The 57,671-nt window shown below is 58.9% G+C and carries 54 protein-coding genes and 1 riboswitch (1 of these 55 only partly in view); of the genes, 11 read left to right on the forward strand and 43 right to left on the reverse strand.

What is annotated here, in order from left to right; translation table 11 throughout:
• Positions 1-427: 427 nt before the first annotated feature.
• Together thiS and thiC are read right to left on the reverse strand one after the other, a co-directional pair.
• The gene (gene thiS, locus ABD720_RS02580; protein ID WP_344761652.1) at positions 428-631 is read right to left on the reverse strand and encodes a sulfur carrier protein ThiS; all 204 of its coding nucleotides are present in this window, start codon (positions 629-631) and stop codon (positions 428-430) included.
• Between the two features lie 11 nt (positions 632-642).
• The gene (thiC, locus tag ABD720_RS02585) at positions 643-2,586 is read right to left on the reverse strand and encodes a phosphomethylpyrimidine synthase ThiC (protein ID WP_344761720.1); all 1,944 of its coding nucleotides are present in this window, start codon (positions 2,584-2,586) and stop codon (positions 643-645) included.
• 79 nt (positions 2,587-2,665) lie between these two features.
• Positions 2,666-2,770: riboswitch (TPP riboswitch) on the reverse strand.
• A gap of 136 nt (positions 2,771-2,906) precedes the next feature.
• On the opposite strand from thiC, the gene ABD720_RS02590 reads away from it, so the two are divergent.
• Positions 2,907-5,720: a valine--tRNA ligase gene (locus tag ABD720_RS02590; RefSeq protein ID WP_344761653.1), complete on the forward strand. Its 2,814-nt coding sequence runs from the start codon at positions 2,907-2,909 to the stop codon at positions 5,718-5,720.
• Between the two features lie 23 nt (positions 5,721-5,743).
• Positions 5,744-6,190 (forward strand): DUF2147 domain-containing protein, encoded by a 447-nt coding sequence (locus ABD720_RS02595; protein ID WP_344761654.1) that lies wholly within the window; start codon positions 5,744-5,746, stop codon positions 6,188-6,190.
• A 465-nt stretch (positions 6,191-6,655) separates the two neighbouring features.
• Here ABD720_RS02595 and ABD720_RS02600 read toward each other — a convergent pair whose 3' ends face one another.
• Positions 6,656-6,898, reverse strand: coding sequence for a hypothetical protein (locus ABD720_RS02600; RefSeq protein WP_344761655.1), 243 nt, complete (start codon positions 6,896-6,898; stop codon positions 6,656-6,658).
• 9 nt (positions 6,899-6,907) lie between these two features.
• On the opposite strand from ABD720_RS02600, the gene ABD720_RS02605 reads away from it, so the two are divergent.
• Positions 6,908-7,204, forward strand: coding sequence for a hypothetical protein (locus ABD720_RS02605; RefSeq protein WP_344761656.1), 297 nt, complete (start codon positions 6,908-6,910; stop codon positions 7,202-7,204).
• Positions 7,205-7,859: 655 nt separating this feature from the next.
• On the opposite strand, the gene ABD720_RS02610 is transcribed toward ABD720_RS02605, so the two are convergent.
• The 7 genes from ABD720_RS02610 to ABD720_RS02640 form a co-directional block, all read right to left on the reverse strand.
• Positions 7,860-8,702, reverse strand: a complete 843-nt coding sequence (locus tag ABD720_RS02610) for a 2-keto-4-pentenoate hydratase (protein WP_344761657.1) — start codon at positions 8,700-8,702, stop codon at positions 7,860-7,862.
• Positions 8,703-8,778: 76 nt separating this feature from the next.
• Complete coding sequence (locus tag ABD720_RS02615; protein WP_344761658.1) at positions 8,779-9,588, reverse strand: alpha/beta fold hydrolase; 810 nt, start codon at positions 9,586-9,588, stop codon at positions 8,779-8,781.
• 12 nt (positions 9,589-9,600) lie between these two features.
• Complete coding sequence (locus ABD720_RS02620) at positions 9,601-10,317, reverse strand: ABC transporter ATP-binding protein (protein WP_344761659.1); 717 nt, start codon at positions 10,315-10,317, stop codon at positions 9,601-9,603.
• Complete coding sequence (locus tag ABD720_RS02625; RefSeq protein ID WP_344761660.1) at positions 10,307-11,047, reverse strand: ABC transporter ATP-binding protein; 741 nt, start codon at positions 11,045-11,047, stop codon at positions 10,307-10,309. The genes ABD720_RS02620 and ABD720_RS02625 overlap by 11 nt, the downstream gene beginning before the upstream one ends.
• Complete coding sequence (locus tag ABD720_RS02630) at positions 11,044-12,000, reverse strand: branched-chain amino acid ABC transporter permease (RefSeq protein WP_344761661.1); 957 nt, start codon at positions 11,998-12,000, stop codon at positions 11,044-11,046. The genes ABD720_RS02625 and ABD720_RS02630 overlap by 4 nt, the downstream gene beginning before the upstream one ends.
• Positions 11,997-12,857, reverse strand: coding sequence for a branched-chain amino acid ABC transporter permease (locus tag ABD720_RS02635; RefSeq protein ID WP_344761662.1), 861 nt, complete (start codon positions 12,855-12,857; stop codon positions 11,997-11,999). The genes ABD720_RS02630 and ABD720_RS02635 overlap by 4 nt, the downstream gene beginning before the upstream one ends.
• Before the next feature lie 2 nt (positions 12,858-12,859).
• Positions 12,860-14,107: an ABC transporter substrate-binding protein gene (locus ABD720_RS02640; RefSeq protein WP_344761663.1), complete on the reverse strand. Its 1,248-nt coding sequence runs from the start codon at positions 14,105-14,107 to the stop codon at positions 12,860-12,862.
• Between the two features lie 249 nt (positions 14,108-14,356).
• Between ABD720_RS02640 and ABD720_RS02645 the strand changes: the two genes are divergently transcribed.
• From ABD720_RS02645 to ABD720_RS02655, 3 genes are read left to right on the forward strand one after another with little or no spacing between them, the layout of a single operon-like run.
• Positions 14,357-15,046, forward strand: a complete 690-nt coding sequence (locus ABD720_RS02645; RefSeq protein ID WP_344761664.1) for a GntR family transcriptional regulator — start codon at positions 14,357-14,359, stop codon at positions 15,044-15,046.
• Between the two features lie 31 nt (positions 15,047-15,077).
• Positions 15,078-16,607 (forward strand): aldehyde dehydrogenase, encoded by a 1,530-nt coding sequence (locus ABD720_RS02650; protein ID WP_344761665.1) that lies wholly within the window; start codon positions 15,078-15,080, stop codon positions 16,605-16,607.
• Between the two features lie 29 nt (positions 16,608-16,636).
• The gene (locus ABD720_RS02655) at positions 16,637-17,455 is read left to right on the forward strand and encodes an alpha/beta fold hydrolase (RefSeq protein ID WP_344761666.1); all 819 of its coding nucleotides are present in this window, start codon (positions 16,637-16,639) and stop codon (positions 17,453-17,455) included.
• 36 nt (positions 17,456-17,491) lie between these two features.
• Here the strand turns inward: ABD720_RS02655 and ruvB are convergent, their stop codons facing one another.
• The 13 genes from ruvB to tyrS all read right to left on the reverse strand — a co-directional run bounded on the left by ruvB (position 17,492) and on the right by tyrS (position 31,592).
• Positions 17,492-18,547 carry a Holliday junction branch migration DNA helicase RuvB gene (ruvB, locus tag ABD720_RS02660; protein WP_344761667.1) on the reverse strand — a complete coding sequence of 352 codons (1,056 nt, stop codon included), beginning with the start codon at positions 18,545-18,547 and terminating at the stop codon, positions 17,492-17,494.
• 6 nt (positions 18,548-18,553) lie between these two features.
• A complete protein-coding gene (gene ruvA, locus ABD720_RS02665; RefSeq protein ID WP_344761668.1) occupies positions 18,554-19,132 on the reverse strand; it encodes a Holliday junction branch migration protein RuvA in 579 nt (192 codons plus the stop codon).
• Between the two features lie 658 nt (positions 19,133-19,790).
• Positions 19,791-19,994 carry a hypothetical protein gene (locus ABD720_RS02670; RefSeq protein ID WP_344761669.1) on the reverse strand — a complete coding sequence of 68 codons (204 nt, stop codon included), beginning with the start codon at positions 19,992-19,994 and terminating at the stop codon, positions 19,791-19,793.
• A 509-nt stretch (positions 19,995-20,503) separates the two neighbouring features.
• Complete coding sequence (ruvC, locus tag ABD720_RS02675) at positions 20,504-21,046, reverse strand: crossover junction endodeoxyribonuclease RuvC (RefSeq protein ID WP_344761670.1); 543 nt, start codon at positions 21,044-21,046, stop codon at positions 20,504-20,506.
• A gap of 10 nt (positions 21,047-21,056) precedes the next feature.
• Positions 21,057-22,622, reverse strand: a complete 1,566-nt coding sequence (gene purH / locus ABD720_RS02680) for a bifunctional phosphoribosylaminoimidazolecarboxamide formyltransferase/IMP cyclohydrolase (RefSeq protein ID WP_344761671.1) — start codon at positions 22,620-22,622, stop codon at positions 21,057-21,059.
• Positions 22,623-22,759: 137 nt separating this feature from the next.
• Positions 22,760-22,993, reverse strand: a complete 234-nt coding sequence (locus tag ABD720_RS02685; RefSeq protein WP_344761672.1) for a Fis family transcriptional regulator — start codon at positions 22,991-22,993, stop codon at positions 22,760-22,762.
• A 43-nt stretch (positions 22,994-23,036) separates the two neighbouring features.
• Positions 23,037-24,053: a tRNA dihydrouridine synthase DusB gene (dusB, locus tag ABD720_RS02690; RefSeq protein WP_344761673.1), complete on the reverse strand. Its 1,017-nt coding sequence runs from the start codon at positions 24,051-24,053 to the stop codon at positions 23,037-23,039.
• Positions 24,054-24,270: 217 nt separating this feature from the next.
• Positions 24,271-27,018 carry a PAS domain S-box protein gene (locus tag ABD720_RS02695; protein ID WP_344761674.1) on the reverse strand — a complete coding sequence of 916 codons (2,748 nt, stop codon included), beginning with the start codon at positions 27,016-27,018 and terminating at the stop codon, positions 24,271-24,273.
• 282 nt (positions 27,019-27,300) lie between these two features.
• Positions 27,301-28,380 carry a GGDEF domain-containing protein gene (locus ABD720_RS02700; RefSeq protein WP_344761675.1) on the reverse strand — a complete coding sequence of 360 codons (1,080 nt, stop codon included), beginning with the start codon at positions 28,378-28,380 and terminating at the stop codon, positions 27,301-27,303.
• Between the two features lie 61 nt (positions 28,381-28,441).
• Positions 28,442-29,092, reverse strand: a complete 651-nt coding sequence (locus tag ABD720_RS02705; protein WP_344761676.1) for a histidine phosphatase family protein — start codon at positions 29,090-29,092, stop codon at positions 28,442-28,444.
• 1 nt (position 29,093) lies between these two features.
• Complete coding sequence (locus tag ABD720_RS02710) at positions 29,094-29,735, reverse strand: YbhB/YbcL family Raf kinase inhibitor-like protein (RefSeq protein WP_344761677.1); 642 nt, start codon at positions 29,733-29,735, stop codon at positions 29,094-29,096.
• A 71-nt stretch (positions 29,736-29,806) separates the two neighbouring features.
• Positions 29,807-30,298: a D-aminoacyl-tRNA deacylase gene (gene dtd / locus ABD720_RS02715; protein ID WP_344761678.1), complete on the reverse strand. Its 492-nt coding sequence runs from the start codon at positions 30,296-30,298 to the stop codon at positions 29,807-29,809.
• A 19-nt stretch (positions 30,299-30,317) separates the two neighbouring features.
• Positions 30,318-31,592: a tyrosine--tRNA ligase gene (tyrS, locus tag ABD720_RS02720; RefSeq protein ID WP_344761679.1), complete on the reverse strand. Its 1,275-nt coding sequence runs from the start codon at positions 31,590-31,592 to the stop codon at positions 30,318-30,320.
• Between the two features lie 139 nt (positions 31,593-31,731).
• On the opposite strand from tyrS, the gene ABD720_RS02725 reads away from it, so the two are divergent.
• A complete protein-coding gene (locus tag ABD720_RS02725) occupies positions 31,732-33,099 on the forward strand; it encodes a peptidoglycan DD-metalloendopeptidase family protein (RefSeq protein ID WP_344761680.1) in 1,368 nt (455 codons plus the stop codon).
• Between the two features lie 134 nt (positions 33,100-33,233).
• The gene (locus ABD720_RS02730; RefSeq protein WP_344761681.1) at positions 33,234-34,385 is read left to right on the forward strand and encodes an anhydro-N-acetylmuramic acid kinase; all 1,152 of its coding nucleotides are present in this window, start codon (positions 33,234-33,236) and stop codon (positions 34,383-34,385) included.
• 67 nt (positions 34,386-34,452) lie between these two features.
• Here the strand turns inward: ABD720_RS02730 and erpA are convergent, their stop codons facing one another.
• From erpA to rplM, 6 genes are all read right to left on the reverse strand, one after another.
• Positions 34,453-34,803, reverse strand: coding sequence for an iron-sulfur cluster insertion protein ErpA (gene erpA / locus ABD720_RS02735; protein WP_344761682.1), 351 nt, complete (start codon positions 34,801-34,803; stop codon positions 34,453-34,455).
• Between the two features lie 50 nt (positions 34,804-34,853).
• A complete protein-coding gene (locus ABD720_RS02740) occupies positions 34,854-35,258 on the reverse strand; it encodes a bactofilin family protein (protein WP_344761683.1) in 405 nt (134 codons plus the stop codon).
• 10 nt (positions 35,259-35,268) lie between these two features.
• Entirely contained in the window at positions 35,269-35,949 is a 681-nt protein-coding gene (locus tag ABD720_RS02745; protein ID WP_344761684.1) for a DUF6776 family protein, read from the reverse strand.
• Positions 35,950-36,028: 79 nt separating this feature from the next.
• A complete protein-coding gene (gene argC / locus ABD720_RS02750) occupies positions 36,029-37,072 on the reverse strand; it encodes an N-acetyl-gamma-glutamyl-phosphate reductase (protein WP_344761685.1) in 1,044 nt (347 codons plus the stop codon).
• A 156-nt stretch (positions 37,073-37,228) separates the two neighbouring features.
• Positions 37,229-37,621 carry a 30S ribosomal protein S9 gene (gene rpsI, locus ABD720_RS02755; protein WP_009666889.1) on the reverse strand — a complete coding sequence of 131 codons (393 nt, stop codon included), beginning with the start codon at positions 37,619-37,621 and terminating at the stop codon, positions 37,229-37,231.
• A gap of 9 nt (positions 37,622-37,630) precedes the next feature.
• Positions 37,631-38,059 carry a 50S ribosomal protein L13 gene (gene rplM, locus ABD720_RS02760; RefSeq protein ID WP_344761686.1) on the reverse strand — a complete coding sequence of 143 codons (429 nt, stop codon included), beginning with the start codon at positions 38,057-38,059 and terminating at the stop codon, positions 37,631-37,633.
• 245 nt (positions 38,060-38,304) lie between these two features.
• Here rplM and ABD720_RS02765 point away from each other — a divergent pair, with 245 nt between their 5' ends.
• Complete coding sequence (locus tag ABD720_RS02765) at positions 38,305-38,730, forward strand: OsmC family protein (RefSeq protein WP_344761687.1); 426 nt, start codon at positions 38,305-38,307, stop codon at positions 38,728-38,730.
• Positions 38,731-38,760: 30 nt separating this feature from the next.
• Here the strand turns inward: ABD720_RS02765 and coq7 are convergent, their stop codons facing one another.
• Complete coding sequence (gene coq7 / locus ABD720_RS02770) at positions 38,761-39,390, reverse strand: 2-polyprenyl-3-methyl-6-methoxy-1,4-benzoquinone monooxygenase (protein WP_344761688.1); 630 nt, start codon at positions 39,388-39,390, stop codon at positions 38,761-38,763.
• Positions 39,391-39,618: 228 nt separating this feature from the next.
• On the opposite strand from coq7, the gene ABD720_RS02775 reads away from it, so the two are divergent.
• Entirely contained in the window at positions 39,619-40,734 is a 1,116-nt protein-coding gene (locus tag ABD720_RS02775) for a porin (RefSeq protein ID WP_344761689.1), read from the forward strand.
• A gap of 84 nt (positions 40,735-40,818) precedes the next feature.
• Here the strand turns inward: ABD720_RS02775 and ABD720_RS02780 are convergent, their stop codons facing one another.
• The 8 genes from ABD720_RS02780 to ABD720_RS02815 form a co-directional block, all read right to left on the reverse strand.
• Positions 40,819-41,643, reverse strand: a complete 825-nt coding sequence (locus tag ABD720_RS02780; RefSeq protein ID WP_344761690.1) for a DUF3025 domain-containing protein — start codon at positions 41,641-41,643, stop codon at positions 40,819-40,821.
• Positions 41,640-42,686 carry a dihydroorotase gene (pyrC, locus tag ABD720_RS02785; RefSeq protein WP_344761691.1) on the reverse strand — a complete coding sequence of 349 codons (1,047 nt, stop codon included), beginning with the start codon at positions 42,684-42,686 and terminating at the stop codon, positions 41,640-41,642. The genes ABD720_RS02780 and pyrC overlap by 4 nt, the downstream gene beginning before the upstream one ends.
• A 125-nt stretch (positions 42,687-42,811) precedes the next feature.
• On the reverse strand, positions 42,812-43,537 hold the full coding sequence (locus ABD720_RS02790) for an amino acid ABC transporter ATP-binding protein (RefSeq protein ID WP_344761692.1): 726 nt from the start codon (positions 43,535-43,537) through the stop codon (positions 42,812-42,814).
• A gap of 60 nt (positions 43,538-43,597) precedes the next feature.
• On the reverse strand, positions 43,598-44,287 hold the full coding sequence (locus ABD720_RS02795) for an amino acid ABC transporter permease (RefSeq protein ID WP_425547900.1): 690 nt from the start codon (positions 44,285-44,287) through the stop codon (positions 43,598-43,600).
• Between the two features lie 2 nt (positions 44,288-44,289).
• Positions 44,290-45,042, reverse strand: a complete 753-nt coding sequence (locus ABD720_RS02800) for an amino acid ABC transporter permease (RefSeq protein WP_344761693.1) — start codon at positions 45,040-45,042, stop codon at positions 44,290-44,292.
• 180 nt (positions 45,043-45,222) lie between these two features.
• Positions 45,223-46,167, reverse strand: a complete 945-nt coding sequence (locus ABD720_RS02805) for a transporter substrate-binding domain-containing protein (protein ID WP_344761694.1) — start codon at positions 46,165-46,167, stop codon at positions 45,223-45,225.
• A gap of 620 nt (positions 46,168-46,787) precedes the next feature.
• On the reverse strand, positions 46,788-47,762 hold the full coding sequence (locus ABD720_RS02810; protein WP_344761695.1) for a LysR family transcriptional regulator: 975 nt from the start codon (positions 47,760-47,762) through the stop codon (positions 46,788-46,790).
• Between the two features lie 40 nt (positions 47,763-47,802).
• Positions 47,803-49,674 (reverse strand): ABCB family ABC transporter ATP-binding protein/permease, encoded by a 1,872-nt coding sequence (locus ABD720_RS02815; RefSeq protein ID WP_344761696.1) that lies wholly within the window; start codon positions 49,672-49,674, stop codon positions 47,803-47,805.
• Between the two features lie 59 nt (positions 49,675-49,733).
• Here ABD720_RS02815 and ABD720_RS02820 point away from each other — a divergent pair, with 59 nt between their 5' ends.
• Positions 49,734-50,141, forward strand: a complete 408-nt coding sequence (locus ABD720_RS02820; RefSeq protein WP_344761697.1) for an acyl-CoA thioesterase — start codon at positions 49,734-49,736, stop codon at positions 50,139-50,141.
• Between the two features lie 46 nt (positions 50,142-50,187).
• Here ABD720_RS02820 and ABD720_RS02825 read toward each other — a convergent pair whose 3' ends face one another.
• From ABD720_RS02825 to ABD720_RS02845, 5 genes are all read right to left on the reverse strand, one after another.
• Positions 50,188-51,870, reverse strand: coding sequence for a long-chain fatty acid--CoA ligase (locus ABD720_RS02825; protein ID WP_344761698.1), 1,683 nt, complete (start codon positions 51,868-51,870; stop codon positions 50,188-50,190).
• A gap of 206 nt (positions 51,871-52,076) precedes the next feature.
• The gene (locus ABD720_RS02830) at positions 52,077-53,156 is read right to left on the reverse strand and encodes an aminopeptidase (RefSeq protein ID WP_344761699.1); all 1,080 of its coding nucleotides are present in this window, start codon (positions 53,154-53,156) and stop codon (positions 52,077-52,079) included.
• 30 nt (positions 53,157-53,186) lie between these two features.
• Positions 53,187-55,265 carry a molybdopterin-containing oxidoreductase family protein gene (locus ABD720_RS02835; RefSeq protein ID WP_344761700.1) on the reverse strand — a complete coding sequence of 693 codons (2,079 nt, stop codon included), beginning with the start codon at positions 55,263-55,265 and terminating at the stop codon, positions 53,187-53,189.
• Positions 55,266-55,485: 220 nt separating this feature from the next.
• Entirely contained in the window at positions 55,486-56,667 is a 1,182-nt protein-coding gene (gene argE, locus ABD720_RS02840; protein WP_344761701.1) for an acetylornithine deacetylase, read from the reverse strand.
• 20 nt (positions 56,668-56,687) lie between these two features.
• Positions 56,688-57,671, reverse strand: the 3' portion of a protein-coding gene (locus tag ABD720_RS02845) for an ABC transporter ATP-binding protein (protein ID WP_344761702.1). 27 nt of this gene lie beyond the right edge of the window; only the last 984 of its 1,011 coding nucleotides appear in the window; its start codon lies beyond the right edge, outside the window — the gene reads right to left on this strand; the stop codon is at positions 56,688-56,690.

Raw genomic sequence — 57,671 nt, forward strand, 5'->3', positions numbered from 1 at the left:
CGCGATACCCCTGCGAAAAAAAACTCTGACCCCGGAAACTGGCTTTTGCAGCTTGCCGTCTCCGCACCATCTACACCATCCGCTATTGCCAATGATCGCGAATCAAATCAACAGCTTTTGCCTACGCTCACAAATTAATTCGGCAGCTTTTACCAACCGCCGCAAACCACAACACTAGCAACCAGGGTCAGAGTTTTTTTTCGCAATGCTTCACCGCGAAAATTACTCTGACCCTGCTTGCGAATTCCGGAGCACGCTGATCGCGACCTTGGTTTTCGGTGCGCCACGCATTGCACTCCGCAAGCCGTTTGCGGGGTCAGAGTAATTTTTGCGAGACCCCTGCGAAAAAAACTCTGACACCGGAAACTGGCTTTTGCAGCTTGCTGCCTCCGGAATTAATTAGGGTCCGAGTCAATTAATCCCACCCTCACCCCCCGCCAATCGCCCGCACCACATCCACCCGGTCCCGGCTCGTCAGCACTCGCTCGCTCCACAAATGCCGCGGTACGATTTCCCGGTTCACCGCTACCGCGAGCGACTGCCCCGCCAGCGCCAGCGCATCGATCAACTCCTGCAGATGCTGGCCCGGCGCAATCCGGTGCGGCGCGCCGTTGAGTTCAATCTCGATCATGCTGGCACCCATCACTGTTTGCGATAGAGTTCCGCGCCGCTTTTGACGAACTCAATCGATTTGACTTCCATCCCCTGCTTCAGCGCAGCAACGTCGCTGATGCCTTGCTTGGCCGCATAGTCCCGCACCTCTTGCGTGATTTTCATCGAGCAGAAATGCGGGCCGCACATCGAGCAGAAATGGGCAACCTTGGCCGAGTCCTTGGGTAGCGTTTCATCGTGGAATTCGCGCGCTTTGTCGGGATCAAGCCCGATGTTGAACTGGTCGTCCCAGCGGAATTCGAAGCGGGCTTTCGACAGCGCGTTGTCGCGGATCTGTGCGCTCGGGTGTCCCTTGGCTAGGTCGGCGGCGTGGGCGGCGATCTTGTAGGTGATGATGCCGTCCTTCACATCCTGCTTGTTGGGCAAGCCCAGGTGCTCTTTCGGCGTGACGTAGCACAGCATTGCCGTGCCGTACCAGCCGATCTGCGCGGCGCCGATGCCGGAGGTGATGTGATCGTAGCCAGGTGCAATATCGGTGGTCAGTGGTCCGAGCGTGTAGAACGGTGCTTCGTGGCATTGCTCCAGTTGCAGGTCCATGTTCTCCTTGATCAGGTGCATCGGCACGTGACCGGGACCTTCGATCATGACCTGGACGTCGTGCTGCCAGGCGATCTGCGTGAGTTCACCGAGGGTTTTCAGTTCGGCCAATTGCGCTTCATCGTTGGCATCGAAGATCGAGCCCGGACGCAAGCCATCGCCGAGACTGAACGAGACGTCGTAGGCTTTCATGATCTGGCAGATGTCGTCGAAGTGGGTGTACAGGAACGATTCTTCATGATGCGCGAGGCACCATTTGGCCATGATCGAACCACCGCGCGAGACGATGCCGGTCAGGCGTTTGGCTGTCATCGGCACATAGCGCAACAAGACGCCGGCGTGGATCGTGAAGTAATCGACGCCCTGCTCGGCCTGTTCGATGAGCGTGTCGCGGAAAATTTCCCACGTCAGGTCTTCGGCCTTGCCGTTGACCTTTTCCAGTGCCTGGTAAATCGGCACGGTACCGATCGGCACCGGTGAATTGCGCACAATCCATTCGCGGGTTTCGTGAATGTGCTTGCCGGTGGACAGGTCCATGACATTGTCACCACCCCAGCGGATGGCCCAAGTCATTTTTTCGACTTCTTCGCCGATGGAGGAGGTGACGGCCGAATTGCCGATGTTGGCGTTGATCTTCACCAGGAAATTGCGGCCGATGATCATCGGTTCGATTTCGGGATGGTTGATGTTGGCAGGGATGATGGCGCGGCCACGGGCAATTTCGGAACGGACGAATTCTGGCGTGATCTCGGCAGGGATCGCGGCGCCGAACGACTGGCCCGGATGCTGGCGCCCCATCAGGTCGGCGAGGCGATTGCCCATCGGGCCGGACGCCTTGAGCTCGTCGAGATATTCGCGCCGGCGCATGTTTTCGCGGATGGCGACGTATTCCATTTCGGGGGTGATGATGCCCTGGCGGGCGTAGTGCATCTGGGTGACGTTCTTGCCGGCGAGTGCACGGCGCGGAGTGCGCTTGAGGTTGAAGCGCAGCTCGGCCAGCGCCGGATCGTTCAGTCTTTCGATGCCATAGACGGACGATGGTCCATCGAGTTCTTCGGTGTCGTTACGCTCCAGAATCCATGGCAGGCGCGGGGTCGACAGGCCGCTGCGGATGTCGATGACAGCGTCCGGATCGGTGTAGGGACCCGAGGTGTCGTAGACATAAATCGCCGGATTTTTTTCAGCGCCGAACGAGGCGGCGGTGTCGGACTGGGTGATCTTACGCATCGGTACGCGCAGGTCGGGACGCGAACCTTGCACGTAAAACTTGCTGGAATTGGGTAATGGCTGGACTGCTGCTTCATCGACGATGGCGGTGCTGGCGTCGAATTTGGCGTTGAGTTTGGCTTCGGGTTTTGCATCAACGTTGGCGTTGATCGTGGAGTCTAAGAAGCGGGCTTTGTCGTTCACGGTGTTCCTTTGCTTTAGCGAAAAAGCGAAGGAATGGCGGATCGTGGGGTACGCTCCGTAGCTTCCCTTCGCTGGCATTATCCAGATCAGGTTCAAGGGTATTTCTCACCCGACCGCGCATGTTTTGCGGTAAGGACCCCTAGCTTGGTGTTGCGGTATTACGGTATTGCTGTCGCCGTGATGCACGGCGAGTCGCTAATACTAACCGGATTCTGGCCGACGCGACAGCGGGTTTCTGCAGGGTTCATCCTATAATGCGGACTTCCTTTCCCTACCAGACACCCATCATGGAATTAGCCAAGTCGTTCGAGCCCACCGAAATTGAAAAGCACTGGCGGTCCACCTGGGAAGCGCGCGGTTATTACAGCGCCACCATGGATGCAGACAAGCCCGCCTTCAGCATTCAATTGCCGCCCCCGAACGTCACCGGCACGCTGCACATGGGGCATGCGTTCAACCAGACTATCATGGATGGCCTGACGCGCTACCACCGGATGCGCGGCTTCAATACCGCCTGGATTCCCGGCACCGACCACGCCGGTATCGCCACGCAGATCGTGGTCGAGCGCCAACTCGATGCGCAAAAGCTGTCACGCCATGACCTCGGCCGTGAGAAATTCGTCGAGAAAGTCTGGGAATGGAAAGAACAATCCGGCTCGACCATCACCGGCCAGATGCGCCGGATGGGTGCGTCGACCGACTGGGAGCGCGAGTACTTTACGATGGACCCGAAGCTGTCGGGCACGGTCACCGAGGTGTTCGTGCGCCTGTTCGAACAGGGCCTGATTTATCGCGGCAAGCGTCTGGTGCACTGGGACCCGGTACTGGGCACGGCGGTGTCGGACCTGGAAGTGGTGTCGGAGGAAGAAGACGGTTTCATGTGGCATATCCGCTATCCGCTGGTCGATGGCAGCGGCCACCTGACGGTGGCCACCACCCGTCCCGAAACCCTGCTGGGCGACGTCGCCGTGGCGATCGATCCGACCGATACGCGCTACGTGCACCTGATCGGCAAGATGCTGAAGCTGCCGCTGTGCGACCGCGAGATTCCGATCATCGCCGACAGTTATGTCGACAAGGAATTCGGCACCGGTTGCGTGAAAATCACGCCGGCGCATGATGCCAACGACTATGCCGTTGGCCAGCGCCACGCCCTGCCACAGATCAATATCTTTACGCTGGATGCGAAGATCAACGAGAACAGCCCGGTTAAATACCAAGGCATGGACCGCTTCGTGGCACGCAAGGAAATCGTTGCCGATCTCGATGCGCAAGGCTTGCTGGAGATCGTCAAGCCACACAAATTGATGGTGCCGCGCGGTGACCGTACCGGCGTTGTGATCGAGCCGATGCTGACCGACCAGTGGTTCGTGGCGATGTCGAAACCGGCGCCGGAGGGTACGCATTTTCCAGGCAAGTCGATTGCCGAAGTGGCGCTGGAAAAAGTGGCCAGCGGTGAAGTGAAGATGATTCCGGATAACTGGACCACGACATATAACCAGTGGCTCAACAATATCCAGGACTGGTGCATCTCCCGCCAACTCTGGTGGGGTCATCAGATTCCGGCCTGGTACGACGATGACGGCAAGATTTATGTCGCCCGTACCGAAGCCGAAGCACAGGCCCAGGCACCCGGCAAGACGCTGCGGCGCGATGCCGATGTGCTGGATACCTGGTTCTCGTCGGCGCTGGTGCCGTTCTCGACCCTGGGCTGGCCGGAAGAGACGCCGGATTACAAGATGTTCCTGCCGTCGTCGGTGCTGGTGACCGGCTTCGACATTATCTTTTTCTGGGTGGCGCGGATGGTGATGATGACCACGCACTTCACGGGCCAGGTGCCGTTCAAGACGGTGTATGTGCATGGTCTGGTGCGCGATGGCAGTGGCCAGAAAATGTCCAAGTCGAAAGGCAACACGCTCGACCCGATCGACCTGATCGATGGCATCGACGTCGATACGCTGGTCGCCAAGCGCACCACCGGACTGATGAATCCGCGGGACGCCGTGAAGATCGAGAAAGCCACCCGCAAGGAATTCCCGACCGGCATCCCGGCCTTTGGTACCGATGCGCTGCGCTTCACGATGGCCAGTTACGCCTCGCTGGGCCGCAACATCAATTTCGACCTGGCGCGCTGCGAGGGCTATCGCAACTTCGGCAACAAGCTGTGGAATGCAACGCGCTTCGTGCTGATGAATACCGTCGACAAGGACTGCGGCGTGGAGGAGCGCGACGAGGCCGGCTATCTGGAATTCTCGGCAGCCGACCGCTGGATCACATCGCTGCTGCAGCGTACCGAAGCGGATGTGGCGAAGGGCTTTGCCGACTACCGTTTCGACAATATCGCGTCGTCGATCTACAAGTTCATCTGGGACGAATACTGCGACTGGTATCTGGAACTGGCCAAAGTGCAGATCCAGCATGGCAACGAGGCGCAACAGCGCGGCACCCGCCGGACTTTGTTGAAAGTGCTGGAAACCACGCTGCGTCTGGCGCATCCGATCATTCCGTTCATTACCGAAGAATTGTGGCAAACCGTGGCACCGCTGTCGGGGAAATTGCTCAAGCCCGAGGGCGATTCGATCATGATGCAGCCGTATCCGGAAGCGCAGCCGCACAAGATCGACGAGGCCGCCGAAGCCTGGATGGCGCAACTCAAGACCATGACCGATGCCTGTCGTAACCTGCGTGGCGAGATGCAACTGTCGCCTGCCGTGCGGGTGCCATTGATCCTGGAAACAGCTGCCGGCGCGGATGCCGCGCAGTTGCAATCGTTTGCACCGTATCTGCAGGCGCTGGCCAAATTGTCCGAGGTGCAAGTGCTCGACAAATTGCCGGAATCCCCTGCCCCGGTGTCGATCGTGGGTAATGCGCGATTGATGCTGAAGGTGGAAATCGATGTCGCCGCCGAGCGCGAACGCCTGCTCAAGGAAATCACGCGCCTCGAAGGCGAGATCACCAAGGGCCATGCCAAACTGGGCAATGAAGCGTTTGTGGCGCGGGCGCCGGCTGCGGTGGTGCAGGCGGAACAGGCTCGTCTGGCGGGCTTCACCAGCACGCTGGAAAAATTGCGGGAACAGTTTGCGAAATTGCCTGTAGGCTAATTGATTCTGATGAGGAGACATTCATGATCGAGACTAAAAAACTGGCAGCACTGACTGCCGGACTACTGATGGCTTGCGGTGCCATGGCGCAGAGCACGCCGGTGGGACTGTGGAAAAGCATCGACGACAGCACCGGCAAACCGAAGGCACTGATCCGCATCACGGACAGCAACGGCGAACTCAAAGGCAAGATCGAGAAACTGTTCTCGCCACCGCCGAATGATCCGAATCCGAAGTGCGACAAATGCGATGGCGCCAACAAGGATCAGCAGATTATCGGAATGACGATTCTCAATGGCATGCGCGCCGACGGTAGCGACTATGCGGGCGGGACGATACTCGATCCGAACAATGGCAAGGTTTATAAAAGCAAGATGACGCTGGCTGATGAGGGCAAGAAGCTGAATGTGCGCGGGTATATCGGGGTGCCGATGCTGGGGCGCACGCAGATGTGGGTGCGGGAGGAGTAACGGGGGTTGTTGAGGGGGCGCGCTGCAGAGGCAAGTTTCCGCTGGTGATGTGGTTTGCGTAAGTTGGAAAAAACCGCCGATGCGCGACAACTGGCAGTTGCAGGCAGCGATTAATAAATGAGGCAGGTATTGCTTGCGCCTCCCCGGCAAGAGCGGGTGGTGCGGTTTTTGCGGATACGGCAAGCTGAAGAGGCCAGTTTGCGGGGTCAGAGTTTTTTTTCGCAGGGGTATCGCGAAAATTACTCTGACCCCGCAAACGGATTACGGAGTGCGGCCGTGGCGCTCCGGTAGCTACCTTCGCGGTTAGCCGGCTACGGGATTGCGCAAAGCTGTCGTGCCTGACGGGCAGCGCCGGTCGCGATCTGCGTGCTCCGGAATCCGCAAGCAGGGTCAGAGTAATTTTCGCGGTGAAGCGTTGCGAAAAAAAACTCTGACCCTGGTTGCTGGCGATGTGGTTTGCGGCTGCTACGAAAAACCACTGATGTTGTTCGCAGCGATTAATAAATACAGCAGGTATTGCTTGCCCCCGGCAAAAGCGGGTCGTGCGGTTTTTGGGGACATGGCACGCTGCAAAAGCCAGTTTCCGGGGTCAGAGTTTTTTTTCGCAGGGGTATCGCGAAAATTACTCTGACCCCGCAAACGGATTGCGGCGTGCAGACGTGGCGCACCGGCAGCTACGTTCTCGATCAGCCGGTTGCGGAATTGCACAGAGCTGTCGTGGCTGACTGGCAGCGCCGGTCGCGATCTGCGTGCTCCGGAATCCGCAAGCAGGGTCAGAGTAATTTTCGCGGTGAAGCGTTGCGAAAAAAAACTCTGACCCTGGTTGCTGGTGATGTGGTTTGCGGCGGCTGCGAAAAACCACTGATGTTGTTCGCAGCGATTAATAAATACAGCAGGTATTGCTTGCCCCCGGCAAAAGCGGGTCGTGCGGTTTTTGGGGACATGGCACGCTGCAAAAGCCAGTTTCCGGGGTCAGAGTTTTTTTTCGCAGGGGTATCGCGAAAATTACTCTGACCCCGCAAACGGATTGCGGAGTGCAGCCGTGATGCCCCGGCAGCTACGTTCTCGATCCGCCGGCTACGGGATTGCACAAAGCTGTCGTGCCTGACGGGCAGCGGCGGTCGCGATCTGCGTGCTCCGGAATCCGCAAGCAGGGCCAGAGTAATTTTCGCGGTACAACTTGCGAAAAAAAACTCTGGCCCTGGTTGCTGGTGATGTGGTTTGCGGCGGTTGATTAAATCCGACGGTGCGCGACGGCTGGCAATTGCAAGCGGCGTGGGTTTGCGGAGGCTGCATGCTGAAAAAGCCAGTTTCCGGGGTCAGAGTTTTTTTTCGCAGGGGTATCGCGAAAATTACTCTGACCCCGTAAACGGATTGCGGCGTGCAACCGTGGCGCACCGGCAGCTACGTTCTCGATCCGCCGGCTGCGGAATTGCACAAAGCTGTCGTGCCTTACTGGCAGCGGCGGTCGCGATCTGCGTGCTCCGGAATCCGCAAGCAGGGTCGGAGTAATTTTCGCGGTAAAGCGTGCGAAAAAAAACTCTGACCCTGGTTGCTGGTGATGTGGTTTGCGGCGGTTGGTAACAGCGGGCGGTGTGGTGTGAGAGAACTGGCAGGGAATGAAGTCGCTCGCTAACGCTAGCGACAACACTCCATCAACCAATACTTCTTACACAAATCCCACCGTCAACCCCGGCAAACTCACCCCCGAAAACGCGGTCGTCCAGGTCTGTCCGCCAGCAATCGGATACGCCTCGGTCCAGGTGCCGGTAGTGATGATCTCGCCGGCAGTCAGCGGTGCGAACTCCGGTTGTGTCTGCAGCAGCTTGTGCAAATGCATCATGGCATGCACCGGGCTGTCCAGCAAGTCGGCGCCGAATCCGGCACCACGCAACGAGAACCCTTCACCCGAGTCCAGCGACAGCGATACGCTGGAATTGGTCAGGACTTCAGCGAGATTGCGGCGCGAGGCAGCCGACAAGATGTGCGGTTCGCCAATGATCAGCGAGCCATGCAGGCCGAACGCGGCGACCGCATCGACCGGCTCGAACTGCCAGTCGGCGAACGGGCAGACGATGATTTCGAAACCATGCGCCATCCATTCGATGCAGGCGGCCAGTTCCGTCAGGGAGGCATTTTTTGCGGGGGTCTTGCCGAGTTTGAAGACGATTTCGGGTTCCAGACGCGGCTGGACGGCACCGACCAGACTCTGGAAAGCGCGGTTGTCGTCGGCAAAGCGCACGGTGGAGTCGTACATGGTGGCCCAGACCGGGACATCGACCAGATTCTGGCCACCGAACTTGCTCCAGACCTTGCGATTATTGAAGCCGATCTTGCGACCGACCGGCTGTTCGCCCTGCGCGATGCGGATGTCGAGGATGCGTTTGGCGACTTCGTAACCATCGGACATGGTCAGCGCGGTATCGACCGACAGGCGCGGCATTTGCGCCGAGTTGGCGCGGGCGTCCAGCAACTGGTGGGCGTAACGATTGGATAGTGTGGACATCAGCATTGCGGACTCGCTTAGGTAGGAGTGAAAACAGTCAGACTATTTTCAGCTACCGCAACGTATTACACAAGCGCCATGATCAGGCATGTTGTACCAGCCAATCTGACAGCAATTGCTGGAATCGTTCAGGTTGCTCCATCAGGAAAAAATGGCTGGCGTTCTCGAAAATTTCGGTGCGGACATTCGGCAGCCCGTCGCCCAGCCAACCGGTGGCCGTCAGCGAACAGATCGGATCGCTGGCGCCCGCCATGACCAGTACCGGCTGGTGGAGTCGCGCCAGCTCAGGCAGCGTGTCATGCTCCTGGCAGGCCGTGTTCTGGCGGATGTAGCAGGCCGGCAAGCGGGTTTCGCCGCCGATGAGGCGTTCAATCGCGGCGACCCGTTCGGGCTGCTGATTGAAAAAATCCGCCGAGACAAAGTTCTGCACCGAATGGCGCGCATGGTCGGCCCAGTTCATGCGCCATTCGAGCGCATCGCGCATGTTCAGCAAGACCCGCCGGCCCAGCGGGTCGAGCCGCGCAAACGAGGCGCACAACACCATCGACAGCACCCGTGCTGGCGCGAGCAATGCCATCTGCTGCGCGACTGCGCCACCCATCGACCGGCCGACCACGTGGGCCCGCTCGATCTGCAGATAATCCATCAGCCCGAGCGTGTCGCGGGCCAGGTCGGCGGTGCTGACCGGCTCATCGACCTGTGTGCTGTGCCCGGCGCCGCGATTGTCGAACGCAATGACCCGGTACGACTGGCGCAATACCGCGACCTGCGCCAGCCATGCGCTGAGATCACCGGCCAGTCCGTGGATCAGCACCACGACCGGGCCGCTGCCTTCATCGAGGTAGCGCAGCGCGTAGTTACCGACGGGTGCGAATTTCAGGTCGAAGTCCATGGGATGTCTTTCTCAGGTGATGCCGAGATGGGATTGCAGTTGCGCCTGCTGCTGGCGGAAATCGGCGTTGCTGCCGGCAAACACGACGCGGCCGGTATTGAGCAGCACCACGTCGTCGGCCACTTTCATGGCCAGCCCAAGATTCTGTTCCACCAGCAGGATGGCGATTTGACTTTTGAGCTGTTCGAGCACGTCGCCGACTTCGCGCACGATTTGCGGTGCCAGGCCTTCGGACGGTTCGTCCATCAGCAGCACGGACGGATTGGTCATCAGCGCGCGACCGATTGCCAGCATCTGCTGTTCGCCGCCGGACAGGCTGGCGGCAAGCTGGTGCTGGCGCTCGCGCAGGCGCGGGAACATCGCATGGACGTCATCGCAAGTCCAGCAGCGCCGCCCGGCCGGCGTGTGCTTGCGTGACGCCACCAGCAGGTTTTCACGCACGCTCAGGCTGCCAAAAATACGCCGCCCCTGCGGCACCAAGCCGATGCCGGCGCGACTGATCTGTTCCGGCGTACTGCGCGCCAGGTCGATGCCCGCCAACAGCACCCGGCCTGAACGCGGTGGCACGAAGCCGGCGATCGCACTGATGCATGTCGACTTGCCGGCGCCGTTGCGACCCAGCAGCGCCAGCACCTTGCCCGGCGCCAGTGCCAGCGAGACATCATGCAGTACGTGGCTGTCGGCGTAGAACGCGTTGAGGTTGTCCAGTTCGAGCAGGTTAGTGGCCAAGGTAAATCTCCCGGGTACGCGGATCGTTGACGACTTGCTCGCGGGTACCACCCAGGATGACTTCACCGTAATGCAGCAGCGTGATCCGGTCGGCGAAGGCCAGTGCGACCTCCATGTCGTGCTCGATCATGATGATGGTGATCTTGCGGTCGATCTGGCCCAGCAATTGCCGGATGGTGTCACGCTCTTCGGCCGACAGGCCGGCCAGCGGTTCGTCGAGCAGCAGCACTTGCGGCTCCTGCGCCAGCGCCATGGCGATTTCGAGCCGGCGTTTTTCGCCGTACGAGGTTTGCTGCAGCGGCAACGCTGCCTTGTGGCCGAGGCCGACTGCCTCCAGCACCGCATGTGCGCGCGCCGTCATCGTCCGTTCATCGGACAGGCTGCCCCAGTGCCGCCAGCGGCGCGGCGATTTGCCAAGCAGCGCCAGCATCACGTTGTGCAACAGCGTGTCCTTGCCGAACAGCGTGACGATCTGATAGGTGCGCGCCAGCCCGTGCTGCGCCCGGCTCGCGGTGGGCAGGCGCGTGACATCGCGCCCGAGCAAGCTGATGCGGCCGCTGTCGGACCGAAAATCCCCGGCGATCAAATTGAACAAGGTGGTCTTGCCAGCACCGTTCGGGCCGATCAGCAAATGCCGTTCGCCCTGCTCCACCCGCAGGTCGACGCCGCGCGTGACCTGCAGGCCGCCGAAGGCCTTGCTCAGGCCGGACAGTTCGAGTACCGGATTCATGCGCGCTCCTCCTTGTGCCGCCGCCGTTGTTGCCACCGCTGCCATAGTTTGGCCACGCCCGGCACGATACCGTTCGGCACGAACAGCACGATAAACAGGAACACGAAACCCAGCAGCATGATCCAGCGATCGATGTAGCCGCTGGCGATATTTTTCAGCAGCACCACCAGCGCGGCACCAACCACCGGCCCGGCCAGCGTCGCCGGTCCGCCGGCGATGACCATCAGCAGCATCTCGGCCGAGTTGGCCAGCGCCAGACTGTGCGGGCTGATGAACTGCTGGTAATAGACATACATCAGGCCTGCCACGGCACCGAAAAATCCGCTGATCGTAAACGTGATCCAGCGGATCAGCCAGACATTGAATCCCAGCGCACTCATGCGGCGTGGCTGATCGCGGGTACCGCGGATGCTGGCGCCGAACGGCGAACGCACCCATAACGCGACCACTGCCCAGACCAGCAGGAACACCAGCAACGTGAAGTAATAGAAATGGCTGGCCGGCCCGAGGTCGAAGCCGAACGGATGCGGCCGGCTGATGCCGGACAAACCATTGTCGCCACCGGTGACGCTGGCCCAGCGATAGGCAATGCCCCACAGTATCTGGCCCAGTGCCAGCGTGATCATCAGGAAACCGATGCCGCTGGCGCGCAGCGCAATGAGCCCGAACACCCCCGCCACCACGGTCGATCCGGCCAGTGCCGCTGCTGCTGCCGACGCCTGGTCCCACTGCAGATTGAGCATCAGCCAGGCGCTCGAATACGCCGCCAGTCCAAGGAAGCCGGCATGGCCGAGCGAGGTCAGCCCGGCATAGCCGACCAGCAGGTTCAGGCTCAGTGCAAACAGCGCGGCGATCAGCGCCTGGCTGGCGAGGTTGGTGTAATAGTCGCTCCCGGCCAGCCAGGGCAGGATCGCCAGCAGCGCGATGAAAATGAAGAGCAATGCGCGTTTCATGCAGCAATCCTTCCGAACAAGCCACGCGGACGCACCGCCAGGATCACCACCATCGGCAGGAACAGGATGATGTACGCCAGGTCCGGGAACAGCGCCTGGCCAAAACTGTAGATGAAGCCGATCACGAAGCTGCCGACGAACGCGCCGGCCAGGCTGCCAAGACCGCCGAGGATGACCACGACCAGCGCCAGTGGCAGCATGTCGGCATCCATGCCCGGATACACCGACAGAATAGGCGCGGCAATCACGCCGCCGATGCCGGCCAGCGCCGCACCGAGGCAGAATACGATGGTAAACAGGCGCGAGGCCGGGATGCCGATGCCGCGCGCCATTTGCATGTCATCGACGCTGGCCCGGATCATCATGCCCAGCCGGGTCTTGTCGAGCAGCAGCCACAGGCTGATTGCCAGCAGGATTGCAAAGCCCAGCACGCCTAGCCGGTAGAGCGGAAAGACCTGACCGAACAGGCGCGTCGAGCCGGCCAGGAAGGCCGGGGCATCGACCGGCTGCGGATCGCCGCCCCAGGCCCACAAACTGAAATCGGCAATGATGAAGGCAATGCCCAGCGTGGCCAGTACCTGGCCGAGGCCGTTGCCGGCAAGCCGGCGCAGCACCAGCCGCTCGACGACTGCACCGAGCGTGCCGACGGCCAGCCCGGCCGCCAGCAACGCCGCGAAAAAGCCGTAGCCGTGCGTGATCACGCTCAGGCCGACGTAGGCCCCGAGCATGAAGTAAGCGCCATGCGACAGGTTGGCGATGCGCATCAGTCCGAAGATCAGCGAGAAGCCCGCCGCCAGTGTGAACAGCACGCCGCCCAGCGCAAGGCTGTTGAGACTTTGGATCAGCCAGAATGACACGCCTATTTTTCCAGGTTGGCAGCGACCGGATTGTCACGCGAGTACACCGGCGCGGCCAGGAAATCCTTGCGGCTGTAGGTCCAGAATTGCGAGACATCGGGATACGTCTTGATGATGCTGTTGACCAGCTTGCCGTCCTTGCGCTCGACCTTGCGGATATAGACATTCATGATCGGATTGCCCAGCGCATCGAGCTTGAGCAGGCCGCGCGGATCGCCCGCCACCTGCACATTGCGCAACGCCGCCATGAAGGCCGGTTTGTCTTCGATCTTGCCACTGACGGTTTTCAGGGCTTGCTCGAGGATCAGACCGGCACTGTAGGCACCGAGCGCGTAGTAACCCGGGTCCTGCTTGTATTCGCGGTTCATGCCCTGCACGAAATGCTTGTTGGCCGGATTGTCGATGGTGGCGGCGTACCAGCCTGCCGAAATCACGCCGAGCGCTTCATCGCCCATCGATTTCAGGATGCCTTCGTCGACGGCAGTCATCGACGCCAGCAGCGGGATCTTGCCCTTGAGGCCGTACTCGTTGTACTGCTTGATGAATTTCAGTCCGTTGCCACCGGCAAAGCTGACGAAGACCGCATCGACCTTGGGATTGATCTGGCCGATGTAGGTGCCGTAGTCCGCCACGTTCAATGGCGACCAGAGTTTCTGCACGATCTTGCCGCCGTTTTCCTCGAAGGTGCGCTGGAAGCCTGCCACGCTTTCATGCCCGAATGAAAAGTCGTCGCCGATGATGGCAATGCGCTTGTACTTCAGTTCGCGCGCCGCGTATTCGCCAAATGGCTGGGTCGGCTGGGCCGAGGTGCCGACGGCGCGCACGAACCACGGATTGGGCTTGCGCTGAGTCAGGTCTTCGGCCGCGGCCGACGGCGAGATCACCGGGATCTGCGCCTTGCGGATGTAGTCGTCGACCGCCAGTGCCTCGAAGGCAGCGAGCGGACCGATGATCACCTGCACATTATTTTTTTCGACCAGTTCCTGCATCTTGGTCTTCGTGATCGCCGGCTGGCCGGCACTGTCGGCAACGAACAGTTCGACCTTGCGGCCGGCAATCATGTTGTTGCGCTCTTTCAGGAACAGTTGCAAGCCGTCTTCCATCTGCTTGCCGCCGGCTGCCAGCGCGCCGGATTTGACGGTGAGGAAGCCGACCCGGATCGGGTCTGCCGCAGCGGATTGGGCCGGACCGGTAAAAAGGGCAGCGACGGTAGTCGTGACTGCGGCGAGGGTCAGGATTTTGTTCAGCATGACGTGTCTCCTTGATTGATTTCCATCAAATATTTTTTGACCGGGCTTCTTTTTAGCGACTTTGCAGTGCGTCTTTCGCCTCTCTTTAATATATTACCAAATAAAAAAAGATGGTCGCTTATTATTTTATTCAGGTAGTTTTCGGCAGCCAGACGCCGTTTCTTGGATGGTGCGATGCGCAATTGATGGTGTTTGCGCTTTTTCGTGATGTATTACATAATCCAGAAAAGCAAACTCCTGATATTTCAAATGCCGACCATTACCTTGCCAGCCAGTCCTCTCCAGAACACGGGCACGCCGCTCCTGCGGGAGTCGGCCTACGCGCAATTGCGGGCCGACATCCTGAGTTGCGAACTGCCACCGGGCGCCGAAATCCGCGAAGCCGAACTGGCTGCGCGCTTTCAGGTCAGCAAGTCACCGGTGCGTGATGCGCTGATGCGGCTCGAACGCGAAGGCCTGGTCATTTCGACACCGCGCCAGGGTTATCGGGTTGCGCCGATTTCGGTCACCGACGTGCAGGACATGTTCCACCTGCGCGCCGCCCTTGAACGGGCCTGCATGGAACGCATCGTGCGCAATGCCAGCGATGCGCAACTGCAGGCGCTGGAGTCGTTTCGCCAGTTCGATCCGGCACAGTGGAGCGATGGTTTTGTCGGCTACAACCGCAGTTTCCATCACACGCTGGCGGCGCTGGGCGGCAACCTGCGCATGCAAAATCACCTGATCGATCTGATCGACCAGATGGAACGCGCGGTACGGGTCAGTGTCAGCAATGTCAAAAAAGGAAATCCCGAATCACTGGTCGACGAGCATTGCCAGCTCATCGATGCGCTGCAGCAGCGCAAGACCAAACGCGCCGAGCGCGCCGCCGAACAGCATATTTCTGCCGCCGCGAAACGCGTCAATGACGCCATTTCGCGGTTTGCCATCGTCAATTAGTCCATCGCGTTTTCAATCAAGGGGAAGTCAGATGTCCAGCGTTTTGAATACCAGTAACGGCGTGCCGGTCCACGGCCTGTTCATCGACGGCCACGCAGTCGCCGCCACCCGTGCCGACCTGCTCGACGTGATCAATCCGGCGACCGGCGTGCTGCTGGCGCAGATCAGCCATGCCAGCGATGCCGATGTCGACCGGGCGGTACAAAGTGCCGCAACCGCATTCGAGAGCGCCGAATGGAGCACGATGTCCAACCGCACCCGCGCCAAACTGGTCAACAAGCTGGCCGATGTGTTCGAAGCCAACCTCGAAGAAATTTATCATCTCGAAACCCTCAACAACGGCCGCTCGCTCAACGAAACCCGTGCCCAGGTGTCACGCCTGCCGGACTTCCTGCGCTACAACGCCGGCCTGGCGATCGCGCGACGCGATTCGGTCATCCCGGTCGATGGCAATTACCTTAATTACACGCTGCGCACGCCGATCGGCGTGGTCGGCAATTCGACCCCGTTCAACCATCCGCTGATGATCATGATGAAAAGCCTGGCACCCACGCTGGCGTCAGGCTGCACCACAGTCGTCAAACCCTCCGAATACACCCCGCTGACCACGCTGCGCCTGGCCGCGCTGTTCGTCGAAGCCGGCCTGCCGCCGGGGGTGTTCAATGTCATCACCGGCCTTGGCCCGACCAGCGGCAAGGCGCTGTCGGAACATCGCGGCCTGGCGAAATGGGTGCTCACTGGCGGCACCGAAGCCGGCCGCATTACCGGTGCACTGGCAGGTGCCAATTTTGCGCACCAGACGCTGGAACTGGGCGGCAAGACGCCGGTGCTGGTGTTTGATGATTTCGATGTCGACCAGGCGGTCAATTACGCGGCGTTCGGTGCCTTCATCGGTGCCGGCCAGACCTGCATCTGCGGCAGCCGCCAGATCGTCCAGGAAAAAGTGTATGACGAATTCGTTGAGAAGCTCGCCGCCAAGGCCAAGTCGATCCGCATCGGCAATCCGATCGATCCGATGATCCAGCTCGGACCGGTGGTATCGGCACGCCAGCAGCAACGGGTACTGAACTACATCCGCATCGGCCTCGAAGAAGACGGCGCACGGCTGGTCGCCGGTGGCCGCATTCCGGCCGATCCGGCGCTGGCCAACGGCTTTTTTGTCGAGCCAACCGTGTTTGCCGATGTCACTGCCGACATGCGCATCTTCCAGGAAGAAGTGTTCGGTCCGTTTGTCTCGGTCACCAAGTTTGGCACCGAGGCCGAAGGCATTGCACTGGCCAACAATTCACCGTTCGGATTGGCCGGCGCGATCCGCACCAATGACATCACGCGCGCCCATCGGGTCGCGGCGCGGCTGAAATGCGGCATCGTCTGGATCAACGACCATCACCGGCTCGACCCGGCCTCGCCCTGGGGCGGCGTCAAGGATTCAGGCATCGGCCGGGAATGCGGCACCGAATCGTTCGACCAGCATTTCGAGACCAAGAGCGTGATGGTGCGGCTCGATGACGCGCCGTTCGACTGGTACAAGGACACGGCAGCCCAGCCGCGTCTGAACTGAATTTTTTACACCTGACACGAAAGATCCTCATGCATACAGCACTCAGCTCGGAATTCGGCCCGATTGCGGTCACCGTCAAGGTGGGCGAACACAAGGTCGGCGCGCGCATCGGCGGCGCCGGCGCGCCGATCATTCTGTTCCATTCGCTGCTGGCCGATAGCTCCAGTTTTGATCCGCTGGCCCGGTTGCTGGCGGCGACCAACCGGGTCGTCGTCCTCGACCTGCCCGGCTTTGGTCACTCGGACCGCGTCGATGGAGGGCTGGAGGCAGTGGCGGACCGGCTGGCAGCGGCAATCCGCGAATTCAATTACACCCAGGCACCGATCTTTCTCGGCAATGGCTATGGTGGTTTTGTGGCGCTGCTGACAGCGATCCGTCATCCCGATCTGGCCGGCAAACTGGTGCTGGCCGATTGCGGCGCCGCGTTTTCGGACGCAGGCCGGGCGGCCTTCAAGGGCATGTCGGCAGGTGCGGCAGCCAACGGGCTGACAGCCATTGCGGATGTGGCAATGCGACGGCTGTTTTCGCTGGATTTCCAGGCCGCCAATCCGGCGCTGGTGGCACAGCGGCGCGAGCGCTTCCTGGCGGTCGATCCCCAGACTTTCCACGATGCCTGCGCCGCCTTGTCGACGCTGGACTTGCGCGCCGATTTGGCCGTGGTGACCGTGCCGACGCTGGTGCTGGTTGGCGAACACGACGAGGCCACGCCGCCGCCGATGTCCGTTGAACTGGCGGCCGGTCTGCCCAATGCGACGCTGACGATCCTGCCCGGCTGCGCGCACGTGCCGCAGTTGCAGCAGCCGGAGCAGTTCATGGCCGCGATCGCTGCTTTTATCGCTCAGTCTTGATGCGGCTCTGATGCAGGCCGGATAAAAGCCTGAACGTTACTGCCCCCACAGCTCGCCGTTGGGGCCGGTGCGCGGCGCGGCTACGCCAAAATGGGTGTAGGCCAGCGGCGTCGCAATCCGGCCGCGCGGCGTGCGCTGCAAATACCCCTGCTGGATCAGGTAGGGTTCCAGCACATCCTCGATGGTCTCGCGCTCTTCGCCGATCGCGGCAGCGAGGTTGTCGAGGCCGACCGGACCACCGCTGAACTTGAACAGCACTGCTTCAAGCAGCTTGCGGTCCATCAAATCAAACCCGACCGGATCGACGTCCAGCATCACCAGCGCGGCATCGGCGGTGGCCTTGGTGATGTCGCCATTGGATTTGACCTCGGCGTAATCGCGCACACGCCGCAGCAGCCGGTTGGCGATACGTGGTGTGCCGCGACTGCGCTTGGCAATTTCGAATGCGCCTTCCGGATCGATCGGGGCATTGAGTAACGAGGCGCTGCGGGTGACGATGCGCGCCAGTTCGGTGGCGCTGTAAAACTCCAGCCGGGCGACGATGCCGAAGCGGTCGCGCAGCGGATTGGTCAGCATGCCGGCGCGGGTAGTGGCGCCGACCAGCGTAAACGGTTGCAAATCCAGCCGCACAGAGCGCGCCGCCGGACCTTCGCCGATCATGATGTCGATCTGGTAATCCTCCAGCGCGGGATACAGGATTTCTTCGACCACCGGTGACAGGCGATGTATCTCGTCGATGAACAGCACGTCGTTAGCTTCGAGGTTGGTCAGCAAGGCGGCCAGGTCGCCGGCGCGTTCCAGCACCGGGCCGGAAGTCTGGCGCAGATTGACACCCATTTCGCGCGCGATGATGTGCGCCAGCGTGGTCTTGCCGAGACCCGGCGGGCCGAACAGCAAGGTGTGGTCGAGCGCCTCGCGACGCTGTTTGGCGGCGGTAATGAAGATGCTGAGCTGGTCGCGGATCTTTTCCTGACCGACGTATTCGTCGAGCTGTTTTGGCCGCAAGGCGCGTTCGATGGCTTCTTCGTTGGGCGACGACGGGGTCGGCGCCGTGATGCGTTGTTCGGTGAAATTATCGGTCTGGATGCTCATGCGCCATTATCCTTTCGAGAGCGCTTTGAGCGCCAGCTTGATGCCGTCTGACACGCCACTGCCGGGCGGCACCTGCTTCATGGCCAGCACGGCTTCCTTGTCGGAATAGCCGAGCGCGACCAGCGCATTAAGGATGTCGGCACTGGCATCCGAGCGCACCACGCCGCCAATGGCCCCGAGGTCGGCGCCAAGTTTGCCTTTCAGTTCGAGCAGCAGGCGCTCGGCGGTTTTCTTGCCCACGCCGGGGACTTTGACCAGACGGCCGGTTTCCTGCAACGTGATCGCCTGCGACAGTTCGGCTACCGACATGCCCGACAGAATCGCCAGCGCCATGCGCGGCCCGACACCCGAAATCTTGATCAACTGGCGGAACACCGTGCGCTCCTCGGCGGTACCGAAACCGAACAGCAAATGCGCGTCTTCCCGCACGATCTGCTGGGTCAGCAAGGTGACTTTTTCGCCCAGTGCAGGCAGGTTGTAAAAGGTACCCATCGAGACGTCGACTTCGTAGCCGACGCCGTGGCAGTCGACCAGTAATTGCGGCGGATTTTTTTCGAGGAGAGTTCCGGAGAGACGACCGATCATGGGGGATTGGGAGATGAGTGGGGATAACGTGATGATACAGGGTGCGGAGGCGCTGATGGACTTGCCGTCACCTGCGGATGGTTTGATTCAACGTTGGGGAAACTGATTTTTGTTACTACAATTTGCCATAGGTACATCGGATTGGGCTGCGAAGCCCAACATGCGTCAAGTTGCTTTCCGGGTCGCCACGGCGCGCGGTCTGCGGTGGCTAAAACGGGTTGCGCTCCGTTGATGCAAGCCGGGTGCGACCCGGCAGCCGGTCACTTCTTTTTGCTTCGCTGTATTGTTGGGCGGCGAAGCCCAACATACATCAAGCTGCCTTCTAGGTCGCCACGGCGTGCGGTCGTCGGTAGCTAAAACGGGTTGCGCTCCGTTGATGCAAACCGGGGGCGGCCCGGCAGCCGGTCACTTCTTTTTGCTTCGCCAAAAAGCAGTAACCAAGAAAAAGGCGACCGCAGACCGCTGCCCTGCGGGTTCCCAAAAACCGGGTACGGCAAGAGGGAAGCCCGCAAACTCGCTACCCTTGCAGGGCGCAGATCCGCTTGCAAGCGGATCCCGTTCCGCAGGCGGATCGCATGCGATCCGAAACCCCTGCTACACCTCATACAGTGCGTGCTTCTGATCCTCTTACCGTACCCGGTTTTTGGCAGCGATCTTTTTATGCGGAATTCAAGGTCAAGACCAAGCCCAGCCTTGGAGATTGAACGATGGCCAGGCTCGCTTTGCGCGAGAAAAATTCCTCGTCGTGATCGACATCGACTTCCAAACCAACGTCAAAATCAACGTAAAAACCAACGTCAAAACTAACGTCAAATCCAACGTCAAAACCAAAACCAAAACCTACAAGGCTTTTACAAGCCATCTTTCTCGCGCAAAGCGAGCCTGGCCATCAATCAATCATCAAGGCTGGGCTTGGTTTTGACGTTGAATTCCGCATAAAAGGCCGCTGCCAAATACCGTGTCCGGGCAGGGGACAAGAGGGTCGCACTGTCTGAGCGTAGCGAGTTTGCGGCCCTCCCCCTGACCGGGCACGGTATTTGGGAACCCGCAGGGCAGCGGTCTAGCGGTCGCCTTTTTCTTGGTTACTTCATTTTGGCGAAGCAAAAAGAAGTGACCGGCTGCCGGGCCGCACCCGGCTTGCCTCCACGGAGCGCAACCGGTTTTAGCTACCGCAGACCGCAGCCCGCAACCCCCGCGTCGCCGCGACCCGCAAAGCAACCTGACGCATGTTGGGCTTCGCAGCCCAACCTACGACCCAAAGCCGCACTCCAACGGATGTAACCGTTGCACTTCGCAGAACCGGCCTGCGAAGCGGTTGCTATAAGCGAACGTTAGCGCCTTTGGGGTGAACCCTACGGACATACCGACCCATCAGCCCACCAACCGCCCCTTGCGCACCCGCAACCCCTTCTTCGCCAGCCCCGGTGCCAGCGCACCGAGGATCGCCAGCACCTCGTGATTGTGTGCATGGCAGATCGCGACGCCGAGCGCGTCGGCGGCATCTGCGGTCGGCTTGCCCGACAACATCAACAACCGTTGCACCATATCCTGCACCTGTTCCTTTTGCGCCTTGCCCTGCCCGACCACGGCCTGCTTGACTTGCAATGCAGTGTATTCGGCCACCAGCAGATCCGCGCTGACGAGCGCGCAAATTGCCGCACCGCGGGCCTGGCCTAGCAGCAGCGTGGATTGCGGATTGACGTTGACAAACACCTTTTCGATCGCCGAGCAATCGGGTCGATAGGTGGCAACGACTTCACCGACGCCGGCCAGGATGGTTTTCAGCCGTGCCGGCAAGTCGGTGTCGAGGGTCTTGATGGTGCCCGAGGCGATGTAGCTGAGCTTGTTGCCATGCTTCTCGATGACCCCGAAGCCGGTGATGCGCAGCCCCGGGTCGATGCCGAGAATTCTCATGGGCGGGCAATCAATGACGGAAGTGACGCACTCCGGTCATCAGCATGACGACACCGTGTTCGTCGGCCGCGTCGATGACTTCCTGGTCGCGCATCGAGCCACCCGGCTGGATCACGCTGGTGGCACCCGCTTCGACCACGACATCGAGACCATCGCGGAACGGGAAAAAGGCATCCGACGCCACCGCCGAACCGACCAGCGACAAGCCGGCATGTTGCGACTTGATCGCGGCGATGCGGGCCGAATCGACCCGGCTCATCTGGCCTGCGCCAACACCCAGCGTCATGCCGTTGCCACAGAAAACGATGGCATTCGATTTGACGAACTTGGCCACGCGCCAGGCAAACATCAGGTCCTGCAATTGCTGCGGCGTGGGTTGCTGCTTGCTGACGATGCGGATTTCGGCCAGTTCGAGATTGCGTACATCAGGCGATTGCACCAGCAGACCACCGCCTACGCGCTTGAAATCATGCGCATTGCTGCCGGCGCCGTACGGGATTTCGAGCAGGCGCACATTTTGTTTGGCCGCGAAAATCTGTCGGGCCTGGTCGCTGAACGAGGGCGCGATGACGACTTCGACAAACTGTCTGGCCACCGCTTCCGCAGCGTTGCCATCGACCGGATAGTTGAAGGCGATGATGCCGCCGAAAGCGGATGTCGGGTCGGTCTGCAGGGCCTTGCTGTAGGCTTCCAGCGGGCTATTGCCGGTGGCTACGCCGCACGGATTGGCGTGCTTGATGATGACGCAGGCGGTTTCGGTGAAGGTTTTTACGCATTCCCAGGCGGCGTCGGCATCGGCGATGTTGTTGTACGACAGTTCTTTGCCCTGCAACTGGGTGTAGTTCGCCAGCGCGCCCTCGACCGGTTTGGTGTCGCGGTAGAACGCGGCGGCCTGGTGCGGGTTTTCGCCATAGCGCATTTCCTGGACTTTTTCAAAGTGCAGGTTCAGCGTGGCAGGGAATGCACTGCGGGTGGCATGGGCCTTGTCGGTACCGAGCGAGGTGAAGTAGTTGGTGATTGCGCCGTCGTATTGCGCAGTGTGGGCGAAGACTTTCTTGGCCAGGGCGAACTTGGTTTCGTAGCTGACTTCGCCATCCAGTGTTTGCAATTCCGCCAGCACTTGCGCGTAGTCGGCGGGCTCGCAGATCACCACCACATCCTTATGGTTCTTGGCAGCCGACCGCAGCATGGCCGGACCACCGATGTCGATGTTTTCGATCGCGTCTTCGAGCGAGCACTCGGCCCTGGCGACGGTTTGCTGGAACGGATACAGGTTGACCACGACCATGTCGATGGTCGGGATGCCGTGTTGCGCCAGTGCGGACTGATGCTCGGGAAAATCACGGCGCGCCAGGATGCCGCCATGCACCTTCGGATGCAGGGTCTTGACCCGGCCATCCAGCATTTCCGGGAAGCCGGTGTAATCGGCCACTTCGGTCACCTTGAGGCCGTTCTCGGCCAGCAGTTTGGCCGTGCCGCCAGTCGACAGCAGGTTCACGCCCAGCGCAGACAATGCACGCGCAAAGTCGAGAACGCCGGTCTTGTCGGAAACGGAGATGAGGGCTTGTTTGATCATGATGAGGGGGCCGGTAATGTTGAGAAATTCGGTGAAAAATTCAGGGAAAGATTCGGTGAAAAACAGTGCATGGAGATCATCGCGAGGAGATCAGATCCAGATCACCGGTACACCGGTAAAGCGGCGCACCGATGACGTTACAGAAGACTGTGTTGCTGTAATTTTTTACGCAAGGTGTTGCGGTTGATGCCCAGCATGTCGGCTGCCAGCGACTGGTTGCCATCGGCACGCGCCATGACGACTTCGAGGATGGGTTTTTCTACCGTGACGACCACCATCTCGTAGACATTGGAGGGATGCTGTTCGCCCAGGTCCCTGAAATACTTTTCGAGGCTCTTTTTGACGACTTCCTGGATGCTTTCTTTGCTCATTCTGTGCAGTGTGGTTAGGCTGGTTGGTGTTGCTGGTAGCCGTTCACGCGGCCAGCTTTTGCATTTGGGGAACGTATTGTAACCGCTCGCCGAAGCGAATTTGCGATTCGAAGAAATCGTTTACGGCGGCCAGTTGCTGCTCGCAATCGTCCAGCAGATTCATTCTTTGGCGAAATTCTTCGCCACCCGCCAGGTCGCGCACGTACCAGCCGATGTGCTTGCGCGCCGTCCGCACGCCCAGATACGCGCCATAAAACGCGTAATGCGCGCGCAAGTGCTCTTCCATCAGGGCCACCACTTCGCTGACCAGCGGCGCGGCCAGATGCGTGCCGGTTGCCAGGAAGTGGGCGACTTCGCGGAATATCCATGGCCGCCCCTGCGCAGCGCGACCGATCATGATGGCGTCGGCGCCCGTCACGGCCAGCACATGGCGGGCTTTTTCGGGCGAGGTGATGTCGCCATTGGCCACCACCGGGATCGACACAGCCGCCTTGACCGCAGCGATGGTCTGGTATTCGGCGTCGCCGTTGTAGCCATCAGCGCGCGTGCGACCGTGCAGGGTCAGCATGGCGATGCCGGCCGATTGCGCCAGGCGGGCGATGTTCAGTGCATTCTTGTGTTGCCGGTCCCAGCCGGTGCGAAACTTCAGCGTGACCGGCACGTCGACCGCCGCCACCACCGCATCGAGGATCTGACCGACCAGTCGTTCGTCTTGCAACAATGCCGAACCACACCAGCTGTTGCAGACTTTCTTGACCGGGCAGCCCATGTTGATATCAATGACCTGCGCGCCGCGTTCGACATTGAAGCGCGCGCAATCGGCCAGCATGGCCGGGTCGGCGCCGGCGATCTGGACCGCACGCGGTGCCATTTCGCCATCGTGATTGATGCGTCGTGATGTTTTTTCGGTTTGCCACAGGCGCGGATTGGACGCCGCCATTTCGGACACCGCATAACCGGCACCGAGCTGCTTGCAGAGTTGCCGGAACGGACGGTCGGTCACCCCGGCCATCGGGGCGACAAAGACATTATTGGCAAGCTGGTAGGGACCGAGTTTCACGCAGGCAGACAAGGAAAGTGGGTCCGCTATTTTAGCCGGAATTACGCTGTCCATACGCTAGCGGAGCGCGACTTCGCATGGAAAATACAGTAACTAAATTGGCAACGATGTCGCTGCGACGGGCTCGGATCACTGACCTGAATTCGTCATCAAAAAGCACGAACACGCCGGAGCTCGACATGACCTGCGTCATGCATCCACACGTTAAGCGTCACGATCACGTCTGTCCCTGCCCGCCCGTCTCTGTCGTATCGACAGAACAATACTGATTTCTGCCGGCGCCCTTTGCTTGATAGAGGGCCGCGTCGGCGCGCGCACTGAGGGTTTCTGCATCGATGTTGCCGGAACCATTCCATGTAATGCCGATGCTGGTTGTCACCTGTTTTGCCTGTCCGCCAACTTGAAATGGTTCGCGAACCGCGTCGAGAATTTTGTCCGCCAGACGCTGGCACACCTCCGGCGTGGGTACGCCTTCGAGCAGGATGGTGAATTCGTCGCCGGCCAGGCGGGACACCCGATCGGTTTTACGCACCACCATGAGTAACCGACGCGAAAACTCCTGAAGGACATCGTCGCCGGCGGCATGGCCCCACGTGTCATTGATTGTTTTGAAATGGTCGATATCAAGGTACATGAGTGCGATACCGTCGCCGCTACTTTGCGCGCTCCTGACAGCTGCATTCAGGCTGGCTTCATAACTGCGACGGTTCGGCAGGCTCGTCAGGGCATCGGTGTTGGCAATCGAATGCAGGTGCGCCTTTTGCTGATACGTGGCAGTGACATCCGTGCTGAACAGGTAGATGCCGATGACGCTGCCATCACGAATGTGGGGAATGAATGCGGTGTTGACGGTGCGTTCCTGCATGCCGTCGGTCATCGTAAAGTCCGCCTGGACCGCCTGCCCATCGAGGCAGCGTTCCAGATACGGCGCACGTTGCTCATGGAACTCTTCGCCGAAGACCTCTGCCACGGAACGACCCAGCATCGCCGCCGGGTCCTTCTTGAGCCACTGTCGATACAGTGCATTCGCAAAACAATAACGCTGCGCCGTGTCGATGTAGGCGATCAGTACCGGCAGGTTGTCGGTAATGGTTCGTAGCCGTTCTTCACTTTCGCGCTGCTGCAGCTCGCTGTTCTTGCGTGCTGTCACATCCAGAGCGAGGACATAAAAACCCTGCACCTCACCGGCATCGTCACGATCGGGAATGTACGACACCTGGAAGAACCGGGGTTTGCCAGCGATCTGCATTTCTTCTTCAAAGTCCACCCGTTCGCCGACCAGCACCCGCGCAACGAGCGGGGCGAATTTTTCAAATTCTACGGCGGTGTAGATGACACTGAGATGCTGCCCGATCAGATTCTGACCGCTTTTTCCATAAAAACGCAGTGCGGGGGAATTGAGGAACGTAAAGCAGTGGTTACGATCAATATGTGCGATCAGCGCCGGGACATTGTCGGTAATGTCACGCAGACGCTGTTCGTTTCTGGCGAGCTGGCGCTGGAATGCATTGAGTTCTGTAATGTCTTTCATGGCAACAACCGCGCCTAGCGGCTTGCCTGCCGAATTCGCGATACGCCTTCCACTGGCCAGTACGAAACGGCGCGACAGGCCGACCGGTGCAATGACCATGGGCACATTGCGCAGGACTTCTCCCTGCAGCGCCCGCACAAGAGGGATATCCGCCTCGTTCAACAGGGCGACGCCGTCCGACGCGTACAAGCTGTAGTGCTCCGCCCAGTTTCCGCTGCCGAGTGACTCCTGCGATAGGCCGTGAAATTCCCGGGCCGCGCGATTGAACAGGCTCAGGCCACCCTCGGCGGAACAGGCAACCACGCCGACATCGACAGTTTCAAGTATGGCGTCGAGCAGTTCCTGCTTCTGGGCGAGCAGTTCACTCTTTTCTTCGAGGGCACGCTGTGCCTTTTGTTCTTCGGAGATATCGTACAAAAACGCGCCGAAGTACCGTTCGCCGTCAAAATCGAACGCGCTGATCGTCACCCTCACGGTAATTTCGTCACCGCGTTTCGTCAGCGCCGTCAATTCGCGTCGATTGTTGATCCCTTCAGCCGACGCACCATCCAGGAGGCGCTGCAACAAGGTACGGTGGGAGTCGCGAAAACGTACGGGCGTGATCAAGGTTGCCAGATCGATGCCAAGCGCCTCATCGCGCCGCCAGCCAAACGTCTGTTCGGCCGACGGATTCCAGTCAACGATGTGGCCGCGGGTGTCGATACTGACGAACGCCACCAGAGAGGTGTCGATGATCGTCTGTATCCGTTGTTCGCTGGAGCGCAGCGTCGATTCAACTAATTCGCGGCGCTGCATCTCCCTCTTGAGCGTCCTGTTTGATTCCTCGAGAGATCTGGTGCGTTCATTGATCCGTTCTTCCAGCGCTTCGTTGAGCGCGTGGAGCGCATCTTCGGCAGTCTTGCGCGCAGAAATGATCGTTGTTTTATTCAACTCATCCTGTACCAGCAACGCGAAGTCACGCAGCACCTGCTTTTGCAGATCGTCAAGACGACGCGGCACGCTGTCGATAATACACAGCGTACCGACAGCCTGGCCATCGAGAGAAAAAACCGGTTGACCCGCGTAAAAGCGGATGAATGGCGCATCCGTTACCAGCGGATTATCAACAAAGCGCGGGTCGAGTGTGGCATCGTCCACCACAAGCATTTCGCCAGACGCGACGGCATGACTGCAAAATGCGACCGAACGCGGCGTTTCAGACGCATCGAGGCCGACCCGGGACTTGAACCACTGTCGGTCTTCGGCGACCAGCGAAACAAGCGCAGTCGGCACCGACAAGGTGTGCGAAACCAGCCGCGTCAGCCGGTCGAAACGCTCTTCCTGTGGCGTGTCCAGCACTGCCAGCGCATGCAATGCGCAGATGCGGACCTGCTCTGCCACTGCCAATTCATCAACTTTCATAGGCTCCAGTGTGACCAGACATCGGTTGGACATGTTGCCCGCGTAGGAGATGGGTAGGCTATATCCCAAACACCAGACAGGCGATTTCGTTGCCGGGTTGGCATTTTATCAGCAGGAGTTCCCCGCTTGCGCTGCAAGCCTGTACCTTGCCTGAAAATACAGATATGCCCTTGAATACCTGATAATACGTACTTTGTCTAAAATCACATTCACTGACACCAGCCCGCTTGCCGGATAGCGCAGAGTTGCTCCCGCAAGATGTCACATGTCCATCGGCAAACGGCTGGCATGACGGTACGTGATGCAACGTTCAGGCTAGATGAGCTGTCGCTGCGCCGGCTGCATCTGATGGATCGCCTGCTGGATCAAGTCATCGATCCCGAGGGTCTGGCCGGAGTGGTTCGCCACACCGACCTGAACTGTCAGCCGGATCGACCAGCTCTTGACGCTAATGGCCTGGCGCTGCAGATAGCGGGTCAGTTCTTCCGCCAGCCCGCGCGCGCGGGCAGCATCAAAACCGGGAAGCACATACAGGAACTCGACCCCGGTCCAGCGTCCAGCCTGGATCATCGGCGGCATGCGACTGCCGACGACGCCGGCAAACGCGGCAAGAATGGCGTCGGCATCGAACCAGCCATAGACATCATTGAGCTTGTCGAATCCTTCCAGCCGGCACATCAGGATCGATAGCGGATCGCCAGTCTGGCCGGCTTGCTCGATTGCTTTGGTCAGCACGAAGACCGTCTTGCGCCGGTTCATCAGACCGGTCAGGGCATCGGTCTGGGTGCGCTCCATCAGCAATTGCTGGGTGTTGGATTGGCGCCAGATCAGTTCGATGATGTGGCAGAACGCGTGGAACGGCGCGACCCCGAGGCGAGAAAAATAATCCAGGTCTGCGGCATAGAACACCATCAGCCCGCACACGCCACTGCGCTCCGAGCGCAACGGAATGGCCAGTGCGCAATGGGCCGTGCAGCGGTCCATTGCGCCCCGCCATGGCGCAAACAGGGACGGGAAATCCGCTGCAGCATCGACGTTTTCGAGTGCGGCCTGCGAATACGGCAACACGCCATCGAAGCAGGAATCGGGCAGGCTCCAGTCGCTGCAGTCACCGGCGTATTCGCCCTCGATCACCAGTGGCGGCACCGGCCCGCCGGGCGCTTCGCGGATACCGACCCAGATGAAGCGCAGGTTATCGTTGTCATCCAGAATCGTGCGGCACAGCTGTTCGGTATTGGCCTGCAGATTGTTCGATTGCGGCAAGCGGGCCAGCAACCGGTACAGCAGACCGGTCAGTGCAACACGTTCGGTATCGATGCGCTGCTGGCTCGATGCCGAGCGGGCTGTCGCCACCAGTGTCGCCGGGTCGGGACTGGAAAAGAAATTGAATTTCATCGCGCGCAAGCTCGCAAAGATAGCGCGGACGCGCCGCGCTGAGCGTCAAAAGAAACCCACCTCATTGGCGTAGTTCGTCCAGCGTTTCCGACGACAGATGAGCGACATCGCCCCACTGCACCACGTGCAGCGCAGTCCCGTCCCAGACAAACCGGTTCACGCCGGTGTTCATGATGTCAAAGTCGCGCGCCGTGTCCAGACCGAGGCCGCGAGCGGCACGGTACAGACAATCGAGTACGCCGCCGTGCGTGACGATAGCGATTTTTTTGCCGCGGTGCTGTTGCGCCAGCGCGATCACGCTAGACACGGAGCGGGCCGAAAACTCACGCAGGGTTTCGGCCGGATGAGCACCGGGCGGAAAGCGCGCATCGATTTCGCGCGCCATCCAGGCAGCATGTGCGACCGGAAAATGGTCGACGATTTCGTCGTAGCGCAATCCTTCGAATGCGCCGTAGCAACGCTCGCGCAAGCTGGCATCGGTAATGACGGTCAGCTGACGGGGCGTGGCGAGTGTTTGTGCGGTATGCCAGGCGCGTTGCAGGTCACTGGCAATGACGACATCGAGGACGTCATCGCGCAATGCCTGTGCGAGCGCGGCGGCTTGCTGCCGGCCGTGATCGTTGAGTCCGATATCGCGGAAGCCTTGCAGCCGGCGTTCCGCGTTCCAGTCGGTTTCGCCATGGCGAATCAGCAAAATTTCCGTCGTCTGCACTTTATTCCTGCAGCGATGGGTTCAGGGTATACAGGCTCACGATATTGGCCTCGTCGAGGATATGTGATTGCATGGCAGCCAGTACCTGCGCACCAGTGAAATTGCCGTCGACGGGCAAGTGCTCGATATCGAGCGCGTACAGCGTAAAGAAGTAACGGTGGATTTCGCTGTCATTCCACGGCGGGCACGGACCGTCGTAGCCGAAGTAGTCGCCAGCCATGGCCGGGTCATCCGCGAACCAGCCGGTGTAATCGTTCACTCCATGGCGTGCGGTACCGAAGACCGCGTCGGCAATTTCCGGCCCGAGCTTGCCGCGCGAGGTGACGCCGTCACTGAAATGGCCGGCAGGCATCGAATGGATACCGGGTGGTATGTCGATCATGACCCAGTGATAGAAATCGACCCGCGGCAAATCGGGCGGCACGGTGCGACCTTCCTGATTGACATCGTCCGGCACGGACGGCACGTCGGGGTCCACACAGAGCAGCACCAGCGAGCGGGTTTCCGGCGGCAGCTCATTCCAGGCTAGGTGCGGACTACGATTGGCGGACAGGGTCACATGCGTGACCGGATCAATCGTTCCCAGGGCAAACTCGCCCGGAATGTAGCCGCCATCCTTGAAAGAATTACTCCACAATTTCATCGCAGTCTCCTGGTGGGAAGTTCGGAAAACTCATTGCCATAGTGCTAAACAAGCGTGTCCAGTGTAGCCGACTAAGCACCGCTGTCGAGGCGACTATCAGTAGTCATATCGCCAGCCCCGGATGGCCGCACCTGCAGCCAGAACGTCACCGGACCATCGTTGGTCAGCGAGACTTCCATGTGCGCGCCGAAGATGCCGCTGGCCACCAGCGTGTGCAGCTTGCAGGCCTGCGCCAGGAAATGCGCGAATAGAATACGCGCCTCGGCCGGCGCCGCCGCCGGGGTGAATGACGGCCGGGTGCCGGAGCGGGTATCGGCTGCCAGCGTGAACTGCGGCACCAGCAACAAGCCGCCGGCGACATCGGTCACACTGCAATTCATTTTGCCGCTGGCATCGCCGAAAACCCGGTAAGCGCGCAGTTTTGCCAGCAGTGCATCGGCTTCGCGGATGCCGTCACCGCGCTCGGCGCACACCAGCACCAGCAAACCGGCACCGATCGCGCCCACTTCGCATCCATCGACCATGACCGAGGCGCGCGTGACGCGCTGGATCAAACCGATCATCGGTGCGCCCTGCGCAGCATCACGACAAGGTCACGCGGGCGAACTTGCGCTTGCCCACTTGCAGCACAAAAGTACCGGCCTCGATCTTCAGCGCCTTGTCGCTGATCGCCACGCCATCGATGCGCACACCGTTCTGCTCGACCATGCGCAGCGCTTCGGAACTGGAGGCACACAAGTTGGCCTGCTTGAGCAACTGGCCGATTCCGAGCGGCGCACCATCGAGCCGGACGTCAGGAATGTCGTCCGGAATCCCGCCACGGGCGCGATTGTCGAAGTCGGCCAGCGCATCCTGCCCGGCCTGATGCGAATGGAAACGGGTGACGATTTCCTGGGCCAGCGCGACCTTGATGTCGCGCGGATTGCGGCCTGCCTCGACCTCGGAGCGCAGTTGCACCAGCTCGGTCAGCGAACGGGCTGACAGCAATTCGTAATAGCGCCACATCATCGTGTCGGAAATGCTCATGACCTTGGCAAACATGCTGTTGGCCGGCTCGGTGATGCTGATGTAATTGCCTTTCGACTTCGACATCTTTTCGACGCCATCGAGACCTTCGAGCAGCGGCATGGTCAGGATGCATTGTGGCTCCTGGCCCCAGTCTTTTTGCAGTTCGCGACCAACCAGCAGGTTGAACTTCTGGTCCGTGCCACCCAGTTCCAGGTCAGAATGCAACGCCACCGAATCGTAGCCCTGCATCAGCGGATACAGCAATTCATGGACCGAAATCGGCGTACCGGCCTTGAAACGCTTGGTGAAATCCTCGCGCTCCAGAATGCGCGCTACCGTGTACTTGGACGACAACTGGATCATGCCGCGCGCGCCGAGCGGATCGCACCATTCGGAGTTGTAGCGAATCTCGGTGCGTTCGGCGTCGAGCACCAGGCTGGCCTGGGCGAAGTAGGTTTTGGCGTTTTCTTCGATCTGCTCTTTGGTCAGCGGCGGCCGAGTGATGTTGCGACCGGACGGGTCGCCGATCATCGACGTGAAATCGCCGATCAGGAAAATCACGGTGTGGCCAAGGTCCTGCAGCTGGCGCATTTTGTTGAGAACTACCGTGTGGCCCAGGTGCAGATCGGGCGCGGTCGGATCAAGACCCAGCTTGACCCGCAATGGCTTGCCGCTTAATTCGGAGCGCGCCAGCTTTTGTGCGAATTCGGACTCGATCAGCAGCTCGTCGACTCCGCGCAAGGTAATGGCCAGTGCTTCCTGTGCGCGGTCGGACAAGTTGAGCGGTGGTTGCTTATCACTAATAGTTGCAAAAGTCTTAACTGTTTTTGATTTTTGGTCGGAATTCATTGAGCTGGAGCGGTAAATTGAGGAAAAAATCCAAAAGCTGTTTGGTATAATCCACCTTTCTTTCAACCATTGCAGCGACTCACTACAAAAGCAAAAAGAAGAAAGAAGTGAATCGAAACGGCAAATTCTAACTTATTGCATGTTCAATTCAGACAAATTCCAACGCCTACGCACCAGCACCCAGCACTTCATCGGCTCTTCACGCAAGACGCGCCTCATTTCCGCCTCGGCATTATTCCTGGCGGTGTGTGCTTTTGGCGCCGCTGCCGTTGCCCCGCTGGCGCCCGATGCCTCCGATCTGCCGGTTCGATCCATCGCCCATGAACTGGCCTTGCCCAATATCGCCGAGCAAATCGCGGCACTCGAACAATCCACGCCACTATATATCCACGAAGAAAAAATCCGCTCCGGTGATACGCTTGCGGTCGTGTTACGACGCCTCGGCGTGGACGACGATGCGGCTGAAGCCTTCATCAAATCCGATCCGGTTGCGCGCAGTGTGCTGCAACTGAAACCCGGCAAGCGTCTGCAGGCGCAGACCACCGAAGACGGTGAATTGCAGTGGCTCAGCAGCCTGGTCACTGACAACCGCGATGCCAGCGCGAAGAACATCGTCATCAGCCGCGATGGCGAGCACTTCAAGGCCGTCGAGGCGCCGGCCAAACTGGAGCGCCGGGTCGAGATGCATGCCGGCGCAATCCAGTCGTCGCTGTTTGCGGCCACCGATCTGGCCCAGATTCCGGATAGTATCGCCAAACAAATCGTCGACATGTTTGCTACCGACATCGATTTTGCCTCCGACCTGCAACGCGGCGACCGCTTCGACATCGTCTATGAAACCTTCTGGCAGAACGGCGAGTATGTCCGCGCCGGCCGTATTCTTGCCGGTGAATTCCAGAACGGCACGCGCAACTTCAAGTCGGTCTGGTTCGACGAATTCGCGCCGCGACTCGGTGGCGGCTATTACAGTTTTGAAGGCAAATCGCTGAAGAAGGCATTCCTGAAATCCCCGCTGGAATTTTCTCGCGTGTCCTCGGTGTTTTCGATGCGCCTGCATCCGATTTCGGGACAGTGGAAGCAGCACAAAGGTGTCGACTTCGCTGCCGCCATCGGTACACCGATCCGGGCCGCTGCGGATGGCGAGGTGGATTTTGTCGGTGGCCAGAATGGCTATGGCAACGTTGTCGTGCTCAAGCATTGGTCCAACATCACGACGGCCTATGCCCACATGAGCCGCTTTGCTGCCGGCATGCGCAAGGGATCGCGGGTCAGCCAGGGCGACGTGATCGGCTATGTCGGCATGACCGGCTGGTCCACCGGGCCGCACCTGCATTACGAATTCCGTGTCGCCAACAACCCGCGCGATCCGATGTCGGTCGACATTCCCAATGTGCAAGCGCTGGTGGGTGTCGAACTGCAACGCTTTCGCAATGTTGCTGGTGACATGACCCATCGCTTCGCGCTGCTGCGCCAGGGTGAAAAAAGCGTGAAACTGGCGTCGCGATAAATCACGGCGGGCCAGCTCTTGTTGGTGCTTTTACAGTAATTTTTGCACTACTCCAGACACTTGCCATGTGCGGCACCTGAAAACCGTTCGTGGCTCAGTCCTTTTCGGAATACTGACCAGGTAACGGTTTTTTTATGACTTCGCCTCTTCTCCCTTCCCGGTTATATATCGGCTTGATGTCCGGCACCAGCCTCGATGGTGTCGATGGCGTCCTCGCGACCATCGACGATGGCGATGATGCCTGCAAGGTGCAGGTACTGGCAGCCGCCCATATCGACTTTGCGGCGGACCTGCGTACCGCGCTGATGGCGCTGCAGACTACCGGTCAGAACGAGATCCACCACGAAGCGATGGCAGCGAACCAGCTCGCCCGTTGCTATGCCGACTGCGTTGCTCGCCTGCTTGAGAGCAGCCAGACCTTGCCGGCACAGGTAGTCGCGATCGGTGCCCATGGCCAGACCATCCGGCATCGACCAGAACTGGGTTATACACGCCAGATCAACAACGGCGCGTTGCTGGCCGAGCTGACGGGCATCGATGTGATCGCCGATTTCCGGAGTCGGGATATGGCAGCCGGTGGCCAGGGTGCGCCGCTGGTGCCGGCGTTTCATCATCGCGTCTTTGCCGACAGCGACCATCAGCGCGTGATCGCCAATATTGGCGGCATCAGCAATATCAGTGTGCTGGCGCCAGTCCGGACTCCGTCCGGCTATACCACTGGATACGATACCGGGCCCGGCAACATGCTGCTGGACCTCTGGATCCACCGACATCGCGGATTGCCCTACGACGAATCCGGGAACTGGGCAGCCACCGGACAGGTACATGCCGCGCTGCTGGACGCGCTGCGCGACGACGCATTTTTCCAGCTGGCGCCACCAAAAAGTACTGGCCGCGACCTGTTCAATGCCGGCTGGCTGGACCAAAAGCTGACGCGCTACGGGGCGCTGGCGCCAGCAGACGTACAAGCCACGCTGACCGAGCTGACCGCAACCACGCTGGCTGATGCCATCCTGTTGTCGGCACCCAAGGCGCAGACCGTCTTCGTCTGCGGTGGCGGCGCGTTCAATACCTTGTTGATGTCGCGCATCGGAGCCGCGCTTGCCGTCGGCGGATGCGATGCGAGGGTGCAGTCGACCAACGCGTTAGGAATACCACCGGATCAGGTGGAGGCGCTGGCGTTTGCGTGGCTGGCGATGCGTTTCACGGCACGCAAAGCGGGTAATTTGTCGTCAGTGACCGGGGCTTCCGGTGCCCGCATTCTTGGCGCACTATATCCCGCATGAAACACCAGCAGACATAAAAAAAGCGCAGATTACTCCGCGCTTTCACAGAACTGTCGTTACTGCCGCGTCAAGCGGAGAACGATGAACCGCATCCGCATGTTGTGGTTGCGTTCGGATTCTTGATCACGAACTGGGCACCCTCAAGATCATCCTTGTAGTCGATTTCGGCACCGACGAGGTATTGGTAACTCATCGAATCGATCAGCAACTGGACGCCGTTCTTGGTCATCGTCGTATCGTCTTCATTCGTAATCTCGTCGAATGTGAAGCCATACTGGAAACCTGAACAGCCGCCACCCTGGACGAACACGCGCAACTTCAGATCGGGATTGCCTTCTTCTTCGATCAACTGCGCCACTTTCATGGAAGCGCTGTCGCTGAACAGGATTGGTGCTGGCATTTCGGTAACTGCATTCATTTCAGACTCCCACTGGACTAATATGTTTCATTATAGACGCGCAACCCGAATCATGCGGCGGAGGACGTCAACTTCGGCTGCGCCAGTTTCAACTGTGGCTCGACAGCCATATCGTGCGTGAGCTTGCCGGAGACCACTGCTCCGCCATGCATCTCGAGTGCTTTGTAATAGACATCACCGGTTATGCGGGCTTTCGGCTGAAGTTCAAGAAGCTCGGCTGAAAATACCTGGCCACGGATTTCGCCGTTGACGACCAGATGGGCGACACGGACATCTCCCTCGATTTTTGCCTGCTCCGAAATGACCAGCATGCTCCCGTCGGCAGAATCGGCCACCACGTTGCCCTTGACGTGACCGTCAATGCGCAAGCCACCTTTGAAATGGACATCGCCGACTATCGATGTCGAGAGACCGATCAGGCTATCGATCGTGCTTTTCGATTTACGAGTAAACATCAGATTTCCCTTACAAATTTGCCGACAACTGGGTGCGCACCTGACCTCTTTCGAGCACCCGTGCCTGTACCGCTTTTGCCGATACGCCATCGGGAATGGTCAACACTCCTTCCACACGCTGATAGTGCCGAAAAGCCAGCGCGAACTTGTCTGCATCGGCAGCATTCGCCGAGGGAAAAAGTATGACGCTACTCCTCCCCGCTTGCAATGCCGTAACGGCAAGTTGCAGGCTACCCGAGAAATCCATTTTGCCACGCGCACCCTGCATCACCAGCAAGCGATAGCGCAATTGGTTGGGCCCGGTCATCTCGACTTGCAGACGGCGGATCGAAACCGTCGGACTGCCGGTGCCGGCTGGCAGCAGGCCTTCAAAAAAAGCCAGGTCTTCCTTGAGTTTGCTGTTTTCTGCTTCCAGCGTCTTGACCTGAGCCGATAGCTGTTTTTGCACGCTGCGTTCGATCACGAGTCGACTGTCGGCCGAATTGACCGTACTGGCAGCGCGATCGCGCTCGGCCGACAGCTTGTCGAGCTGCTGTTGGTAGGCCGCGATATCGGGACTGGCAGTCCGTTTTACCCCCGTAAACTGCCGACCCAGATCATACATCCACAGCGCCGCCGCACCGCCAATGGCGACGGCACAAATAATACCTGCCAGTTTCACCGGCCACGGAAAATGGCTTTTGACGGTCATCCGTGGTGCCGAAATCGACATCCGCCGCAACCATAGCCTGAGCTTCACTCTGACTCCGGGTGACGCACCCGCGGCACCATCAAGGCATGACCGGCACGTGCATCAGGCCCAGGCTCTCATCGAGTCCGAACATGATGTTCATGCATTGCACGCCTTGTCCTGCAGCACCTTTGACCAGATTGTCTTCCACCACCAGGATCACCAGTAAATTGCCGTTACCCGGGCGGTGCACCGCGATGCGCAACATGTTTGATGCGCGTACAGAGCGTGTTTCCGGGTGACTGCCGGCAGGCATGACATCAACAAAGCGCTCACCTGCAAAATGCTGCTCGTATAACGCCTGGAAGTCGGTGTTGCTGGCCTCCGGCAAGATTTGCGCGTACAGCGTCGAATGAATTCCGCGGATCATCGGCACCAGGTGCGGCACGAACGTCAGGCCGACCGGACGTCCGGAAATCGCTTGCAGTCCCTGCACTGTTTCTGGCAAATGACGGTGTCCCTTGACGCCGTACGCCTTGAAATTGTCGCTCGCTTCAGCCATCAGCGAACCTACTTCGGCCTTGCGCCCTGCGCCGGACACGCCGGATTTGCAATCGGCAATCAGGCTCGCCTCGTTGACCAGTGGCGTTGCGCCAGCCAGCAGCGGCGCGTAACCGAGCTGCATCGATGTCGGATAGCATCCCGGCAAACCAATCAGCCGAGCCTTGGCAATCGCCGCACGATTGACTTCCGGCAGACCGTAGACGGCTTCGGCCAGCAGCGACGGGCAGGCATGCGGCATGCCATACCATTGCTCGAACACGGCCGTATCCTGCAACCGGAAGTCGGCGGCGAGGTCGATGACCTTGATGCCTGCGTCGAGCAATGCGGGCGCCTGAGCCATTGCCACACCGTGCGGCGTGGCAAAGAACACGACATCGCATTCGTTCAAGCGGGCTTTTTCGGGCGCCGAAAAGGACAGCGCAACGCGCCCGCGCAGCGACGGGTACATGTCCGCAACGGGCAAGCCATCTTCCTTGCGCGACGTAATGGCCGTCAATTCGACCTCGGGATGCGTCGCCAGCAAACGAAGCAGTTCTACGCCGGTATAACCGGTACCGCCAACGATTCCAACCTTGATCATGGATACCCTCTGCAAAAACGTTTGATGTTTATTTTAACAGCACGAGGCAAGCGCACCCTACGAATGCGGGCCTCAATGGACGGAACAGAAATGCGTTCCGCCATGAAAAAAGCCGCCGGAATAATCCGGCGGCTTTTGGCAATACTGAAGACGCGATTAACGCTTCGAGAACTGCTTTGCGCGACGTGCTTTGCGCAGGCCGACTTTTTTACGCTCGACTTCACGTGCATCACGAGTAACGAAACCAGCCTTGGCCAGTTCTGGCTTCAGGGTTGCATCATAGTCGATCAGGGCACGAGTGATACCGTGGCGAACTGCACCAGCCTGGCCGGACTCGCCGCCGCCGTTGACGTTGATCATGATGTCAAAGGTGGTGACGTTGTTGGTCAGTTCCAGTGGCTGGCGAATCACCATCAGGCCGGTTTCGCGCGAAAAATACTCATTCGCTGGCTTGCCGTTGACGACGATTTGACCGCTGCCGGTTTTAATGAAGACGCGAGCGACTGCACTCTTGCGACGGCCGGTCCCGTAGTTGTAGATACCGATCATGTCAGTTCCTTAGAGTTCAAGTACTTTGGGTTGCTGCGCGGTATGCGGATGTGTTGCCTCTGCATAAACCTTGAGCTTCGTGATCATCGCGTAACCAAGCGGACCTTTAGGCAACATGCCCTTGACCGCTTTTTCAAGCGCGCGACCTGGAAAACGCTGTTGCATCTTCAGGAAGTTGGTTTCGTAAATACCGCCTGGATAACCACTGTGGCGATAGTACGTACGATCAGTAGCTTTGCTACCGGTAACACGCAACTTGCCTGCATTGATGACGATAATGAAATCACCCGTATCTACGTGCGGGGTGAATTCAGGCTTATGTTTGCCGCGCAATCGGAGTGCCACTTCGCTGGCAACACGTCCGAGGACTTTGTCCGTCGCGTCAATCACAAACCATTCGCGCTTGACCTCGTGGCCTTTAGCGGAAAAAGTTTTCATGATGACTTCCTAACTAGATTGATTCGCTCAAAGGTGGGTGGTTCCACGCGCTGATTTGCGCAGACTCTGCCTTGTTATCTCTTCCTGAGCGTACAGAAGAACGCGAGAGTGTACTCGGCTTCGGGGGATCGGGTCAATTTAAAAGTCCGTGCGCAGAGCACAAGCCCAACACAAGCGCAAAGCCAGTCGTTAAACTTCGTCCACCGCGCAAAAACGCACTCACCAAACCCATGGGGATATCACTGATGGAATGTACCGTACGCTGGACCGGCTTGTCCGGAATGACTTTTCTTGCCGAAACCGGCTCTGGCCATGTGGTCGCCATGGACGGTGCGCCCGACGGCGGTGGCCGCAACCTGGCACCCCGCCCGATGGAAATGGTACTGCTCGGGACCGGCGGTTGCACTGCCTACGACGTCGTTCTGATCCTGCGCAAGAGCGGTCAGGAAATCCGTGATTGCGAGGTCAAGCTGACCTCGGAACGCGCCGAAAAAGATCCGAAGGTATTTACCAAAATTCATTTTCACTTCATCGTCACTGGCGTCGGCATCAAACCGAATCTGGTCGAACGTGCCATCAAACTTTCGCATGAAAAGTATTGTTCTGCCACGATGATGATCGAGAAAACAGCAGAGATCACGCACAGCTTCGAAGTCGTCGAACAATCCTGACCAGAAAGGCACCGGGAGATCTGCCGGACGCTAGATATAGTAGGCGGTGCGTGTCATGACCTTGCTCATCACCCCCATTGCCACCCGGATCGGCGCAGGCACCTGACTCGCACCCATTGCCTGTGCCGCCGCACCATGTGCGATTTCGTCATCGCGCATCTGGGTGACGATGGCGCGGGTGCGGAGATCCGATACCGGCAGAGTATCGAGGTGATGGTCCAGGTGGGCCTCGACCTGGCGCTCGGTTTCGACGACGAATCCTAGGCTGCGGGCGTCTCCTGCGCGCGCTGCGGCCATGCCCAGTAAATAGGCCCCTGCAAACCAGACAGGATTGAGCATGCTGGTATGCGAACCCAGCTGCTCGATTCGCTCGGCGCTCCAGGCAAGGTGATCTTCTTCTTCACGCGCGGCGTGCGCAAATTGCGCGCTCAGCGCTGGACCACGGGCAAACTGTCCCTGCGACTGATACAGCGCCTGGGCACACACTTCGCCGACGTGGTTGATCCGCATCAGGGCAGCGCTATGGCGGCGCTCTTCCTCACTCATGGTCGCCTCTTGGATCGCCAGCGCAGGATTGGCGCGTCCCGCTACCGCGACACCTGCAATGACGCGTAATCCGGCATCGAAACTATTAATCAATCTATCAAAAAGTACACTCATGCTTTTCTCGCCTTGCCAATGAAAAACTTCTCCGTTGCGACTTTGCAACATGTAAAACAAAACATTGCCGCTAAAACCAAATTTCCTTTGCTCTACCCACCAATATTTGTTGAAATGCTTTCCAGCTTCTCTTCACAAGGAAGTGATACGGACTAGCCAGAGGCGGTTCGTTGAGCGCTTGAATTTATAACAATAACGTTTTGCACGACAAACTCTTGGAGATTATCAATGAAAAAATCACTACTCGCACTTGCCGTCCTGAGCGCCATCGCCGGTTCGGCTGCAGCGCAGAGCTCAGTCACCATGTACGGTATCGTCGACGCTGGCGTTGTTCGTGAAAGTGGCAATCCAGCCGGTTCAGTTCTGAAGCTGACGAGTGGCGTTACCGCCGGCTCCCGCGTGGGCTTCCGCGGTGTTGAGGACTTGGGCGGCGGACTGGCTGCTCTGTTCACGCTGGAAACAGGTATTACGGTCGACACAGGCGGCAACGCCCAAGGCGCATCGACAGCAAATCCAGCAGGAACCGTCTTTGCACGCCAGACATTCGTCGGCATCAAGAGCAACAACGGCACGTTGACCATGGGTCGTCAATACAACCCGTACTTCAAAACCGTGGCTGCCGTTGATCCATTCGGCGCGGGTGGCGAAGGCAATTCCGGTAACATCGTTGCGTTCACCGGCTCGAATGGCCGTAGCAACAACAGTATTCAATACGTCTCGCCTTCTTTCAGCGGCTTCAGTGCGGAATTCCTGTACGGTTTTGGCGAACTCGCTGGCAACACCCAGCTGGGTCGCGTCATGAACGGTGCTGTCCAGTTTGCACAAGGTCCATTGATGGTTCGCGCTGCATACCAGCACTCGAATGCAGCAACATCGGCACCAGATGCAACCAAGAACGCGATCATCGCTGCTTCGTACAACTTCGGCGTTGTGAAACTCTCCGGACTGTACGCAACGGTCAAGGGTCCTAGCTTCACGGCAGCTACCCCAGGTTCGATTGCTGTCGGTTTCAACGCCGCTGCCGGCATTCCATTCAACCCATCGTTCAGCCCACCAGCAAGCGCCGACACACACGACTTCCTGATCGGCGCAACGATCCCGTTTGGTTCGAGCAATGTTCAACTGTCCTACATCGATCGCAATGACCGTTCAGCGAAGAATCAGGACACAAAGCAGATGGCCATTGGTTACGAGTACAACATGTCCAAGCGTACCGCTCTGTACACCCAGTTTTCGCGTATCAAGAACGACAACGGTGCAGCGTACACGGTCGGCAATGCTGGCGACATCACCGCCGGTTCGGGTGACAAAGGTTTGGCAGTTGGCGTTCGCCACACATTCTGATAATCAAGTCGCTGCACGACGGGCGACCTGACGTCACTTTGTAAAAAAGCACCTTCGGGTGCTTTTTTTTCGTCATGCATTTCCTCAGAGGCGACGCCGCCGCGCCCGGAACACGGAGGGATCGGCATAGAACGCGGCGTCCTGGTCGGCACTCCAGCCGGGGATTCCCATCAATGGCAGCGGCGTGTAATCCGCATTGCGCAAACCGGATGTCAGTTGCCCCGCAATGATCTGGTCGACATGCGCCATCCGTTCTGACTCGGGCCATGCAAAATACGCCGCATCGACCTGCACCAGCCACGCATGCGCCGTGATGCCTTTGTACGGCGCGACCAGTTTTTCCATCAAGGCATGACCGAACAGAAAGACCTCGCAATCGCGATTGAATCCCTCGCGCCGGTCCACGAAAACCGTGGTCCAGTCATGGGCGCGCAGGGCATCGAACAAGCGGCTGTCACTGGATACCATCAGCGCCGAACTTTCATCGAAAATCGTCAGCGCATCACGCAGCTGACCACGATGCGCTGCTGTCACACCGCCTGATTCGGCGTCCTGCCGCGCAATATCTGCGGCTTGCAAGGCGTTAAGCCTTGCCTTGATCCGCGGAAAAGCCAGCCAGACCTGGGCGTTGAAAAAATCATGCAGATTTTCGCGCGTCGGTACGCGCCCGGTAGCACCGATGTAGGCTTCATAACCGAGTCCGGCCGGCAGCTCGGATTGGCGAACAAAGCAGATCGGCTGGTCCCGGTGATTGCGCATCCCGGCCTGCCGGGCATGCTCATTGATCCGCGCGCGCCAGTCGCATTGCGCGTCACACAACGGCTCGCCGCGCCCGCGCAATGGCGCCAGCCACGGCTGACGCCAGTCGATGCACAACCTGAAATCCGGCGGCACGCCATCGCTTGTCACTCCAGCTTCCAGGGCAGCGTTTCACCGGCGTTCAATGGCACCACGGTCGTATCTGCAACGGCTAATTCGGCAGGGACCGTCCAGCTTGAGCGACGCAGCGTGATCGTGCCGGTATTGCGCGGCAACTGGTAAAAAGTCGGTCCGCTGATACTGGCAAATTGTTCCAGCTGGCCCAGCGCCCCGACCGTATCAAAGGCTTGGGCGTACAACTCCATCGCATGCAGCGCGGTGTAGCAACCGGCACAACCACAGGCATGTTCTTTCAGCCCCTTCGGATGGGGCGCGGAATCGGTCCCCAGGAAAAACTGTGGGCTCCCCGAAGTCGCTGCCTTGAGCAAGGCCAGTCGATGCTGCTCGCGCTTCAGTACCGGCAGGCAGTAATAATGCGGACGTATCCCGCCCTTGAAAATTTCGTTGCGGTTGTAGAGCAAGTGATGCGCCGTGATGGTCGCGGCGATGGGACCACCCGACTGCGTGACATACGCGGCGGCTTCGCTGGTGGTGATGTGCTCGAAGACGATTTTCAACGCCGGCATATCCCGCCGCAACGGGATCAGGACGCTCTCGATGAAGACCGCTTCGCGATCAAACAGATCGATCGACGGGTCGGTCACTTCACCGTGCAGCAGCAACGGCATGCCCACTTCCTGCATGGCTTCCAGTGTTTTGGTGCAGTGGTCCAGATCGCTGACACCGGCGTCGGAATTGGTGGTGGCGCCGGCAGGATAGAGTTTGATGCCATGCACGATGCCGCTGTCCTTGGCACGACGAATTTCATCCGGCGCGGTATTGTTGGTCAGGTACAGCGTCATCAGCGGCTCGAACGCGACGCCTTCTGGAATGGCCGCCACGATCCGCTGGCGATAGGCAATCGCCTGACTGGTCAGGGTCACTGGCGGTTTCAGGTTGGGCATCACGATGGCGCGACCGAACTGGCGCGCGGTGTGCGGCAAGACACTGGCCATCATCGCGCCATCGCGCAGGTGCAGGTGCCAGTCATCCGGACGGGTGATGGTGATGTGTTCAGGCGTGGAAGTCGACATGGTCACTCTCTTTCATGGGCGTGGCGCATTTTACCTGCTGGACCCGGCACGGCAGGTATCAGGCAGGCGAAAAAAAACCGCCTCCCGGTGCAGCAGAGGCGGTTTTTGCAACTGACCGGGACAGGTCAGTGAATGATCTTTGCCAGGAAATCCCGGGCGCGATCGGAACGCTGCGTGTTAAAGAATTCATCCTTGGTGCAATCTTCGACGATCAGTCCGCTGTCCATGAAAATCACGCGATTGGCGACTTTTTTGGCGAAACCCATTTCGTGGGTGACGACCATCATCGTCATACCTTCGTCGGCCAGACCGACCATGACGTCGAGTACCTCGTTGATCATTTCCGGGTCGAGCGCTGAGGTTGGCTCATCGAACAGCATGGCAATCGGGTCCATCGACAGCGCCCGGGCTATGGCCACGCGCTGTTGCTGACCACCCGACAACTGGCCAGGAAATTTGTCCTGCTGGGCAATCAGGCCCACCCGGTCAAGGTACTTCAGACCTTTTTCGGTGGCTTCTTCGACACTTCTTCCGAGCACCTTGATCTGGCCGATCGTCAGATTTTCACGGATCGACAGATGCGGAAACAGCTCGAAGTTCTGGAACACCATGCCGATTCGCGCACGCAGTTTCGACAGGTTGGTTTTTGGATCGCCAACCGAGATACCGTCGACGAGGATCTGGCCTTTCTGGAACGGCTCAAGTCCGTTGACCGTCTTGATCAGCGTCGACTTGCCCGAGCCCGACGGGCCGCAGACCACCACGACATCGCCCTTGGCGACCTTCGTTGTGCAGTCAGTCAGAACCTGGAATTTGCCGTACCACTTGCTGACGTCTTTAAGTTCAATCATCTGTTTCTCCTGAATCTGTTAATTTTTTACCGATACTGTCGCGGTGTTGCTGCGCTCAGCTTATCGAATGATGGCGACCCGCTGCTGCAGCTTCCTGACCAGCAGTGACAAGCCGAAACACATCACGAAATACACGACCGCGACAAACAAGTACATTTCGATCAGGCGTCCATCGCGCTGCGCAATTTTGGACGCGGCACCCACGAAATCTGTGATTGACAGCACATACACCAGTGACACGTCCTGAAACAGCACGATGGTTTGCGTCAGCAATACCGGGATCATGTTGCGGAAAGCCTGCGGCAAAACGATGTTACTCATGGTTTGCCAGTAATTCATGCCCAGCGCATAGCCGGCAGAAACCTGCCCGCGCGGAATCGACTGGATTCCTGCCCGCATGATTTCACAGTAATAAGCGGCTTCGAACAGGATGAACGTGATCAGGGAGGACGAAAATGCCCCCACCTTGATGGGCTGATTGGAGCCGATCATCCAGGCACCGATATACGGCACCAGAAAGTAAAACCAGAAAATCACCAGCACCAACGGCATCGAGCGAATCAGATTCACGTAACTGGTTGCCACCAGCGACAGCGTCTTGAATTTGGACAAGCGCATCATTGCCAGCAAGGTGCCGAGAATGATACCGCCGAACATGGCCAGGCCGGTCAGCTCCAGTGTGAAAACCATCCCGGTTTTGAACAGGTAGACCCACGAGCGCTGGATGACATCAAAGTCGAAGTTATTCATGATCAATGGCCTCCCGAACTGGATGAACCGGAGGTAATGAAGCCAGGAATGGCGACCTTTTTCTCAAGCAGGTGCATCAGGTTGACGATCACGATATTGACCAGAATGTAAATGATGGTCGCCGCAGTGAAGGCCTCGAATACCTGGAACGTGAACTCTTGCATCGACCGTGCACGGGCCGTCAGTTCCATCAGACCTATGGTCAGTGCAACCGAACTGTTCTTGATGATGTTGAGGAATTCGCTGGTCAGCGGTGGCAGAACGATGCGAAATGCCATCGGCAACAAGATGTAGCGATACGTTTGCGGCAGCGTCAGGCCGAGCGCGGTGCCGGCCATCATCTGGCCGCGCGGCAGCGCCTGAATACCTGCGCTGACCTGCACGGCAACCCGTGAAGACGTGAAAAATCCGAGGCAGATGACTGCGGTAATGAAAGGCGCATTCGGCAGCGTCTTGAGCCAGGTACCGAGCGATTCGGGCACCAGTTCCGGCATGACAAAGTACCAGAGGAACATTTGTACCAGCAGCGGAATATTGCGAAATAGTTCGACGTAGCCATTGGCGATACGCACGGCCCAGCGATTTGGCATCGTGCGTATCGTACCGACGATCGCACCGATCAGGAGTGCCATGACCCAGGCCGTCAACGCGGTCGCCAGTGTCCACACTAGCCCGGACAGTAGCGTATCCATGTACGTGCCGACGCCATCAGGCGAGGCGTCCCAGAATATCCGCCAGTTCCAGTTGTAATTCATCGCGACCTCTTTGTTATCTTTTAACTGCGTGCTTGTAAATACGGTACCCGCCATGGCAATCGCCGTGACGCATCCTTCGTGTAAAAAATTGCAAACCTATTGTGCGTCACAACGCGCCATCTGCATAAAATAAAGCGGGAGGCGTTACGCCCCCCGCTCAATTACGCAATCATGAACAACTTATTTTTTCTTTGGGGAAGCTTGCTGTGCCTCAGCCACTGCTGCATATGCCGCAGGATCGCCGGAATCGGTTGGCTTGGCAATGGCTGCTTTAAGCTGATCACTCATCGGGATGTTCAGATTGATGCCTTTTGGTGGAATCGGCGTCTGGAACCATTTTGCGTAGATGCGGTTGATCTCGCCCGACTTGAACAAATTCGTGACAGCGGTGTCGACGGATTTCTTGAAGGCAGGATCTTCACGACGCAGCATGATGCCGTACGGCTCGGTCGACAATGCCTCGGAAGTAATGCTGTAATCGGTCGGTGCCTTCGAACTGGCGGCCAGTGATGCCAGCAGGATATCGTCCATGCCGAATGCGACAGCGCGGCCGGTTTCGACCATCAAAAATGCTTCCGCGTGATCCTTGGCGGTCATGATGTTCATGCCTAAATTCTGTTCGCCGTTGAGGGTAACAAGTTGCTTGAGGTTGGCGGTGCCGGATGTCGACACAATAGATTTGCCTTTCATGTCGGCGAGCGACTTGATGTTGGCGGTCTTCTTGGCCAGCAAGCGATTTGCGGTGATAAATGTTGTCGGTGCAAAGGAAACTTGCTTTTGACGGTCCAGATTATTGGTCGTCGAGCCGCACTCCAGATCCACGGTACCGTTCGCCATCAGCGGGATACGGGTCGCGGACGTGACCGGATTCATTTTGACGTTCAGGGCGGTCAGTCCGAGCTCTTTCTGGATCGATGTCACGATCTTCATGCAGATGTCGATCGAGTAACCCTGATAGGACTGCTTGTCATCGAGGTAGGAAAAAGGAATCGACGAATCGCGCACACCCAGCGTGATTTGCCCGCTGTCCTTGATTTTTTTCAGGGTGCCGCCTTCTTGCGCTTGCGCTGCCGATGCGATCAAACCGGAACCGACCAAAACCATGACCATTTTTGCTAATTTCATATGTTCTCCTGAAGTGTCTATCTAGTGTTCAAATGTACCAAGATGGGTATGCGGACATACCCTATCCATTTTTAGAGCTTCGCTGCTATAGAGTAACCATTCGCACGGCCTGTCGCAGTCTCGGATAGTACTTAGTTGACAGGCCGACTGAAAAGCTCGTGCGGTTTGACGCCCTGAACGGGAATCGGATTACGGCGCCATTTGCCGAACAACTCCTGCCGCTGCGACCAGATCGAACTAACCAGCAAAATTCAGGCCACGCAACGATACAGAGTGCGCGCGCCGTGTTATCGACATTGCCATCCATCATTACTGCCCTCGTTTGGCCGGCGGCACCAGCCTGGCGCAGCCGGACATCCGGAACGGTGCAATGACATCGTCCGTCAAAACTGAGACGAGTCGACTGCAAGCAACACAGCGTTGGGAACCGGACTCGCCGAGGTCGCCTGTCAAATTGCAGGACCAATCTGCTATGGAATAAATAATACCCAGCAGGAACAACGAATCCTAAAACATTGATGCATCGTCAAGCTAATGCTTTGTCAACATGCATCCATGCAAAAAAAACATACCTTCATCCTGGAACTGTTTGCGTCTCAGAACCCACAGCCACAGCGCTCTCAAGCGGTCTTTTTCTTCACAACCCTTTTCCTCGGTGTGATGTCACCATCAGCGGCGTGCCGTTGCGCGAGGTGGTCCCAGAGACGGCCCACCAATGGTTTTCCTGGCCGTTGCAGCGATGGCTTTTCGCGATACAGCCGGATCTCCATGTCCACACGCCACTCCAGTTGATCGCCATCGGCACGGGCCAGGCGCTTTTGCTTGAGCTCGCGGGTGACGGCGGACTCCGGCAAAAACACCACACCACGTCCTTCGAGCGCCATCATTTTCAGTCCCTCGGCCATATCGGTTTCGTAGCATTTTTGCAGATACAAGGGCCGTTTGGCATCGGCCAGAATCAATTCGACCATCCTGCCCAGATAAGCGTTCGTGGTGTACGACAAAAATGGCAGTGGCGATTCTGCACTGCCCGGCAGCAAATAATCGGGGACACCATCCCGATTGCAACGCGCGTATGGCGACAACGCTTCGGTGCCCAGTATCAGCATGTCATACCGAACCGGGTCAAGCTGCACCGGCTGACGCGGATGGTGATAGCACAGCAGCAAATCGCAACCGCCTTCGACCATGCTCATGACCGCATCGTGAACATTCAAGGCCATGAGCCGCGTATTGATCGGACCGAAATCCACTTCCAGCGACGTCATCCACTTCGGCATGTACGTCAGCGACAGCGTATGCGGCACGGCAAAGTCGACTGTCGTTTGGGCGGCGGGACGTTTGCCTCGCAACAAGGCACGAGCGTTGTTGATCTGACCCAGCATCTCGATGGCCTGCTCATAAAATACTTCGCCGGCCGGTGTCAGGCGCGTCGGATACGACGTGCGGTCGATCATGTCAGCGCCGAGCCAGGCTTCGAGCGATTGAATCCGGCGCGAGAAAGCCGGTTGCGTCACATGTCGTAATTCAGCCGAGCGACTGAAGCTGCGCGTCTCTGCCAGCGAGAGAAAATCTTCCAGCCATTTAGTTTCCATCAGACGATGGTAAGCGGGTTAGGTGGCAACCGTAAAGACGTCACGCGCGCACCTCGACCGTATTTTGTGGCGCGCTGGCACTCACGTCTGCGCCGTCAGCCCCACCCTCGTCCTGGCGCACCTGCTGGCGTTGCCACATCTGCGCATACACGCCATCGTCGGCAAGCAGGCTTACGTGGGTGCCGCGCTCCACCACGCGGCCATGATCGAGCACCAGAATTTGTGCGGCGTCGGCAATGGTCGACAGGCGATGAGCAATGACCAGCGTGGTGCGGTTCCTGGCGATTTCCTTGAGTTGCGCCTGGATCGCCTGTTCGGCTTTGGAGTCGAGTGCCGAGGTGGCTTCGTCGAAAATCAGGATCGCCGGGTTTTTCAGCACGGCTCTGGCGATGGCCACACGCTGCTTTTCGCCACCGGATAATTTCAGGCCGCGTTCGCCAACCATCGTGGCGTAGCCTTCTGGCAGCGTTTCAATGAAGTCATGGATATAGGCGGCGCGGGCGGCGGCGATGACTTCCTCTTTGCTGGCGCCGGTTCTCCCGTAGGCGATGTTGTATTCGATGGTGTCGTTGAACAACACCGTGTCTTGCGGCACGATGCCGATGGCATGGCGCAGCGAGGCCTGGCTGACATCCCGCAAGTCCTTGCCATCGATCGTGATGGCACCGGAATTGACATCATAAAAACGGAACAGCAACCGTGCCAGCGTCGATTTGCCGGAACCGCTGTGGCCGACCACGGCCGTCGTGGTGCCTGCGGCAATCGTGAAATCGACATCGAACAGAATCTGGCGATTGGGATCGTAGCTGAAATCGACTTGCGCAAAACGCACTTCGGCACCAGTCGCCACCAACTCGACGGCCTTTGCCGTATCCGCCACTTCACGATTCTGATCGAGCAATAAAAACAGCCGTTCCATATCGGCCAGGCTTTGCTTGATCTCGCGATACAGCACCCCCAGAAAACTCAGCGGAATGTACAACTGGATCATGAACGCATTGACCAGCACCAGATCGCCGAGCGTCATCTTGTCGTCGATGACGCCTTGCGTGGCGCGCCACAGGATCAGCGTCACGGCCACCGCAATGATCAGCGACTGGCCGGCATTGAGGGCCGACAACGAGGTCTGCGACTTCACGGCGGCGCTCTCGAAACGCTGCAAACCATCATCGTAGCGCTGCGCTTCGTAGTCTTCGTTGCCGAAGTATTTGACGGTCTCGTAATTGATCAATGAATCGATCGCCTTGGTGCTGGCCTTCGAATCCAGATCATTCATGGTGCGCCGGAAATGCGTGCGCCATTCGGTGACAGTAATCGTAAAAATGATGTACGTCACCAGCGCACAGGCAGTGATGACCGAGAACCAGATATCGTAATGCAGCGCCAGATAACCGATCACCAGCGTGATTTCCACCAGTGTCGGCAAGATGCTGAACAGCGTGTACGACACCAGCGATGAAATCCCGCGCGTACCGCGTTCGATATCCCGTGTCATGCCACCGGTCTGGCGATTCAGATGGAAGCGCAGCGACAGTGAATGCAAATGCCGGAATACTTTCAGCGCAATCGTGCGCACCGCGCGCTGGGTGACCCGCGCAAAGACGAATTCACGCAGCTCGGTGAACAAGGTGGTCGACAGGCGCAATGCGCCGTACGCAACCAGCAACCCCAAGGGCAGGATCAACAGGGCTTGCGGATGGCTAGCCGTGACCGTCATGCGGTCGACCAGCGATTTCAGTAACAACGGCACGCCGACGTTCGCCATCTTCGCGCCGATCAGGCAAGCTAGCGCGATCAGCACCCGCCATTTGTACGTCCACAGGTAGGGCACCAGGGTTTTGATGGTGCCCCAGTCATTGCGGGTGGCCTGGTTGGCGGCGGCTTCGGGAGGGGCAACGGAGTGGTTACGCATGAGAGGTCAAATCAGAATAGTTTAAGCTGCGAGATTGTAGCGTTTTCGAGGAGAGTCCCATGGCGACTAGTGACAGCAATTCATTACCAGCAGGAAAAATACCGCAATTACGGATGATGCCCATGCCGGCAGATGCCAACGTCTACGGCGATGTGTTCGGCGGCTGGATCATGGCGCAGGTCGACATTGCCGGCTCGCTACCGGCAACCCGTCGGGCCAACGGCAGGGTCGCAACCATTGCCGTGAATTCTTTTTTGTTCAAGCATCCGGTTTTTGTCGGTGACCTGCTGTCGTTCTATGCAGAAGTCATCAAGGTCGGCAACACGTCGATCACCGTCAATGTCGAGGTGTTTGCCGAACGTAACCGGCTGGAGGCCGAAACGGTCAAGGTAACCGAAGCGACCCTGACCTACGTCGCCACGGGCCCGGACCGCAAGCCGCGTCAATTGCCGCCGCTGCCGGATTAAAAAAAGCCGCCTGCAGCAGGCGGCTTTCGGGAACGGAGCGGAGTGCTCAGGCCGCTTTCTTTTCATCGCGTAATTCGCGCCGCAATATCTTGCCGACATTGGTTTTCGGGAGGTCACTGCGGAACTCGATGTACTTCGGTTTCTTGTAGGCAGTGAAGTTTTCCCGGCAGTATTCCATCAACTGCTCGACCGTCAATGACGGGTCCTTGCGCACCACGAACAGCTTCACTGCTTCGCCCGAATTGGCATCGGGCACGCCCACGCAAGCACACTCCAGCACACCGGGATGCATCGCGATCACGCCCTCGATTTCGTTCGGATAGACATTGAATCCGGAGACCAGGATCATGTCCTTTTTCCGGTCGACGATCTTGATGAAACCGCGCTCGTCCATGATCCCGATATCACCCGATTTGAAAAATCCGTCGGGCGTCATGACCTTGGCGGTCTCGTCCGGCAAATTCCAGTAACCCGCCATCACTTGCGGACCACGAATCGCGATTTCGCCGGGCTGCCCGAGCGGCAGCATCTCGCCGAGGTCATCGAGAATCACGATGTCGGTCGATGACACCGGCAATCCGATGGTGCCGGTGAACGAGGTGGAATCGGATGGATTGCAGGTCGCCACCGGGGCGGTTTCGGATAACCCGTAGCCCTCGACGATGGCGCATCCGGTGACCTTGAACCACTTGTCGGCAACCGCTTGCTGAACCGCCATGCCGCCACCGTTGCAGACCTTGAGCATCGAGAAATCCAGCGTGGCAAAGTCGGGCTGATTTAGCAGGCCGTTGTACAGCGTATTGACTGCCGGCAGCATGTTGATCTTGAAGTTGCGTAGCGTCTTGATAAAGCCCGGCATGTCGCGCGGGTTCGGAATCAGGATATTCATGCCGCCAAGACGGGTGCCCATCAGGCAGCACGATGTCAGCGCAAAGATGTGATACAGCGGCAAGGCGCAGACGATCGTCAGCGACTCGACCTTCGGCTCTTTGCTCAAAGCGGGCTGAGCCCACGCTTCGCTTTGCAGCACGTTGGCAATCACGTTGCGGTGGGTCAGCATCGCGCCTTTCGATACCCCCGTCGTACCACCGGTGTATTGCAGGAAAGCGATGTCATCGTGCCCCAGCTCCGTCGGCTTGAGCGCAATCGCGGCGCCTTCCGAAATCGCACGCTTGAACGGCACGGCATTCGGCAACGAAAATGCCGGCACCATTTTTTTGACGTTGCGCACGACGAAGTTGACGATGCTGCCTTTGACCATGCCGAGCAGATCGCCCATGCTGGCGACGACGATGTGCTTGATGCGCGTCTTCGGCAGCACCTGCTCCAGCGTGGTCGCAAAATTTTCGAGAATGATGATGGCTTCGGCACCGGAGTCGTTGAGCTGGTGTTCCAGCTCACGCGGCGTGTACAGCGGATTGACGTTAACCACCGTGTAACCGGCGCGCAGAATGGCGGCGATGGCCACCGGATATTGCAGCACGTTGGGCATCATGATGGCCACGCGCGCACCCTTTTTCAAGCCCTTGCTTTGCAACCAGGCACCGAGCTTTTGCGACATCGCATCGACTTCGGCAAAAGTCATGAACTGGTCCATGCAGACATACGCATTGCGCTTGGCATATTTACGGAAGGCCTCTTCCAGCAAATGCACTAGCGAACGGTATTGCGTGTAATCGATCTCCGCCGGAACACTCTTCGGGTAGGAATTGAGCCAAAACTTATCCATTCTCTGCCTCTGTCTCTGTTGTTATGTGATTTTTGAATTCGGTAAGCCGCAAATAGGAACGCTCGTTCTATTAACTGCTGATGCTATCGGGCGAGGGAGTCTGGCGCAAGCATTTTGAACAATATCCGAGCAACCGTTCTACCGGAGGATATGTTCTGCAAAGCGACCCGGGGAGCGCGACAGGCCATGTCAGCCGGACTGATTGGCTACCGCTTGATCCCGGTATCGGCCAACGCCAATGCCGCGTTACGCGTGAGCAGCGCCAGTTGCTGTTTGCGCTGTATCGGTTCCAGCGCCGCCATCGAGCGCGTCGCACCATAAAATTTCGTCAGTGATTTTTGCTCCGTCATCAGCGAGCGAAAGGCGGGAACGTAATCGTGATAGGTCGCCACCGACGCCAGATGCGCGTTTGTGAGTGGTTCTGCAAACCAGCGGTCGTATCCGGCATAGCCACCCCAGGCGGTCTTCAGGACCTGGTAATCCGCTTTCAATGACTTGAAAATCCGTTGCTTTTCGCGCCGCTTGTCACCGTCGCTTACCTGGCGAGCATAGTTGATCTCCAACGAACGACGGTACTTCACCAGCAAGCCCAGGAAATCACGCTTGCGGCCATCGAACACCAGATAGTTCTCGCGCATCGCCGCATCGCCCTCTTTCGCCATCCAGCGTTCGACACCGATTTCCTCGACCGTGGTGGCAAAGGATTCGTTGAACTGGGTATCGCCTTTTGCATAGGCTACCTGATGGGCCAATTCATGAAAAACCAGCCGGGCCAGTTCACCGTCGGGATACTGGATGAAGGTCGACAACACCGGATCATTGAACCAGCCCAGCGTCGAATACGCTGCAACACCCGACATCTGCACGTCGTAACCGGCACGGCGCAGCACGTCTGCGTAATCGAGCGCTTCCTGCTTGTTGTAGTAGCCCCGGTAATTCACGCATCCGGCGATCGGAAAGCACCATTGCGCCGGCTGCATCGACAGCTCCGGCGTCGCCACCACATTCCACAGTACGTACGGGCGTTTCAGGTCAGCATAATTGGTGTAGCTGTTGTTGTCGGGCAGGCCGAGTTCGCGCGCCGCATAGCGGCGTATTTCGCGCACCTTGTTCAGGCGTGCCTTGAGCTTGTCGCCGACCTCCGGATCAGCCAGCCAGTCGTCGATCGGACGCGCACCCGACAGCAACGCAAATTGCCCCTGCGCCGCCTGGAAGTAGTAATCCACCTGCGCGCATCCCGTCATCAGCACGGCTGCGCCGGCTACCAACCCTGTCCACCATTTCATGATGCTCCCTCACCCGCCGAACACGTCACGTCATTGTTTTTCGACCTCGACCAGTACGTCATAAAAAGTCGGTCCGCCCGCCATGTCCGTCAAACGCTGACTGGTTACTTCGTTGGCATTCTTGCCATCGGCTGCCATTTTTTTCCACCAGATCGACAGGCCCACGACCAGCCCCTGACGGGCGCGATCGGTGACGCGCGCCTTGGCCTCGAAGCTGCCGCGTTCATTGAAGATGCGGACCGTGTCGCCGCTGACAATCTGGCGCTGCGCAGCGTCGGCCGGATGCATATCCAGATGCGGTTCGCCCTCGGTAGCGCGCAGGCTAGTGACATTGACGAAGCTGGAATTGAGGAAGTTGCGGGCAGGTGGCGAGATCATCGCCAGCGGATATTTTTTGCCCAGCACCGGATTGCTGGCGACCGACTCGTGCGGTGCGATATACGCTGGCAGCGGATCAAATCCGTCGGCCAGCATCTGCGCCGAGTAGAACTCGCATTTGCCGGAAAGCGTCGGAAAGCCGCCGTTGGCAAACGGCGCATCCGGCACGACCAATTTTTGCCAGCCGGTGCGCTTCAGGGAGTTCCAGTCAAAATGAATGGCGTGCACATGCGTCTTGTCGAATGCGTTCGAGGCGATCGCATCATCGCTGTCGCTAAAACACGCATCATCAAACCCCATGCGCGCGGCCAGCAACCGGAAGAATTCGGTATTCGGTTTTGCTTCGCCCAGCGGCGCGATCGCCGCATTATTGGCCATCATGTACAGATGACCGTAGGTCGAATGCACGTCCACATGTTCGAGCTGGGTCGTGGCTGGCAGAACGATGTCGGCGTAGTCGGCGGTGTCGGTCTGGAAGTGCTCCAGCACGACTGTAAACAGATCCTCGCGTGCGAAGCCCTGCATCACCTTGCCGGACTCCGGCGCGACCGCGACCGGGTTGGAGTTGTAGACGATCAATGCAGCGATCTTCGGACCGAATTCGGGTGACGCATCGCGCAGCAGATCGTCGCCGATGGTGCTCATGTTGATGGTGCGAACCGGCGTGTCGTTGCTGGACAGATCGGGCCGTTCCAGCGCGGCTTTGTTTTTCGGAAAACTGTCAGAGGTCGACAACTGAACGCCGCCTGCCGCAATGCGCCAGGCGCCGACCAGTGCCGGCAGGCAGGTAATGTTGCGCACTGCCATACCGCCACCGTGGACCCGCTGCAAACCGTAGTTCACGCGGATCGCCACACCCTCGCCGCGCAGCGCCGACGTACCGTATTCGCGCGCCAGCCCAACGACTTCCCCGGCAGTGATGCCGCAGACCTCGGCGACCCGTTCCGGCGGCCACTCGGCGGCCCGCTCGCGCAGCTGTTCGAAACCCAACGTGTGGTGTGCAATGTAATCGTGGTCAAGCAAATTGTCTGCAATCAGTACGTGCATCAGGCCCAGCGCCAATGCCGCATCGGTGCCGGGCAACAGCGCAATATGCTGGTGGCATTTTTCGGCGGTCAGCGAGCGGTACGGATCGATCGCGATCAACTTCGCGCCGTTGCGCTTGGCTTCTTGCACGCGCATCCACAGATGCAGGTTCGAGGCGATCGGATTGCCGCCCCAGATCAGGATCAGTTTGGCGTTCTGAAACTGCTCGGTGTCCATGCCCACGCGTGCACCGATGGTGTACTTGTAACCCGCACCACCGGCGGCAGCGCAGATGGTGCGCTCCAGATGGGAAGCACCGAGCCGGTTGAAAAACCGCGAGGCCATCGCTTCGCCCTGCACCAGCCCCATCGTGCCGGCATAGCTGTAGGGCAGGATCGCTTGCGGGTTGGTTGCAGCAATGCCACCCAGCCGGGTGGCGATGGTGTCGATCGCTTCATCCCAGCTGATGCGAACAAACTTGCCAGCACCTTTGGGGCCGACACGTTTGAGCGGATGCAGCAGGCGGTCGGGATGGTAGGTGCGTTCGGTGTAGCGCGAGACCTTCGTGCACAGCACGCCGGCGGTGGTCGGATGGTCCGGGTCACCGCGCACGGCGGTGGCCACGCCGTCTTCCACGGTCACCAGCAAGGCACACGTATCGGGACAATCATGCGGACAAACCGCACGCACGGTAGTGGTGGTCATGAATCATTCCAGTCAACTGTTGGACGGTGGCGCCAGCTGCAAACGGGCAAAAGCGGCAGCGCCTTTTCGATACATCATAGGCGCAGAAAGCGGGCTTCGGGAGCCCTGCAGGGTGTCCACGGAAAAATATTTCCGAGGAATCCGGCAGGGTGTGGTCAGTTCATTATCGAATGCGTTGGCGATGCGTGGCATTGTGCCAATTCGTGTTGCAAAAACCGTATCAGGCGCCTTTTCCGGCCTCGGTATCGATCAGCCGGTGCATGAAATCCTCGCAGTGCGCGAGCTGTTCCAGCGAGACGAATTCATTCGGCCGATGCGCCTGCTCGATGTCGCCGGGACCACAAATCACCGACGGAATACCGGCCTCGTGAAACAGTCCGGCTTCGGTGCCGTACGACACCGCGCCATTGGGCTTGTTGCGCGACAGTCCGGCTGCCAGGCGGACGATGGCATCGCTCTCTTGCGCGCTCATGCCCGGTGCGCTCGCCAGCATCTCGAACCGGATTGCAGCGTTCGGCTCGACCCGTAGCATTTCCGGCAACAGCGTCGCCGCGAAGTCCTGGATTTCCTGATAAAACCGGTCGGCTGATGCACCCGGCATCGTACGTGCCTCGAAATTGAATTCGCAATCCTTCGGCACGATGTTCGAGGCCAGTCCGCCCTTGATGGTGCCGGTTTGCAGTGTCGTGAACGGCACCGTGAAGGCGTAATCGCGCTCTTCGAGTTGCGCCAGCCGGTCCGCCATCTGGCGGATGTAGACGATGATGCGTGCGGCGTACTCGATCGAGTTGACGCCCTGCGTGGTGTAGCTCGAATGCGCCTCGCGGCCGGTGATGCAGCAACGGAAACGGTGGGTGCCCTTGTGCGCGATGATCGGTTGCATCATGGTCGGTTCTCCGACGATGCAACCGGCGGTTTTCAGGCCGATCTCGCTCAGATCCTTGATCAGGCTGCGCACACCGATGCAACCCACTTCTTCGTCATACGATAGCGCCAGGTGCAGCGGCGCATCCATCTTCGTGGCGAGGAATTTCGGCGCGATCATCAGGGCGTTGGCGATGAAGCCTTTCATGTCGGCGGTGCCACGGCCGAACAGCTTGTCGCCGACCACAGTGGCCTTGAACGGATCGGTATCCCAGGCCTGGCCATCGACTGGCACCACGTCGGTGTGGCCGGACAACACCAGGCCGGGACGGCTGCCTTCGCCGATGGTGGCAAACAGGTTGGCCTTTTTGCCGGTCGCGTCATAGGTCAGGCGCGACTTGACGCCCATGCCAGCCAGGTAGTCACGCACATATTCGATCAGTCCCAGATTCGAGTCACGCGAGACGGTCGGAAAGGCGACCAGTCGTTCGATCATCGCCATCAGTTCAGCCGAGGGCTGTTTGGGGTTCGTTGTCATGGTTCTAGCCTTTCAAAGAGTCAGCGTTGATCGTTCAGATGGCAGGCCGAAAAATGCGCCGGTGCCACTTCTTTCAGCAGCGGTTTTTCGACGCTGCAGCGCGCCATCGCATGCGGACAGCGCGGATGAAAATGACAACCGGCTGGCGGATTCAGCGGCGACGGGATTTCTCCGCGCACCGCAAAAAATTCTGTCTTGCGCACTTCCAGTTTCGGCGCCGACGCCAGCAGCGCCTGCGTGTACGGATGATTGGCATGACCAAATACGGCATCGGCAGGCGCCGATTCGACTACCCGTCCAAGGTACATGATAACCACGCGGTCCGAGAGATGCCGGACCACGCCGAGGTCGTGACTGATGAACAGATACGTCAGGTTCAATTCATCGCGCAAGCGGATGAACAGGTTGAGTACCTGCGCCTGGATCGAAACGTCGAGCGCGGCCACGGCTTCATCGCAGACCAGGAATTCCGGACGTACCGCCAGTGCCCGTGCAATCCCGACGCGGGCCCGCTGGCCACCCGAAAACTGATGCGGAAAGCGGCGCAGTACAGCCGGGTCCAGACCCACTCGCTGTAGCAAGTTCTCGACGTACTCGACCTGCTCGCGCGCGCCGATCATCTTGTGCGCAACCGGTGCCTCACCAATGATATCGAGCACGCGCATGCGCGGATTGAGGGAAGCATACGGGTCCTGAAAAATCATCTGGATACCGAGCTGCTTCAGGCGTCGCTGCGCCGGATCGAGCGCGTCGATGTCCTCTCCCTTCCAGCGCCGCGAGCCTGACGACAGGCTGTGCAATCCGACCGCCATGCGGCCCAGTGTCGATTTGCCGCAACCGGATTCACCGACCAGACCGACCACTTCGCCACGCTGAATCACGAGGTCGACATCATCGACTGCATGGACCACTTCTTCTTTTGCGCCGGCACCGAACACATTGGCAATCCGGGCCGCCGTATCGAGTGATTTGACGAAGCGCTTGCTGACGCCGCGCAGTTCCAG

The sequence above is a fragment of the Actimicrobium antarcticum genome, assembly GCF_039536745.1.
Lineage (GTDB): Bacteria > Pseudomonadota > Gammaproteobacteria > Burkholderiales > Burkholderiaceae_D > Actimicrobium > Actimicrobium antarcticum.

Bases quoted from the DNA above. Each gene is read 5' to 3' on its own strand.
- thiS (WP_344761652.1), bottom strand. From the start codon at position 631: ATGATCGAGATTGAACTCAACGGCGCGCCGCACCGGATTGCGCCGGGC.
- ABD720_RS02590 (WP_344761653.1), top strand. From the start codon at position 2,907: ATGGAATTAGCCAAGTCGTTCGAGCCCACCGAAATTGAAAAGCACTGG.
- ABD720_RS02595 (WP_344761654.1), top strand. From the start codon at position 5,744: ATGATCGAGACTAAAAAACTGGCAGCACTGACTGCCGGACTACTGATG.
- ABD720_RS02610 (WP_344761657.1), bottom strand. From the start codon at position 8,702: ATGCTGATGTCCACACTATCCAATCGTTACGCCCACCAGTTGCTGGAC.
- ABD720_RS02615 (WP_344761658.1), bottom strand. From the start codon at position 9,588: ATGGACTTCGACCTGAAATTCGCACCCGTCGGTAACTACGCGCTGCGC.
- ABD720_RS02625 (WP_344761660.1), bottom strand. From the start codon at position 11,047: ATGAATCCGGTACTCGAACTGTCCGGCCTGAGCAAGGCCTTCGGCGGC.
- ABD720_RS02630 (WP_344761661.1), bottom strand. From the start codon at position 12,000: ATGAAACGCGCATTGCTCTTCATTTTCATCGCGCTGCTGGCGATCCTG.
- ABD720_RS02640 (WP_344761663.1), bottom strand. From the start codon at position 14,107: ATGCTGAACAAAATCCTGACCCTCGCCGCAGTCACGACTACCGTCGCT.
- ABD720_RS02645 (WP_344761664.1), top strand. From the start codon at position 14,357: ATGCCGACCATTACCTTGCCAGCCAGTCCTCTCCAGAACACGGGCACG.
- ABD720_RS02650 (WP_344761665.1), top strand. From the start codon at position 15,078: ATGTCCAGCGTTTTGAATACCAGTAACGGCGTGCCGGTCCACGGCCTG.
- ABD720_RS02655 (WP_344761666.1), top strand. From the start codon at position 16,637: ATGCATACAGCACTCAGCTCGGAATTCGGCCCGATTGCGGTCACCGTC.
- ruvB (WP_344761667.1), bottom strand. From the start codon at position 18,547: ATGAGCATCCAGACCGATAATTTCACCGAACAACGCATCACGGCGCCG.
- ruvA (WP_344761668.1), bottom strand. From the start codon at position 19,132: ATGATCGGTCGTCTCTCCGGAACTCTCCTCGAAAAAAATCCGCCGCAA.
- ABD720_RS02670 (WP_344761669.1), bottom strand. From the start codon at position 19,994: ATGGCTTGTAAAAGCCTTGTAGGTTTTGGTTTTGGTTTTGACGTTGGA.
- ruvC (WP_344761670.1), bottom strand. From the start codon at position 21,046: ATGAGAATTCTCGGCATCGACCCGGGGCTGCGCATCACCGGCTTCGGG.
- purH (WP_344761671.1), bottom strand. From the start codon at position 22,622: ATGATCAAACAAGCCCTCATCTCCGTTTCCGACAAGACCGGCGTTCTC.
- ABD720_RS02685 (WP_344761672.1), bottom strand. From the start codon at position 22,993: ATGAGCAAAGAAAGCATCCAGGAAGTCGTCAAAAAGAGCCTCGAAAAG.
- ABD720_RS02695 (WP_344761674.1), bottom strand. From the start codon at position 27,018: ATGTCCAACCGATGTCTGGTCACACTGGAGCCTATGAAAGTTGATGAA.
- ABD720_RS02700 (WP_344761675.1), bottom strand. From the start codon at position 28,380: ATGAAATTCAATTTCTTTTCCAGTCCCGACCCGGCGACACTGGTGGCG.
- ABD720_RS02710 (WP_344761677.1), bottom strand. From the start codon at position 29,735: ATGAAATTGTGGAGTAATTCTTTCAAGGATGGCGGCTACATTCCGGGC.
- dtd (WP_344761678.1), bottom strand. From the start codon at position 30,298: ATGATCGGTTTGATCCAGCGCGTCACGCGCGCCTCGGTCATGGTCGAT.
- tyrS (WP_344761679.1), bottom strand. From the start codon at position 31,592: ATGAATTCCGACCAAAAATCAAAAACAGTTAAGACTTTTGCAACTATT.
- ABD720_RS02725 (WP_344761680.1), top strand. From the start codon at position 31,732: ATGTTCAATTCAGACAAATTCCAACGCCTACGCACCAGCACCCAGCAC.
- ABD720_RS02730 (WP_344761681.1), top strand. From the start codon at position 33,234: ATGACTTCGCCTCTTCTCCCTTCCCGGTTATATATCGGCTTGATGTCC.
- erpA (WP_344761682.1), bottom strand. From the start codon at position 34,803: ATGAATGCAGTTACCGAAATGCCAGCACCAATCCTGTTCAGCGACAGC.
- ABD720_RS02740 (WP_344761683.1), bottom strand. From the start codon at position 35,258: ATGTTTACTCGTAAATCGAAAAGCACGATCGATAGCCTGATCGGTCTC.
- ABD720_RS02745 (WP_344761684.1), bottom strand. From the start codon at position 35,949: ATGACCGTCAAAAGCCATTTTCCGTGGCCGGTGAAACTGGCAGGTATT.
- argC (WP_344761685.1), bottom strand. From the start codon at position 37,072: ATGATCAAGGTTGGAATCGTTGGCGGTACCGGTTATACCGGCGTAGAA.
- rpsI (WP_009666889.1), bottom strand. From the start codon at position 37,621: ATGATCGGTATCTACAACTACGGGACCGGCCGTCGCAAGAGTGCAGTC.
- rplM (WP_344761686.1), bottom strand. From the start codon at position 38,059: ATGAAAACTTTTTCCGCTAAAGGCCACGAGGTCAAGCGCGAATGGTTT.
- ABD720_RS02765 (WP_344761687.1), top strand. From the start codon at position 38,305: ATGGAATGTACCGTACGCTGGACCGGCTTGTCCGGAATGACTTTTCTT.
- coq7 (WP_344761688.1), bottom strand. From the start codon at position 39,390: ATGAGTGTACTTTTTGATAGATTGATTAATAGTTTCGATGCCGGATTA.
- ABD720_RS02775 (WP_344761689.1), top strand. From the start codon at position 39,619: ATGAAAAAATCACTACTCGCACTTGCCGTCCTGAGCGCCATCGCCGGT.
- pyrC (WP_344761691.1), bottom strand. From the start codon at position 42,686: ATGTCGACTTCCACGCCTGAACACATCACCATCACCCGTCCGGATGAC.
- ABD720_RS02790 (WP_344761692.1), bottom strand. From the start codon at position 43,537: ATGATTGAACTTAAAGACGTCAGCAAGTGGTACGGCAAATTCCAGGTT.
- ABD720_RS02795 (WP_425547900.1), bottom strand. From the start codon at position 44,287: ATGAATAACTTCGACTTTGATGTCATCCAGCGCTCGTGGGTCTACCTG.
- ABD720_RS02800 (WP_344761693.1), bottom strand. From the start codon at position 45,042: ATGAATTACAACTGGAACTGGCGGATATTCTGGGACGCCTCGCCTGAT.
- ABD720_RS02805 (WP_344761694.1), bottom strand. From the start codon at position 46,167: ATGAAATTAGCAAAAATGGTCATGGTTTTGGTCGGTTCCGGTTTGATC.
- ABD720_RS02810 (WP_344761695.1), bottom strand. From the start codon at position 47,762: ATGGAAACTAAATGGCTGGAAGATTTTCTCTCGCTGGCAGAGACGCGC.
- ABD720_RS02815 (WP_344761696.1), bottom strand. From the start codon at position 49,674: ATGCGTAACCACTCCGTTGCCCCTCCCGAAGCCGCCGCCAACCAGGCC.
- ABD720_RS02820 (WP_344761697.1), top strand. From the start codon at position 49,734: ATGGCGACTAGTGACAGCAATTCATTACCAGCAGGAAAAATACCGCAA.
- ABD720_RS02825 (WP_344761698.1), bottom strand. From the start codon at position 51,870: ATGGATAAGTTTTGGCTCAATTCCTACCCGAAGAGTGTTCCGGCGGAG.
- ABD720_RS02830 (WP_344761699.1), bottom strand. From the start codon at position 53,156: ATGAAATGGTGGACAGGGTTGGTAGCCGGCGCAGCCGTGCTGATGACG.
- ABD720_RS02835 (WP_344761700.1), bottom strand. From the start codon at position 55,265: ATGACCACCACTACCGTGCGTGCGGTTTGTCCGCATGATTGTCCCGAT.
- argE (WP_344761701.1), bottom strand. From the start codon at position 56,667: ATGACAACGAACCCCAAACAGCCCTCGGCTGAACTGATGGCGATGATC.